The sequence below is a fragment of the Nocardia tenerifensis NBRC 101015 genome, from assembly GCF_000308715.1.
GTDB classification, from domain to species: domain Bacteria; phylum Actinomycetota; class Actinomycetes; order Mycobacteriales; family Mycobacteriaceae; genus Nocardia; species Nocardia tenerifensis.
In genome coordinates, this window is record NZ_BAGH01000167.1 from 1 (window position 1) to 57,235 (window position 57,235).

54 protein-coding genes and 1 pseudogene are annotated in these 57,235 nt (G+C 67.7%); 23 read left to right on the forward strand and 32 right to left on the reverse strand.

Translation table 11 applies throughout. The annotated features are described in order from the left end of the window. The 21 genes from ON39_RS45835 to ON39_RS13280 form a co-directional block, all read right to left on the reverse strand. Positions 1–684, reverse strand: a 684-nt coding sequence (locus ON39_RS45835) for an eCIS core domain-containing protein (RefSeq protein ID WP_157195455.1), incomplete at its 3' end; no start/stop codon positions are given. Then, positions 681–2,282, reverse strand: coding sequence for an eCIS core domain-containing protein (locus ON39_RS45840; protein WP_051186567.1), 1,602 nt, complete (start codon positions 2,280–2,282; stop codon positions 681–683). The genes ON39_RS45835 and ON39_RS45840, both read right to left, overlap by 4 nt. Before the next feature lie 18 nt (positions 2,283–2,300). Continuing rightward, entirely contained in the window at positions 2,301–3,635 is a 1,335-nt protein-coding gene (locus ON39_RS13195; protein WP_040734145.1) for a DUF6519 domain-containing protein, read from the reverse strand. Between the two features lie 9 nt (positions 3,636–3,644). After that, complete coding sequence (locus ON39_RS13200) at positions 3,645–5,798, reverse strand: tetratricopeptide repeat protein (protein WP_040734147.1); 2,154 nt, start codon at positions 5,796–5,798, stop codon at positions 3,645–3,647. Continuing rightward, positions 5,795–8,866, reverse strand: a complete 3,072-nt coding sequence (locus ON39_RS45845; protein ID WP_051186568.1) for a putative baseplate assembly protein — start codon at positions 8,864–8,866, stop codon at positions 5,795–5,797. Before ON39_RS45845 ends, ON39_RS13200 begins: the two co-directional genes overlap by 4 nt. Beyond that, positions 8,863–11,355 (reverse strand): putative baseplate assembly protein, encoded by a 2,493-nt coding sequence (locus ON39_RS13210; RefSeq protein WP_040734148.1) that lies wholly within the window; start codon positions 11,353–11,355, stop codon positions 8,863–8,865. The genes ON39_RS45845 and ON39_RS13210 overlap by 4 nt, the downstream gene beginning before the upstream one ends. Continuing rightward, the gene (locus ON39_RS13215) at positions 11,352–11,726 is read right to left on the reverse strand and encodes a GPW/gp25 family protein (protein ID WP_040734150.1); all 375 of its coding nucleotides are present in this window, start codon (positions 11,724–11,726) and stop codon (positions 11,352–11,354) included. The genes ON39_RS13210 and ON39_RS13215 overlap by 4 nt, the downstream gene beginning before the upstream one ends. Further along, positions 11,723–12,046 (reverse strand): hypothetical protein, encoded by a 324-nt coding sequence (locus ON39_RS13220; RefSeq protein ID WP_040734152.1) that lies wholly within the window; start codon positions 12,044–12,046, stop codon positions 11,723–11,725. The genes ON39_RS13215 and ON39_RS13220 overlap by 4 nt, the downstream gene beginning before the upstream one ends. Further along, a complete protein-coding gene (locus ON39_RS13225; protein ID WP_040734153.1) occupies positions 12,046–12,588 on the reverse strand; it encodes a phage baseplate assembly protein V in 543 nt (180 codons plus the stop codon). The genes ON39_RS13220 and ON39_RS13225 overlap by 1 nt, the downstream gene beginning before the upstream one ends. Then, positions 12,585–13,721, reverse strand: coding sequence for a hypothetical protein (locus ON39_RS13230; RefSeq protein WP_040734233.1), 1,137 nt, complete (start codon positions 13,719–13,721; stop codon positions 12,585–12,587). The genes ON39_RS13225 and ON39_RS13230 overlap by 4 nt, the downstream gene beginning before the upstream one ends. Continuing rightward, complete coding sequence (locus tag ON39_RS13235) at positions 13,714–14,037, reverse strand: LysM peptidoglycan-binding domain-containing protein (RefSeq protein ID WP_040734155.1); 324 nt, start codon at positions 14,035–14,037, stop codon at positions 13,714–13,716. The genes ON39_RS13230 and ON39_RS13235 overlap by 8 nt, the downstream gene beginning before the upstream one ends. Positions 14,038–14,049: 12 nt before the next feature. Next, on the reverse strand, positions 14,050–14,691 hold the full coding sequence (locus ON39_RS13240) for a hypothetical protein (RefSeq protein WP_040734158.1): 642 nt from the start codon (positions 14,689–14,691) through the stop codon (positions 14,050–14,052). Next, positions 14,688–14,951, reverse strand: a complete 264-nt coding sequence (locus ON39_RS13245) for a hypothetical protein (RefSeq protein ID WP_040734160.1) — start codon at positions 14,949–14,951, stop codon at positions 14,688–14,690. The genes ON39_RS13240 and ON39_RS13245 overlap by 4 nt, the downstream gene beginning before the upstream one ends. Then, a complete protein-coding gene (locus ON39_RS13250; RefSeq protein ID WP_040734162.1) occupies positions 14,948–17,029 on the reverse strand; it encodes an ATP-binding protein in 2,082 nt (693 codons plus the stop codon). Before ON39_RS13250 ends, ON39_RS13245 begins: the two co-directional genes overlap by 4 nt. Further along, a complete protein-coding gene (locus ON39_RS13255) occupies positions 17,026–18,207 on the reverse strand; it encodes a Pvc16 family protein (RefSeq protein ID WP_040734164.1) in 1,182 nt (393 codons plus the stop codon). The genes ON39_RS13250 and ON39_RS13255 overlap by 4 nt, the downstream gene beginning before the upstream one ends. Continuing rightward, positions 18,204–18,395, reverse strand: coding sequence for a hypothetical protein (locus tag ON39_RS48750; protein ID WP_146251228.1), 192 nt, complete (start codon positions 18,393–18,395; stop codon positions 18,204–18,206). Before ON39_RS48750 ends, ON39_RS13255 begins: the two co-directional genes overlap by 4 nt. A 551-nt stretch (positions 18,396–18,946) precedes the next feature. After that, on the reverse strand, positions 18,947–19,687 hold the full coding sequence (locus ON39_RS13260; RefSeq protein ID WP_051186569.1) for a T4 family baseplate hub assembly chaperone: 741 nt from the start codon (positions 19,685–19,687) through the stop codon (positions 18,947–18,949). Between the two features lie 4 nt (positions 19,688–19,691). Beyond that, positions 19,692–20,207, reverse strand: a complete 516-nt coding sequence (locus ON39_RS13265; RefSeq protein WP_040734165.1) for a phage tail protein — start codon at positions 20,205–20,207, stop codon at positions 19,692–19,694. A gap of 29 nt (positions 20,208–20,236) precedes the next feature. Next, positions 20,237–21,844, reverse strand: a complete 1,608-nt coding sequence (locus tag ON39_RS13270; RefSeq protein WP_040734166.1) for a phage tail sheath family protein — start codon at positions 21,842–21,844, stop codon at positions 20,237–20,239. 22 nt (positions 21,845–21,866) lie between these two features. Next, positions 21,867–22,223 (reverse strand): hypothetical protein, encoded by a 357-nt coding sequence (locus ON39_RS13275; protein ID WP_146251229.1) that lies wholly within the window; start codon positions 22,221–22,223, stop codon positions 21,867–21,869. Between the two features lie 70 nt (positions 22,224–22,293). Next, entirely contained in the window at positions 22,294–23,001 is a 708-nt protein-coding gene (locus tag ON39_RS13280; protein ID WP_083894415.1) for a LuxR C-terminal-related transcriptional regulator, read from the reverse strand. 436 nt (positions 23,002–23,437) lie between these two features. Between ON39_RS13280 and steA the strand changes: the two genes are divergently transcribed. From steA to der, 12 genes and pseudogenes are all read left to right on the forward strand, one after another. Continuing rightward, entirely contained in the window at positions 23,438–24,652 is a 1,215-nt protein-coding gene (gene steA / locus ON39_RS13285) for a putative cytokinetic ring protein SteA (protein ID WP_040734171.1), read from the forward strand. A gap of 13 nt (positions 24,653–24,665) precedes the next feature. Then, on the forward strand, positions 24,666–25,610 hold the full coding sequence (locus tag ON39_RS13290) for a copper transporter (RefSeq protein ID WP_040734173.1): 945 nt from the start codon (positions 24,666–24,668) through the stop codon (positions 25,608–25,610). Between the two features lie 77 nt (positions 25,611–25,687). Further along, positions 25,688–27,409: a CTP synthase gene (pyrG, locus tag ON39_RS13295; protein WP_063713340.1), complete on the forward strand. Its 1,722-nt coding sequence runs from the start codon at positions 25,688–25,690 to the stop codon at positions 27,407–27,409. Positions 27,410–27,413: 4 nt separating this feature from the next. Beyond that, positions 27,414–28,073 (forward strand): NUDIX domain-containing protein, encoded by a 660-nt coding sequence (locus tag ON39_RS13300; protein WP_040734175.1) that lies wholly within the window; start codon positions 27,414–27,416, stop codon positions 28,071–28,073. 6 nt (positions 28,074–28,079) lie between these two features. Next, positions 28,080–29,018, forward strand: a complete 939-nt coding sequence (gene xerD, locus ON39_RS13305) for a site-specific tyrosine recombinase XerD (RefSeq protein ID WP_040734177.1) — start codon at positions 28,080–28,082, stop codon at positions 29,016–29,018. A 198-nt stretch (positions 29,019–29,216) separates the two neighbouring features. Further along, on the forward strand, positions 29,217–29,681 hold the full coding sequence (locus ON39_RS13310) for a cupin domain-containing protein (protein WP_040734180.1): 465 nt from the start codon (positions 29,217–29,219) through the stop codon (positions 29,679–29,681). A gap of 195 nt (positions 29,682–29,876) precedes the next feature. Next, positions 29,877–30,851 carry a ParA family protein gene (locus ON39_RS13315; protein ID WP_425454140.1) on the forward strand — a complete coding sequence of 325 codons (975 nt, stop codon included), beginning with the start codon at positions 29,877–29,879 and terminating at the stop codon, positions 30,849–30,851. A 1,382-nt stretch (positions 30,852–32,233) separates the two neighbouring features. After that, positions 32,234–33,097, forward strand: coding sequence for a segregation and condensation protein A (locus tag ON39_RS13325; protein WP_040734236.1), 864 nt, complete (start codon positions 32,234–32,236; stop codon positions 33,095–33,097). Positions 33,098–33,219: 122 nt separating this feature from the next. Next, positions 33,220–33,864, forward strand: coding sequence for an SMC-Scp complex subunit ScpB (gene scpB / locus ON39_RS13330; RefSeq protein ID WP_040734238.1), 645 nt, complete (start codon positions 33,220–33,222; stop codon positions 33,862–33,864). A 417-nt stretch (positions 33,865–34,281) separates the two neighbouring features. Continuing rightward, a pseudogene (locus ON39_RS47270) lies at positions 34,282–35,343 on the forward strand (pseudouridine synthase); the annotation flags it as partial. A gap of 35 nt (positions 35,344–35,378) precedes the next feature. Next, entirely contained in the window at positions 35,379–36,086 is a 708-nt protein-coding gene (gene cmk, locus ON39_RS13345; protein WP_040734239.1) for a (d)CMP kinase, read from the forward strand. An 11-nt stretch (positions 36,087–36,097) separates the two neighbouring features. Beyond that, positions 36,098–37,507: a ribosome biogenesis GTPase Der gene (der, locus tag ON39_RS13350; RefSeq protein ID WP_051186571.1), complete on the forward strand. Its 1,410-nt coding sequence runs from the start codon at positions 36,098–36,100 to the stop codon at positions 37,505–37,507. Between the two features lie 84 nt (positions 37,508–37,591). Here der and ON39_RS13355 read toward each other — a convergent pair whose 3' ends face one another. Further along, positions 37,592–38,476 (reverse strand): YobF C-terminal domain-containing protein, encoded by an 885-nt coding sequence (locus ON39_RS13355; protein ID WP_040734191.1) that lies wholly within the window; start codon positions 38,474–38,476, stop codon positions 37,592–37,594. 49 nt (positions 38,477–38,525) lie between these two features. Beyond that, positions 38,526–38,933 carry a GlcG/HbpS family heme-binding protein gene (locus ON39_RS13360; RefSeq protein ID WP_040734192.1) on the reverse strand — a complete coding sequence of 136 codons (408 nt, stop codon included), beginning with the start codon at positions 38,931–38,933 and terminating at the stop codon, positions 38,526–38,528. Between the two features lie 124 nt (positions 38,934–39,057). Between ON39_RS13360 and ON39_RS13365 the strand changes: the two genes are divergently transcribed. From ON39_RS13365 to ON39_RS13375, 3 genes are all read left to right on the forward strand, one after another. Further along, positions 39,058–39,693 (forward strand): hypothetical protein, encoded by a 636-nt coding sequence (locus ON39_RS13365; protein WP_040734194.1) that lies wholly within the window; start codon positions 39,058–39,060, stop codon positions 39,691–39,693. A gap of 364 nt (positions 39,694–40,057) precedes the next feature. Beyond that, positions 40,058–40,489, forward strand: a complete 432-nt coding sequence (locus ON39_RS13370; protein WP_040734195.1) for a hypothetical protein — start codon at positions 40,058–40,060, stop codon at positions 40,487–40,489. A gap of 117 nt (positions 40,490–40,606) precedes the next feature. Further along, entirely contained in the window at positions 40,607–41,851 is a 1,245-nt protein-coding gene (locus ON39_RS13375) for a hypothetical protein (protein ID WP_146251231.1), read from the forward strand. On the opposite strand, the gene ON39_RS13380 is transcribed toward ON39_RS13375, so the two are convergent. Together ON39_RS13380 and ON39_RS13385 are read right to left on the reverse strand one after the other, a co-directional pair. After that, positions 41,829–42,242, reverse strand: coding sequence for a PPOX class F420-dependent oxidoreductase (locus ON39_RS13380; RefSeq protein ID WP_255219266.1), 414 nt, complete (start codon positions 42,240–42,242; stop codon positions 41,829–41,831). The two genes, ON39_RS13375 and ON39_RS13380, sit on opposite strands and share 23 nt — an antisense overlap. Before the next feature lie 404 nt (positions 42,243–42,646). Next, a complete protein-coding gene (locus ON39_RS13385) occupies positions 42,647–43,000 on the reverse strand; it encodes a DoxX family protein (RefSeq protein WP_040734198.1) in 354 nt (117 codons plus the stop codon). Between the two features lie 49 nt (positions 43,001–43,049). Between ON39_RS13385 and ON39_RS13390 the strand changes: the two genes are divergently transcribed. From ON39_RS13390 to ON39_RS13400, 3 genes are all read left to right on the forward strand, one after another. Then, entirely contained in the window at positions 43,050–43,421 is a 372-nt protein-coding gene (locus ON39_RS13390; RefSeq protein WP_306307543.1) for a winged helix-turn-helix transcriptional regulator, read from the forward strand. Positions 43,422–43,617: 196 nt separating this feature from the next. Continuing rightward, complete coding sequence (locus tag ON39_RS13395; RefSeq protein WP_083894418.1) at positions 43,618–43,938, forward strand: Clp protease N-terminal domain-containing protein; 321 nt, start codon at positions 43,618–43,620, stop codon at positions 43,936–43,938. 134 nt (positions 43,939–44,072) lie between these two features. Further along, a complete protein-coding gene (locus tag ON39_RS13400; protein WP_051186572.1) occupies positions 44,073–45,227 on the forward strand; it encodes a histidine decarboxylase in 1,155 nt (384 codons plus the stop codon). 7 nt (positions 45,228–45,234) lie between these two features. Here ON39_RS13400 and ON39_RS13405 read toward each other — a convergent pair whose 3' ends face one another. Further along, positions 45,235–46,455, reverse strand: coding sequence for a metal-dependent hydrolase family protein (locus tag ON39_RS13405; RefSeq protein WP_157195456.1), 1,221 nt, complete (start codon positions 46,453–46,455; stop codon positions 45,235–45,237). A gap of 298 nt (positions 46,456–46,753) precedes the next feature. Between ON39_RS13405 and ON39_RS13410 the strand changes: the two genes are divergently transcribed. After that, positions 46,754–47,107, forward strand: a complete 354-nt coding sequence (locus ON39_RS13410) for a thioredoxin family protein (protein WP_040734201.1) — start codon at positions 46,754–46,756, stop codon at positions 47,105–47,107. A gap of 34 nt (positions 47,108–47,141) precedes the next feature. Here ON39_RS13410 and ON39_RS13415 read toward each other — a convergent pair whose 3' ends face one another. After that, positions 47,142–47,867, reverse strand: a complete 726-nt coding sequence (locus ON39_RS13415; protein WP_040734204.1) for an SDR family NAD(P)-dependent oxidoreductase — start codon at positions 47,865–47,867, stop codon at positions 47,142–47,144. Positions 47,868–47,974: 107 nt separating this feature from the next. Here ON39_RS13415 and ON39_RS13420 point away from each other — a divergent pair, with 107 nt between their 5' ends. Beyond that, positions 47,975–48,814, forward strand: a complete 840-nt coding sequence (locus ON39_RS13420; protein WP_040734205.1) for a LysR family transcriptional regulator — start codon at positions 47,975–47,977, stop codon at positions 48,812–48,814. A 120-nt stretch (positions 48,815–48,934) separates the two neighbouring features. Here ON39_RS13420 and ON39_RS13425 read toward each other — a convergent pair whose 3' ends face one another. The 3 genes from ON39_RS13425 to ON39_RS13435 form a co-directional block, all read right to left on the reverse strand. Next, positions 48,935–51,784 (reverse strand): tetratricopeptide repeat protein, encoded by a 2,850-nt coding sequence (locus ON39_RS13425; RefSeq protein ID WP_040734208.1) that lies wholly within the window; start codon positions 51,782–51,784, stop codon positions 48,935–48,937. A 66-nt stretch (positions 51,785–51,850) separates the two neighbouring features. Next, positions 51,851–52,321 carry a DUF6294 family protein gene (locus tag ON39_RS13430; RefSeq protein ID WP_040734209.1) on the reverse strand — a complete coding sequence of 157 codons (471 nt, stop codon included), beginning with the start codon at positions 52,319–52,321 and terminating at the stop codon, positions 51,851–51,853. 151 nt (positions 52,322–52,472) lie between these two features. Continuing rightward, positions 52,473–53,183: a TetR/AcrR family transcriptional regulator gene (locus tag ON39_RS13435; RefSeq protein WP_040734245.1), complete on the reverse strand. Its 711-nt coding sequence runs from the start codon at positions 53,181–53,183 to the stop codon at positions 52,473–52,475. Between the two features lie 89 nt (positions 53,184–53,272). On the opposite strand from ON39_RS13435, the gene ON39_RS13440 reads away from it, so the two are divergent. Next, the gene (locus ON39_RS13440; protein ID WP_040734210.1) at positions 53,273–54,397 is read left to right on the forward strand and encodes an FAD-dependent oxidoreductase; all 1,125 of its coding nucleotides are present in this window, start codon (positions 53,273–53,275) and stop codon (positions 54,395–54,397) included. Between the two features lie 84 nt (positions 54,398–54,481). Beyond that, the gene (locus tag ON39_RS13445) at positions 54,482–54,973 is read left to right on the forward strand and encodes a GNAT family N-acetyltransferase (RefSeq protein ID WP_211336381.1); all 492 of its coding nucleotides are present in this window, start codon (positions 54,482–54,484) and stop codon (positions 54,971–54,973) included. A gap of 224 nt (positions 54,974–55,197) precedes the next feature. On the opposite strand, the gene ON39_RS13450 is transcribed toward ON39_RS13445, so the two are convergent. Continuing rightward, positions 55,198–55,881, reverse strand: a complete 684-nt coding sequence (locus ON39_RS13450; protein ID WP_040734213.1) for a GAP family protein — start codon at positions 55,879–55,881, stop codon at positions 55,198–55,200. A gap of 171 nt (positions 55,882–56,052) precedes the next feature. Between ON39_RS13450 and ON39_RS13455 the strand changes: the two genes are divergently transcribed. Beyond that, complete coding sequence (locus tag ON39_RS13455) at positions 56,053–56,652, forward strand: chloramphenicol phosphotransferase CPT family protein (protein WP_083894423.1); 600 nt, start codon at positions 56,053–56,055, stop codon at positions 56,650–56,652. Here ON39_RS13455 and ON39_RS13460 read toward each other — a convergent pair. Continuing rightward, positions 56,641–57,162: an SMI1/KNR4 family protein gene (locus ON39_RS13460; RefSeq protein WP_051186575.1), complete on the reverse strand. Its 522-nt coding sequence runs from the start codon at positions 57,160–57,162 to the stop codon at positions 56,641–56,643. The two genes, ON39_RS13455 and ON39_RS13460, sit on opposite strands and share 12 nt — an antisense overlap. Positions 57,163–57,235: the final 73 nt, after the last annotated feature.

Below are 57,235 nucleotides of genomic sequence, written 5' to 3' on the forward strand. Positions count from 1 at the left end.
TTTAGCGGGTTTGGGTGCCGGCTCCGGGAAATAGGGCACGGGTGGCTTCGGATCCGGGACCCGGCCGGGCGTCCGATAGGGCTGCCCGCCCCGCTCGACGTGCTCCTTCAGCTCTTCCTCGGTCTGCTTCTCCTTCAGCTTCTCCCACTCGTCCTCGTTCTGACACGCGACCTGCCGCGGCCCCGCCCCTGCAACAGTGATCGGGCCGCCCTCGGCGTAACTACCGGCGGCTCGATGCGCGCCGTGTTCGAGCTGTGCCGGATCGGCCGTCCCACCGCGCCGTTGCTGCACCACGTGCGCGAGTTCGTGCGCGAGCAATTGATCACCCGCCGAGGTGCCCGGCTGATACCTACCGTCGCGAAAGGCGATATCGGAGCCGAAAGTGTAAGCGCTGGCACGCAACTCGCGCGTAGCCGCATCGGCCGACGAACCGACGTGCACCCGCACGTCACCGAAGTCGTCGCCGAAGCGCGTCTCCATCTCCCGCCGAGTAGCGGTTTCCAGCGGTGCTCCCGTCGTGCTGTGTCCACGAGCGGTGAGCGAGTGTGCGGGGACGGAGGTCAGGTCGACATCGGAGGCATCCGGCCGAATGCCACTGCGCGACGTTCCTTCCGTGTCGACATTGCGTGGTGTACGCCGAATGTCCTTGTCTTGCAGAGTCGCTCGACTGGCTTGCACAGTCATGGCCGGTCCTCCGTTCGCCGCGGGAACACTTGGTCGGGCAGGGGCAGCGATCCCCGCTCGGGCGGAATCACCTGCTCGGCAAGGCCCAACCGTTCCCTGAGTTCGGGTGGCAGAGCCGTGGACTGGAGCGGGACCGACGTGGCCTCGTTCCTACCTCCTTCGACCCTCTTGATTGTTTGCGCCATGGTCACGAGCTGAGACTGTTTGAGCACCTTCATTTTTGTGCCGGGTGTGACGCCGGCACCGATGTCATGAGCGATCTGTTTCGCATACGCCACCGGGTCGTCGCTGTGCGAGCTGGCATATGTCTGCATCGCCTCGAACAACGTGTAATCCTGGGTCAGTTGTCGATACCTCAGTTCATCGACGAGCGCCCGCACACCGGTGGCCTCGTCTGGAAAAATCTGGAACTCGCCAGAATCGGTTCCGATGGCTCCTGCGGACAATTTACCGTTCGCCCATCTGCGGAGGTTGCCTGGATTGTTATTGCGCGAACTACGGGTACCGTTGCCGCCGAACCGAACTTCGCTCTCATATACGACGTAGGTGACGCCGTCGACGCTCCAGGTGTCGCCCGCTCTGTATCGAGTATTGGGACTGAGCCGGAGCAGTTGCTGAAATCCTTTGCGATCGATGCCGCCGGAGGCGAGCAGACCCTCCGTGACCTTGATGGCTTTGCGGTGCTCCAGCCCGTCGAGCTGACGGGCGGCGTCGCTCAGCCTTCCGGTCTGTGCCGCGAAACGGGCGCCGCCGACACCCACCGCGTCCGCGGCTTTTGCTTCCCGCCCGGTCAGTGTCCCTTTCCATCGATAGAACCGAACGGCCCCGTCCTTGGCGGCGGTCGCGTCCACGCCTGTGACCGCGTCCACGACATTGTCCTTGCCGCCGTGGTACGCACCTTCGACCAGCGCCGTACGCTCGGCGCGTCCCAATCGCTTGACCTCTGCGGCGATGACCGCCGGAGCGCAGGTATTCAGTTCCCAGGCGGCGCGGGACCAGTCGGAATCCTTGACGTACCTATGGAATTCGTCGACCGGATCGGTCGTCGCGACCGCGGGCCGCTCGTCCTCGCTCTGGCAGGCGACGCGCACCGGGCTACGCTCGGCGATGCGAATAGCATCGGTGCCTGCCCAAGCGTCGGCGGCGCGGTGGGCGTCGATCTCCGTCGCCGACTCCGACGCGCTGGTGCCGGGCACCGCACGGCTTTGCTGCACAACGTGGGCCAGTTCGTGGGCGAGGAGGTGGTTGCCGCGGGGGGTGCCGGGGTGGTAGGCGTCGTCGCGGAAGACGAGATCGGCGCCGAGGGTGTAGGCGTGGGCGCGGAGGGTGCGGGCGGAGGTGTCGGCGGCGGGGCCGGTGTGGGTGCGGACGGCGCTGAAGTCGTGGCCGAAACGGGATTCCATGGTGGCGCGGGTGGTGGGGTCCAGGGGTGCGCCGTGGGTGTTCAGGCCGTTGGCGACGGCCGGGACGGATGTCAGGTCTATGCCGAATCCTGTTGTGCGGAAGTCTTTATCGTTCTCCGGCGCACGGTCACGCGCGGGCAGCGCACGCGGGATCGCGCGGGTTCGGCTGGGCGGCTTGTTGACCGGGGTGGACATGGGCACGACCTATCGGGTTCAGTTGACGGGGCAGTGGGCCAGCGGCTGGAATTCGAGCTGCAGGCTGCGGGTGGCGCCCTCGCCGACGAAAAGCAATGGCGCGTAGTGATGTTCGACGCCGTGCGGCGGCACGTACGATGGAGTCTTGCCGTCGGCATCGTGCGGCCAGATGATGTCGCCGGTGGCCACGCGGGCGGGGATGGTCCAGTAGTCGCCGACGCGGTAGGTGTGGGCGCCGCCGGGATCGGCTGCGAGGAACTGGATTTCGATTCCGTTCTCCAAGGGAATCCAGCCGTTGTCGCCGATCCCCTCGACCAGCTTGACCGCTCCGTCGACCAAGGGCGCGGCTTTGCGCTCGCGCTGATCCCAGCGTCGGACCTTGGCGTGCGGGCGCTCGGCGGGGTCGGTCTCGATGGGGCCGGTAGCGGTGGTGGGATCGATGGTGAGCAGGTTTCCGTCGACGCCGCTCAGCTTGACGCGGGTACCGGCGACTCCGGCGTATTCGAGGGTGTCCCAGGTCAATTCGACCCAGTCGCCGACCACGAATCCGCGTTTGGCGTCCTTGACGCCTGCCACGTGCAGTCGGTTGCCGAGTGTGCCGGTCCAGGCGGCGGCGACCGATCCGTTCTCCCGCGACCACACGAACGAGGTCACCGATCCCTCGACGGATTCGTCGGCCACCGCGGCGATCTCGACGCGGTACAGCTGATTCTCCACGCCCCGGTAGTGGGCGTCGGGCGCGGCCAGACACGGGTCGTCCCCGGATGTCGGCGGGCCGGTCCGCGCGCGCAGCAGCGGCGGGTTGCCGCGCAGCCCGGCCCGCCACGTCTCCAGCGGGAAGCGCCCGCATGAGGGTTCTTCGTCGGTGTACGCCGCTGCGCGCACCTGCCAGATGACCTGGCGGCGGGATGTGGTGTCTGGTCCACCGAGGGCGACCTCGCGGATGCGATCGTCCTCGAGCGAGCTGACGTGGCGCTCCCACACGTCCAGATACACCACGTACGGCGGGTCGGGCAGCTCCAGCCGTTCGGTGGCGATCGGGTACGGCTGCTCCGACCAATGCACCTTGTCGAGCTCGAGGGGCAGCTCGACCCGGATGCCGTCGACGTAATACACCCCCGCTCCCAGTTCCAGATCCCGGCGCCCATTGCTGATGGGGTCGGGGTGGAAGCCGAGGGTGTCGGCCGGGCCGCCGTGCGGGCCGATGAGGTCGGCGGCGAGGGTGCGCTGGGCGCCGATCAGGGTGGACATGGCGGTGTTCCAGTCCGACTCGACGAGTACTCGGCCCTGCTGGAGCAGCACGAGACTGTAGTCGGCCGGGTCCGGCGTCAGCCGGGAAAAATCTCCACGCATCGGAATCTCCTAATTCGCGATCAAGACGGCAACGTCGGTGTGGGCGGGGGTGAACTGTTCGAGGCGGGCAACGAGATTGGCCAGCCGTTGCGGCTGGTACAGGTCGTGGAAGACGCCCATCTCGGATTCGTCGTCGGCGCCGCGCCCGATCTCGGGTGCGCAGTCGGTGCGCAACTGCGCGTAGCCGGGCGTCCCGTAGCGCAGGTCGGTGAATCGCGGACGCACCCGATCCCGTTCGGCGGCAAGCAGTTCCGTCTGCTCGTCGCCGCGGACGGCGGCGTCTACCATGTCCGGTTGGCAGCGGTGCCTGCGCGGCGTCCGCGACCCGGGCGGCACGTAGCTGTAACGCACGCAACCGATCTGGCGGCGCGCGACCCGAACACAGCCTAGGAACAGCGTGTTCTGGGCCAGCGGGATGGCGTGGACGCCGACCGTGCCGATGACGGTGCTGTCGGTGAACGAGACCGCGGCGTGGGCCAGCGGCCAATTGGGCGCGCCGACGGCCTCGCGTTCGCGATCGGTGGCGTCGACGATGCTGTCGCTGATCTCGATGCGCGTGGGGTCGGCGGTGACCTCGTCCGCATAGACCTGGATGGACCCGATGATGCTGCGCTCCACCGAGATCCGACCGTCGCACAGATAGATTTCCAGGCTCGGTTCGGCGGGGCGGCGCGGTCGGCAGTCCCCGGTCAGCCCCCAGCCGGGCACCAGCGTGCAGTCGCGGATCTGTACCCGCTGTAGCGGTCCCTCCACATGCACCGGGCGTCCCGCGACCGTGACTCCGTCCAGCGTGAAACACCCACCGGGACGGCAGTTCTCGCCTTGCTCGGTGAAGACGGTGAGCGCGTCGGGCGCGTTGCGTTGCTTGTCGAGCAGGTAGATCACCGGGCGGGTGCGGTCGGCCGCACGGAGGGTGAGGCTTTCCCCGCGACGCAGTTCGATGGTGAGCTGCTCGACATAGACCTCGTTGTCGCGGATCTCGATCACCGCGACCGGCTGCTCGTCGCGCACCTTGTCCCACGCGTCGAGCGCGTCCTCGATGCTGGTCACCATGCCAGGGCCGACCTGCTTGGCGACCGCTTGATAGAAGGTGCCAGGCGCGGGAACGGCCAGCCTGCGCGGGTATTCGCCGCCGCCGATGTCGGAGCTGAAACCATAGTGGTAGCACACCCACACCCCGTGCGGCGGGTGTCCGGGCGGGAACGCCAGCCGCCCCAGCTCGGGATCGATCGCCACCTGGTCCTTGGGCGTCCGGTAGGCCCAGTCGGTGAGATCCGCGACGATGAACTTCTCGGCGGGCACCGGAACGCGCCGTACCTTGCCGCCTACCCGCTCGCCGACCTCCACACTGAAACTCCTTCCGGGACCGTAGTAGTCACGAAAACGGCGGTGCAGCATATGTCGTCGGATCGGGGTCGGCAGGCCGAGCTCCCCGCCCGCCTCCGGGTCGGGCCGGGTGAACAGCGGCGCGTCGTTGCCCAGCACACTGAAGGTGAAGCAGCTGGGTCCGACCTCCTCGATACAGGCCGCGGGCGCGGCGGTGACCGGATATGCGCGCAGCCGCCACACGAACACCCCGACCTCGGGAATGTTGTGAAACCCTTGTCCCCGTGCGGAATTGATCCGCCGCACGTCCACGCTGCGGGCCAGGCTGTCGAACGGCCCGCCGAGCTGGTCCAGCCGTTCGACCTGACGTAGATCGGCGACCGCACCACGGTCGGGGTGCATATGGTTCAGATTCTGGAAAACCGCGAGCAGCCGGTAGAACTCGACTGCCTTCGCGGGCCAGCCCGCCACATCGGCGGCGAGCTCTTCGAGCAGCGCCAGGGTTCCTTTGCGGCGGTGCGCGCGCACGCTGTCGGCGACCTCCCGGCGCGGGATCAGCGCCCGCACTTGTTCGGGCGCGGCCTGCGCGAGTTCCCCTGCGGCGCTGACGGGTCGGTAGCCGACCAGGTCACCGAGGTAGGGCACCGCCCAGTCGGCGGCGGTCTCGATGAACCAGTTGTCGTAGAGCCCGTCGAGATCGTCCTCGACGTGGCCGACCTGTTCGCTGATGACGCGCAACAGATCCCGCAGCGGGAAGCCGGCCTTCTCGTCACGGGCGCGGTGGATCGCGGGGACCAGCCGATACAACTGGTCCCATCGCTCGGCGGGCAGGGTCATATCGCCTCCAGGATCAGCGTGTCGGGAGCCGTGGGGCTCAGGATGAGCAGTTCGGCCGGCCGGATGCGGCCGAGCCCTCGCGGGCCACCGCGGTCGAACGCGGCCGGCGCGGCGGGCACCACCGGCAGCAGGGAGAGCCCGGCGGTCGGATCCTCGCTCACCAGTTCGGTCTCGCCGAGCGAGTCCAGTATTCGAAGGTCGGCGTAGACCACGCCGGGCACCGCCTGGATCTCGGCCAAGACCGCGGATTGGGTTATGGGCTGGGCGATTTCGCGCTTGCCCGGCCCGAACACGGCCAGCAGGCGGGCGCGGATCGCCGGCTCGACCTCCGCCCACACCCGGTCGGGATCGATGCGCACCCGCGCCGAGACGGCCAGGGCGCGCAGCGTGCGGATGGCGACCTGCACCTCCTGATCGGGATCGCCGAGGTTACGCAGCGCCTGCCGCAGGTTCGCGGCCAGCGCGGAGGTGGGCGCGATGGGCGCGTCGTCGATGCCCGCGACGGTGACGTGCACGACCAGCCGCCGACCATCGGACAGCTCCCGCGCGGCGGCCGCGCCGACGCCCGCGAAGGCGACGGCGAAATCGGCGTAGTCCGAGACCGATACCAACCGGTCGAGAGCCTGCACGCTGACCGCGGCGTTGCGGCGCACCGTTTCTCGGCGGTCGCGGTCCGCCCCGCCGGTGGCGGGCTGCGGGTTGGTGACGGCGGTGACGCCGAGCGGCTGATCCAGCGGAGTGGCGATGCTGCCCGCCGCGGCATTGCCGGAAAGCCCTATGCCGCTGCGGTATCGGGCACGGATGTTCTCGATGCCGGTCGGCGGGCGGGCCGCGCCGAACACGACCGCGGTGTTGCCGTCGTCGTCGGTCTCGATGACGTAGCGGCGGTCGTCGCGGCCGATGTCCAGCAGGCTGTCTGCCTCGTGCCAGCGCACCCCGTCCACGAACACCTCGAGCGCGGCGCTCGCTCCCGCGCTGGTCGGCGCGGGCAGGTAGGTCAGGGGTGGCTGCTTGAGCGGGTAGCGGGCGAATTCCTTGGTGGGATCGCCCGATCCGAGGACTTCGTCGCGGGTCTCGCCGTGCGTGGCGGGGGCGACGTTGCCGTAGAGGATCACGCTCGATCGCAGGTAGGTGTAGGCGAGCGGGGCCGAGAAGCGTACGAAGGTGTGTACGGTGTCGCCCGGCAGCTCGACCACTTCGCACGTGCAGCCGCCGTTCAGTTTCCCGCCGCCGCACTGACACACCACGATTCGTTTGGAGTGGTGTTCGACCGCCGCGACCATGACGAGTTCCGAGCCGGGTACTCCGGTCGGGCCTCTGCCGTCGTGGCCGCGGACCTGGCCGGCCTTGATGGCGGCGTCGGTGCGCTCGCCGGTGAGGATCAACCACCGGCCCGGCGTCAGCTCAGGGAACAGCCCGTCCAACTCGACTGTGTCGCACGAGGAGTCGGCGTCGCTCCCGACCTCCGACGACGCGGCGGCGAAGTACTCGGCGGGCGGGCAGCCGATGTCCTTGTCGTCCAGTGAGATTCCCGCCGGGACGAGATCCTCGGGGTAGCCGAGCACGGTGGTGTTGTCGAGCACGTCGTGCAAGGGCTTGGTGCCGCCGCCTGGCGGCCAGGCGTTCTCCAGCGTGAGCCTGCTGACCTTGGTCGACAGGCCGAGGATGTTGGCGGTCACCGTCTCCACGGCCGTCACCTTGTTCGGTACCGCCTTGGCGCCGAGTACCGGATTGATCAGGACGATTTGGCTGCCCGCGGTGATCGCGGGGTAGACCGCGTCCAGGTCCAGGGTCGTGCCGGACTTGTAGTCGGGCGGTTGGATGGTCGGATGATCCTCGTCCACGTCTTTGGGCTCTGCCTCGCCGACGTGCACCGCGCCGCTCGATGTGCTTTCCGGCCGCACGCCGAGCTTGGTCAACTTGGGGTCGACGTAACCTTTGATCTCACCGCCCTCGTAGCGCGGAAACTTCGGCGCGGTCGCGCCGAACAGCATGGCGCTCTGACGCATTCGGGTGATCTTCGGCGTCTCGTCGTCGTCGGCGGCACTGTGCGCCAGTGCGGCGTCGAGCGTCCCCGCGACCTCGGGAACCAAATCGCCGAGCAACGCGGTGACTCCCGCCTTGTCCGCGCCGAGCAGATCACGCAGATCACGTTTGAGATCGGCCGCGTCCGCAGGCGGCACGGACGCCGGTTTGCGCAGGCCTTTGACCAAGAGCTCGAGCCGAGTCCTGTCCTCCCTGGCCTCGCTGACCTGAACCGCTTCGGCGACAACGGGCGCGGCGCGGCGCAGCGCGGCGGCGAGATTGCGGTAGTGGCTCGCACACACCTCGACCGCGGTGAGGTCGGCGGGCGCGTCGACCACGACCCCGGTGACATCGAAGACCACCAGAACGTTCTTCTCGGCCAACTGCGCCACGATCCGATCGCCGACGCGCAGATCGGTGAGCGTGCCCTTGAACGTCAAATTCTTCGTACCCCAAAGCGTTCGGCTGTTCAGCAGCTGCGGTTGCCTGCGCCGCACGGTCATCGCGCTCAGATTCCCGTAGCCCACAACGGGTTCGGCGGTCTCGAAGGTGGCGGGCAGCTGCCCCGGCCCCGGAATCTGCTGTGCCTTGGTGCCCGCCGGGATCGGCACCCGCTGATTCGGGTTGACGGTGAACGCCAGATACGCCGAGGCCGACAGTCCGGGGCGCGGCTGGTAGCCGACCAGTTCGGCCAGCCGGCGCACCGAGTACTCCTCGGTGGCGGTGCGCAGGAACCCTTCGTTGGCGATGCGCTCGGTGTAGAAGGTGAGCACGTCGGCGAGGGTGGCCCAGCCGTCCAGCAGCGCGAGGGACAGATCGCCCGGGTCGCGGGTGGTGAGGCCGGCGAGCGCGGGCAGTTCGGCGCTGCCGAGCCGTGCGCGCATGCTGGCCAGGAATTGCGGATGGGTACCCACCCGGTAGGTCAACGTGGGGAGTCCGGGCCGGTTGGCCACCGAAACCGGTGTCGCGACGGTGATTCCGGTGCAGCAGTTGTCGCAACCGCATCCGGTGTCGGCGCATCCGCTGCCGCATCCAGTGTTCATCGTCCACCTCGCAGGTCAAGTCGCAGGATGCCGTGCTCGGGCGCGGCCGGATCGTTGTCCAGCCGCGGGATCTCCATCGGCCGCAACGGCAGCAGCCCGTCGGCGGGCAGGTCGTCGACGTCGGCGGGCACCGTGGATTGGCCGTAGCGGCGCAGCCGGGTGACCCTGGCGTTGCCGACCCCCGGTATCGCGGCGGCCACCGCGACCAGGGTGCTCGCGGCGACGGTCGCCCCGAAGGTGACCGCGTCCGGATGGAACATCCCGAGTGTGCCGTCGGCGAGACGTCGATTGCCCAAGCGGGCGTGCAGGATTCGCGCGATGTCCGCACGCCGGTACCCGTCGGCGACACACACCGTCAGGTCGACCTCGAGTCCCACATTGATGGCGGGCCGCACGGCGACGTCGTGCCCGATGCGGCGGTAGTGGTCCAGGCGGGCGGCGATAGCGGCGAGTAGATCCGGACACGGATCGAACGCGCCGAAAACGTCCACGGCGACACGCATCTCGTACCAGCTGCCGGTCCAGCGCTGTTCGCCGGCGGCCCGTTGGACCCGAGCGGGGAAGTCGCGCATGGTGAGTTCGGCGTAGTCGGCGGGGGTGATGGCGCGGCGGCGGTCGCGGCGCATGGCGTGCGGCGCGAACTTCTTGACCTCCGTGACCGATTCCGGCGCGAGGCCGCCCACGGCGGGCAGCGGATTGTGCAGCCGCACCCGAGCACCGCTGACGAGGTTGTCCGACAACAGATGTCGCACCGCGTCGGGCCCGACGTTCCCCGCCGGCCCAGCACCCACGCGGTACCGGGCGCTGAACTGTTCCCCGGCGGCCGGGGCCCGCCCGAGGGTGTCGTCGCCGAAGCGCAGGTGCGCGACGGCCTCGTCGTCGGTCTCCACCACCACGTGCCGGTCTCCGGGCCCACTGTCGAGCAGATCCGCACGCGGCGCCCAGTCCGCGTCGGTATCGCCGAGCCGGCTGGACAGTCGCAGTTGTGGCAGCGCGGACCGCGGATCGTCGAGCATGATCGCGGCGGCGGGCGCGTCCGATGCGAACGGCGTCCGATACGACAGCGGGCTGCCGGTGAGCGCGGGCCGAAATGGCCCCGGCCGCAACACCGGTGGGTCCGGACAGCCGTCCCGGCAGGGTTCGACGCTGGAGCGGACGGGAACCGCGGGGAGATCTTCGCGCGTGGTCCTGCCGTGGTCGGCCAGGATGACATTGCCGTACGCCACGCTGACCGGATCGAGCACCGCGCACGCGGGCGGCGGCCCGATCGCGGACAGGCACAGCGGGAACGGCAGCGCGTCCGCTGTGCCCCAACGGATCTCGACGACGGTGGTATGGGTGAGCGGGTCGGTGTCGCGCCGCACCTCGGTCAGTCGCACGGCATGCCGGTGGCTCAGATCGGCGTCGCCCGGGACACCGGTGGCCGGGCCGAGGATCTCCTCGAACACCAGCACATCCCCGGGCGCCAGACCCAGCGCGCTCGCGCCGTTCTCGTCGCAGACATCGACCAGTGTCGCGGCCGTGGTCCCGGTGGGCAGGCAGCAGTCGCCGTCACCCCAGGTGTAGAAGTGGATGACGGACCGCGCGGCGCGCACGCGCACCGACTCGACCGGCTCGTACCACAGGTACTCGTCGGGCGAAATCCGCTCCAGTGCAGACGGTTTCATCATAGGTTCGGTGTGCGGCAGCAACGCGGACAGATCGGTGACGAAGGCGATCGGCGGGTCCAAATTCTTGGTCGACTCCACGACCACCCACACCCGCGCGCTCGCCCCTTCGTGCATGCGGTAATCGACCAGACGCGCATGCCTGCGCACCGAGGTCCGCAGCCGCGCCGTGGTCAGATACGCCTCGGTGGCGATCGCGTCCTGCCGGTAGCTGAGGTGATCGCCCACGTAGGCAAGCACTTCGAGCAGCATCACGTACATGTCGGCGGCGCTGCGCTCGCGCCAATCGGGCACCAGTACCGCCATCCGATCCAGCAGCAGATCGGTGAAGCTCTGGTAATCCTTTGCCAGATAACGGATATCGGGTTGGGGCCAGGCCGGGGGCGGGCACGGGGCGGGCAGGCAGTCCAGATCGCTGGGGCAGTCGACCTTGAAGCTGAATTCCAGTGCGTAGTAACGCGGGTCGAAGCGATGGTGGCGGGTCGAGGTGGGGTATCCGTACGCGTCGGCCTCGACAATCTCGAGCCGATAGCAGGAGAAGTCCCCGGGCCGGTCCAGCCGCACCGTGAGGCAATCGTCGCGCTCGGGGTCCTCGTTGGCGCAGACCGAGAATTCGGTGACCCGGATATCGGTGATCCGCCGCCCACCCGTGACGCGCAGATTGCCGAGCACCAGATCCTCGGGCGCCTTGTCCAGGAAGTACACCGTGAGGCTGCGCTGATCGGGGGACACCTCCAGGTAGTCGAGCCCGTTCAGGCACTCATCGCGGCGGACGAGTGCGCGGCGACGCTCATCGCGGCATCGCAACATGGCTTCGGTCATGGTGTGCTCCCCAACTCGATATCGTCGACGCGCGTCTCGCCCAGAGCGCGCAGCAGGTACTCGATGCGCACCGTCAACGTGGCGTCCTCGCTGATCACCTGCAGGGTGCGCACCTCGATCACCTCGCCGAGCCAGCGCGCCAGCGCGGACTGCAGACTCAGCTCGACGGCGGCGGCGATCTCGGGACTGTTGGGCCCGAAGACGTGGCGTTCGAGGCCGGCGCCGAAACCGGGCCGGTTGACCCGCTCGCCCGGCAGGGTCAGCAGCAGCTGCTCGATCATCTGGCGCACATGCGCGGGCTGGTCGGCGGTCGCGGTGCGCCCTCGATTGTCGAAACCGTAAGGGAACGCGATGTTTACGCGGTCGGTCATAACGCCACCACCCTCGTCTGTGCGGACAGCGGCAGCATCGGCGTGCCCGAGGGCGCGCACACCGAGGTGCCGCCGAGAACGGCCAACGGCTGCCCGTTGGAGGTCACCCGGGTGGTGCCGGTGATCCACTGCCCGGTCACACACGGCCCGTTGGCCGCGATCGGCGGCGGCAGCGCGCACCCGGCGATCAGGTACGGCACCGACAGCAGCGCGGTCGGCTGCGCGGACACCGTCACCCGCGGATTCACCGACGCCGGCGCGGCGGTGCCACCGTGACTGCATTTGACCTGTGCGCCCAGGTGCAGCAGCGGCCCGGGCATCAGGTCACCACCAGCGCGGTCTGATTGACCGCCACGGTGGGCCCGACCATGGTGAGGGTCGCGCCCTTGCCGTTGCTCAGGTAGATGCCGGAGTCGTTGACCACCACCGTCGCACCGCCGGGACTGCGCAGCACGATCCCGCCGGAGACCGGCGTCGGCGCGGCGTCGCTGAGCAGCACCGTGCTCTGCCCGGTGGTCTGCACCACGATGTTCTGTCCGGGCGGGATCGGGGGCGGCACCAGTGCGAGCGCGGGCACCTCCGCGGCGCTGCCCCAGAAGCCGCCGACCCAGATCGGATAGTCCGGGTCGCCCTGCTCGAACTCGATCCACACGCCGGCGCCGATCTGCGGAACCATGAACGTGCCCTGCTGTTTTCCCGCGATCGGCACGCACGGCATCGCCCAACTCGACGGCACGAGGCCCAGCACGTCGGGCACCTGGGCGAGCAGGCGGCCGCGCTGCTCGGGATCGATATTGTTGATGACGGTGCCGCGGTACTTGCCGTAGTACCGGGCGCCCGCCGTGTCGTCGGGGCTCGTCATACCCGTACCTCCGGAACTGTGGAGACCAAGCCGTTGCGGCTCAGACTGAACGACTGGGTGTAGCTGCCCGCAGAGATCTTGTGCGTGACCTGCGTGACGTAGTGCAGCCCGTCGAACGCGGGGCCGACCCCGCGCACCCCGACGAGCTTGCGCGCCTGCAACACTCGCCCGTACCGGACGACGTCGAGGGTGCCCTGCCCGGTCACGGCCTCCGCGTAGGTCGAGGCTTTGGCCATGCCGATCAAAATCGCCTGTACCGGAGCGAGTTTCGACAGATCGTCGGCGACCGGCGCGAAATCGGCGAGGCTGGTCGGCAGCGGCGGGATCGCGCCCAGGGGCGGATTCAGCGGGGTGATCGGCGGAATCGGCACGGGGATGGTCACTTTGGTGAGCTCGTTGTACAGATACACCGTGGGGATCTTGTTCTTCGTCGAGTCGAAGCGGAACGACAGCGTCTGAACGTTGGTGTGCGCGTCCATATCCACGTTCAGCGCGGGCTGGGGGACACCCGCCTTGATGCGCGGCCCCCAGTAGGCGACATTGACGCCGGACTTGGGGCCGGGGTCGATATAGAAGACGTAGCCGACTCGCGCGGCCAGATATCGGATGTAGGCCAGATCGGTGCCGCGCTGACTCGGGATGCTGCCCGTGGGCAACGGCACGTGCACGTACACGCTCGGGACGATCAACGGAACCACGCCGAACACCGCGTATTTCGCGAGCAGCAGCGCGACCCTGGCCTCGGCCGGCATCGCCGGGAACGGCAGCCCGCTGAAATCCTGCTTGTCCATCAGCACGCTGATGTCCTGCCCCATGATCCGCAACTGCGAATGGGTCTCGTCGGTGCCCGGCGCGATCTGATGATCGGTGATCACGCCGTCGGCCAGCACCGTGGATTCACCGTTCACGGTGACCTCGATGATCACCCGCATGAACAGGATCGGGGCCTTCCCCGCGATCAGGAACAGGGTCTGCAAAGGCGACCGGTTGCCGAGGGCGAAGTTCAGCTGGAAGCCCGTGCCGCGTTCGGAGGTGGTCACCTCGACCGAGGTCAGCGCCTCCATCACGGTTTTGGAGGCCGGGATCGGCACCACCGGCCCGATCATCAACGACAACTGCACCCGTTCAAGCACCGGGCCCACCCCCGAACCCGTCGGGCAAGGTGATCCGCAGCCTGCGGCCTACCCGCTCGGTCAGCTCGTCGGGGCGGACGGCCCGGTTGGCGTCGGCGATCTGCCAGAACTGGGTCGGGTCGCCGATCTGGGCGGCCGCGATCCGATCGAGGCGATCGCCCGCGACGACGGTGTGCGTGCCGATCTGCACGAGACGATCCGGGTCGGGGCAGAAGCGCCGTCGCAGATAGGGATACACCCGGCCGTTCGGCGCGCGATAGGTCGCGACCTCCACCGCGGCGTAGCGGCTCGACGGGGGAAATGGTGCTGGTGGCATGGTCGGTCCCTCCTATCCGATCGTGGTGATGCCGAGTTGGCTCAACGAGGCCGAACCGGGCGCGGCGAGCCGTTCGGCGGCGCGCAGGTGGTTCAGGAAGATCGTCGAGCCGGGATGGTCGTAGGGCAGGTCGTTGACGGTGAGCACCCGCATGCTGAGCGACACCTTGGCGCGGATCGGGTTGAGCGCGGTGTCGAAGGCCTCCTCGACGATGTTCAACCCGGTGATCCGCACCGGCACGATCCGGTGCCGGCTCCAGACGAACAGCGTCAGCGGCGCTTCGGCGGGGATGATCTCCAACTTGCCCGCGCGGGCGAGGGCGTCGTTGGCGGCCAAGGTCGCCGAAGTCGGGTTCACCAGACCGGACAGGAACGCCAACTGTGGGTGCAGCCCGTCGCGCACCGCGGCGGGGTTGGTCCCGGCGGCCTCCATGGCGTCGGTCAGGTCGAATTCGGCGTCGACACTGTAGGTTTCGGTGGCCGGACCCTTGAGCCGCAACGCCTCCGAACGATCCTGGCCTCCGGCGCCGGTGCCCTGGGGCTGTAGCGAGCGGGTGACCGAGTCCGGGTTGTATTGCAGCGGAAAGGTGCGCATCGGCCCGCGCGCCGGGACGATGACGATCCCGCCGCTGATCACCCGGGGTGACAGTGTCATGGCCGCCCCCTGCCGGAGTGCCCGATCGCCCGGGTTGTCGCGGTGGCGATTCCGGCCGCGAGTGACCCGACCTTGTTGTCGGGCAGCGTGATCTGTCCGGCGGCGACCTTCGCCACCGCGACCGGAGCCCACGGCTCGCCCGGCGCGGTCAGCTGCTCGGTAATGGCCGTCTCGACCGCCGACAGCAGTCGCGCGCGGTCCGCCTGTGATATCGGAAGCCCCTGTAGCACAAGCCGTTCCACTTCGACTCTGATATTCATGCGGACACCCCCTGCTCGACGCGGAAATCGGCCTCGTTGACCGGGCGGTTCTGTTTGCGCAGCTGGTCGCGGGTGGCCATGAGCACATCGCGCATCCCGACCTCGCCGCCGTGCGCGGCGGCTCGGAACGCCGCACCAAGGGCCGCGTCGGTGATCGCCGCGCCGGTCAGCGAGACTCGCGCCAGCCGTGCGTAATCCAGCGCGCCGACCGGGGTGTCGGCGGGAAACGCCAGGCGCCACATGCGTTCCCGATCCTCGGCCGAGGGGAACGGGAAGTTCACCACGAACCGCAGCCGGCGCAGGAACGCCCGGTCCACCGCGTCGCGCATATTCGTCGCCAGGATGGCGAGCCCGCGATAGGACTCCATGCGCTGCAACAGGTAGTCGATCTCGATATTGGCGTACCGGTCGTGCGCGTCCTTGACCTCGCTGCGCTTGCCGAAGATGGCGTCGCACTCGTCGAAGAACAGGATGGCCTCGCCCGCCTCGCCCCAGTCGAAGATGGTGCGCACGTGTTTCGGCGTCTCGCCGACGTACTTGTCCACCACGCCGGCCAGGTCGATCCGGTACAGATCCAGGCCGAGGGCGTTGGCCAGCACCTCGGCGGCCATCGTCTTGCCCGTCCCGGTCTCCCCGGCGAACAGCGCGTTGATGCCGAGTCCCCGGTTCATCCGCGCGCCGAAACCCCACTGCGAGTACACCGTTGACCGATGGGCGACCTGCTCGGCGATCTGATGCAGCTGGTCCAGTTCGTGGTCGGGCAGTACGAGGGTGTCCCAGGTCGCGACCGGCCGCACGCGGGTGGCCAGCTTCGCCAGGCGCGGCCGCAGCGATTGCCTGGCGGCGGTCTGCAGCGCGCGGGTCGCGGCGTCGGGATCGGCCGGGAGATCGGTGTAGCCGACGATGCGGGCGATCTCCGGACCGTCGAGGCGGAACTGCTCGGCCAGCACGCCCACGCGCGCCCGCTGCTCGGAACCCAGTGCGCGCGACCACAATCCGTGCTGTTCGCTGCCGGTAGGCCGGGCGACCTCCAGGCTGACGGTCGGCGCCGACATATCCGGACTCAGATCCGGTGCGCTGGTCAGGACGAGGCCTCCGCTGCGCCGCACGAACATCGCCCACGACTGTCGCGGCGCGGCGTGCTCGTCCCCGCCGTCGTCCTCGAACAGCAATGCCCGTGGCGCCAGCAGGGTTTCGCGATGCCACAGCCGGGCCAGCGAGTCGATCTCGGTGACCGGCACTGCGGCCAGCGACGAGATCCGCACCCGATACAGCTCGAGGCGCAGGGCCGTCGCGATCGCCGCGGCCACCCCGGCGCGGTCGGGGGCGTGGGTGCCGACCAGCTGCACCACGGGTAGTTCGCCGGTATTCGCCGCACGTTGGATCAGGCGCACCGCCGAATCGGCGACCTCCTGCTGACTCGGCGGCAACGTGTCGCCCGCCGCCATCGGCTCCAGGCAGATCGCCAGCCGCGCGTCCAGGTGATGTAAACCCTTGATCGCGTGCAGGATTCGCTCGTCTACGCGCAGCGGCGCGCCGGTGGACATCGGCTCGGCGCCCGCGTCGGCGAGCTGCCAGTAGCGCAGCGGACGCTGCGGCGAGCGTGCGTCCCACGCGGCGTCGTCGAACAGGTCCATGGCGATCGCGAAACTCGGCCGGGCGCTGCCGTAGGCCGCCTCCAGGAGCGTGCCGATGCCGGTATCCAACTCCGGTGCCGCACAGAGCAGCAGCACATTGCGTTCGAACTCGGTCAGCCCGAACACTCGGCGCAGCATCTCCAGTTCCGGGACGCTCTGCTCCGCAGCATCCGCGATGTGCTGTGCGGCCTCGGCGATCTCGGCATCGAGCGACGACGGCCGCGTCACCGGCTGCGCGGGCGTGACCGCCGGTGCGGGCTCGGTGTGCCCACGCCACCAGCCGCGTGAACGGGAGACCGGTGCAAGGGTTTCCGGCATCTCGGCGACGGGGACCGGAGTGACCGGGCCGCGTCGTTGCGCGACCCTGCGCAGCAGCAACCGCAGCCACATCAGCGACAACACCAGATAGCGATCGTTCGGGTCGAGCCCGGACTCGTTCATGACACCACCACCTGTACCGCCGGATCGAACTCCGGCACCGCCGGGCTGCCCGTGTAGCGCACCGGATCGCTGTCCGCGCCATCGATGCGCAACCGCACCGTGTAGGTGCCCGGACCCACCAGGGGGAAGGTCGCGGTCACCGTGCTGAAATCGCCGGCATCGGGCGCGGTGACCACCGTGGCCGGCGCGGCCGACGCGGAGCCGAGCAGCACCGAAACCTCTTGCCCCGCAACAATTCGCGGTTGGCATCGCAGCGTCACCGACACCGTCCCGGCGGGCACGGCCAGCGGGGAGGTCACCGAGATGGTGGGGCCGAGCCCCATCGGCACGCTGTTGCTGGCCACCCGGGGCACGCCCACCCGCTCCGTCAGCGCGCGCACCTGATAGAAGCCGCACACCGCGCCCGCGTCGGCGGGCACCCGCACGCGGCGCTCCTGGTCCCCGGCCACCTCGGGCGCGGCCACCAGCGGTGCGCTCAGGCGCGGATGGCTGAACTCCACCGCGCTCACCGCGGCCAGATTCGAGCCGAGCATGCGCACACTCGCCCCCACCGTCGCGATCATCGCGCGCTCCGGCGCGAGCACCGCGGTGAGTACCGCGTCGCCGCCCGCGACCGCCGCCGCGCCGCGCCGCAGCACCGGCAGCGGCGAGCGCGGTGTGCGCGCACTGTCGATGAGCACGACCGACACCTCGTAGGCGGCCGAGACCCGATAGCTGGTGGCGAAGCCGCTCCACAGCTCGAACATGTCGTGGGTGGACAGCGTCAGCGGCGTGATCCGCACCCGCTCGGGCTGGCGGTCCAGATCGCTGACCGGCTCGCCGTGATTGGCGTCGACGATCTCCTGCCTGCCGAGCAGGGTGTGGTCGTGCAGGATGCTCATCGCCAGACCGAGCACTCGATGCGCGGAGGCCTCGTCCGCGCCGTAGGCCGTGATGAGGTAGTGCAGCATCAAAGGCAAGGGGGGACTGCCGGATTCGCCGGGACGCAGCCCCATCGGGTCGCTGTTGCGGAACGCCGCCGACATGGGCGTGTTGTAGAGGAACAGGTTGAGCTGTTCGTCCGAGGCCGCACCGTCGCGCGCCTTGTCCAACGGCAGCATCGTCACGTTCGGGGTGGCGGCGACCAGCAGGGTCTGCAGAGTACGGGTCACCGCGGCGATGGCGTGTCCGTTACTCATCGCGCCCCCCGCTGGCTCAGATAGTCGTCCAACCCGATCACGGCCGGCCGGTGCGCCGGTTCGGTCTTGCGCACGCCGGGCTCGGCCGGTGTGGCGCGCACCTCGATTCGGCCGATGCTCACCTGCACCACCGGTTCGGCCGACGGTGCGGTGGATGACGAATCTGCTTGCTGGACAGAGGAATTCATAGGCCCTGCCGCTCGCGGAATCATCGGCGCGGGCAGCGGAGGAAGTGGTGGCGGTACCAGAGCGCCGCGTTCGGGCTCCCTCGGCGGGGCGGGGCGGACCGGGTCGTCGAGACGCTGCTCGGACTTCGAGACTGGGTGAGGCGTCACGATGCGCTGTTCCGTCGAGTGATGGTGCACCGCAGTCACTGTCGGCGTCTCCGGCTGATCCCGCACAGGGGTGCTCGCGGCCGATATCGGGGCATTCGGATGCAACACTGCTTGTTTCATCGGGCGCTCAGAGCGCTCCGGTGTGCTTTCTCGTAATCGCCTGTCCCGCAGCCGCACCGGTGACTCCTGCGGCGTGCGCTCCGGCGACAGGGAGGGCGTCTTCACGGTCGCGTCTCGCTCACCCGCCACCCGTTCGACCACCCGCTCAGGCTCCGGCGCTGCCGCCTCGGTATCGATATCCGGCCCGCTCATCCCGCCGGACTCGAACCGGCCGACCGGGCGCGGTCGCAACCGCGGTGTCTGTGCTCGGTTGTTGGCGATCATCGCCCGCAAACCCCCGTTCATCACGACCACCGTCCGGCCAGCGACAGATACATCTGCCTGCGCCACGGGCTCAACGCCACGATCGCGTCCTCGCTCCAGCCGAAGACCGCGGCGAGCTCGGCGACCTCCGCCAGCACCCGCAACGCCCAGCGATCGACCTCATGCCACAGAAACGACGCCGGATCCAGCGAAAGCCGCACGGCGTCACCGCAATCCGGGCAGGTCAAGGCCGCCTCGAGCACCGCGTCGGGGTCCGCCGCCGAGATCGCCGCGTCCATCGCGTCGGCGAGCTCCTCGGGCAGCTCGTCCACGGACAACTCCTCGCCACCGGACCGGATCGACAGCACGCATCGCGCGAGCAACCGCCGCGCGGCCTGCTCGACCGGAAGGTCCGCGACCGCGCCGAGATCCCGCCGCGTCGGCAACCGATAACGCACCCCGTACGCGTCCAGCACCGCCTCGCCGGCGTCGGCCGGCTCGCCGGATATCAACTCAGTCAAGGGAATCGACGCCTCGAGTTGCGCGCCGCAGTCCGGGCAGTCGGCCACCGTGTCGGCCGAGGCGCCGAACAGCAGCGCCCGCGCCCGCAACGACAAGCGGTTCCACTCACCGAGCGCGCAGTCGTCCAGATCCCGGTCGTCCCCGCACATCAGCGCGAGCACCGGCAGCGCCCGATCGGCCGGATCCCCGCCGAGCCCGGACTCCCACGCGTCCAGCAGCGCGGCCGTCGCGGGCACCCGGAGTGCGGTTGGCACAGTCATGCGATCACGCCAACGTCGGTTCGGTCGGCTCCACCACGGTCAGGTCCCGCTCCCAGCCCTCGTTCTCCAGCTTGATGTGCTGGATCGAGATGGCGTTGGCATTGGCGTCGAAATCGGCGACCGGCTGGAACTCCGAGACCCAGCAGCGATAGATCTTGTAGGTCAACACGACCTGGCCCGCCTCGTTGTAGACCTCCAGCAGGACGTCCTTGCGGAAGTTGGCCAGCGAGGTCTCCGCGCCCAATCCGGCGCCGAAGCTCCACACCAGGCCGGCCCACCGCTCGAACTCCGGGTCGTGGGTCACCCCGCGCTCGAGCGTGATCGCGTCGAACTCAGTGCGGCCGGGCGACTTCCGGCTCGTCGAGGGATCGCCACCGTGCCGGTGCTTGACCACCTCGGTGGTGCGCTTGAGCGCCGACACCTTGGATACGCCGGCGACGTAGCGCCCATCCCACTTCACCCGGAACTTGAAATTCTTGTACGGGTCGAAACGCAGTGCGTTGACGGTGAATTCCGCCATGACAGTTCCTCCAAACCTTCGGGCAGGTATCAGACCGCGAGCTGACCGGCGATCTGCTGCAGCTTCACGATCACGAATTCGGCGGGCCGCAGGGGCGCGAAACCCACCACCACGTTGACGATTCCCTTGTTGATGTCGTCCTGGCTCGTGGTCTCCTTGTCGCACTTCACTGAGTACGCCTCGGCCGGCGTCTTACCTTGAAATGCGCCCTGCCGGAACAGGCTCTGCATGAACGCGCCGACATTCAGCCGGATCTGCGCCCACAGCGGCTCGTCGTTCGGCTCGAACACCACCCATTGCAGGCCTCGATACAGGCTCTCCTCGAGGAACAGCGCCGTGCGCCGCACCGGGATGTATTTGTATTCGTCGGCGATTCGATCGGCGCCGCGCAACGTGCGCGCACCCCACGAGACCCGCCCGTGCACCGGGAAGCTTCGCAGCACATTGATGCCCTGCTGATTGAGCGCACCATTCTCGAGATCGGTCAGGTTGTCGGCCAGCCCGACCAGACCGTTGAGCGAGGCGTCGATGCCCGCCGCGGCCTTCCAGACGCCGCGCTCGGCGTCGGTGCGGGCCAGCACGCCGGCCAGCGCACCGCTGCCCGCGAACTCCTCGATGCTGTTGTTGCGCAGCGGATTGGCTTGCAGCAGACGCGGATAGAACACCGCCGCGTTACGGGCGGCCTTCCCCGACACCACCTTGGCCAGCTCGGTGGCCGGATTCGACACCAACGCGTCGTGGTGCCAATCTTCCGGCGGATCTACGAGCAGGAACGCGCGACGCTCGATGCAGTATTGCAGGATGTCGTCGTAGACGTCCTTGTCCTTCAGCGTGGCCTCTTTCGGACCGAAGACGCACACCAGATTGAACAGATCGATGTCTTCCAGCAGATACTTGCCTTTGCGCGTCTCCCGGTTTCCGGAATAGGCGGCCTTGTCCAAGTCGTCGCCGTCATGTCCCTTGTCCGCGTCGGCGACGCGTTTGGTCGTGGTGTCCTCCCAGACGGGTTTGTCCGTCTTCGGATCCGGAGCCGGCGTCGGCTCCGGTACACCGGTGGGAAGCGTCGTCGCCGGATCGATCACGACCAGGGCGGACTCCGCGGCGAGAACCCGATCGACGCGGCGTGCGGTGTCCTTCACCGTCAGATTCACGAAGGTCTCCAGCGGCCCCGTCGGCCCGAGGCGTACCTGGAGATTGAACAGATCGCCCGGCTGAACCCCGAGATCCGTGGCCACCTCGTCGTCGACCTCGTGGTCGACCCGGCCCAGCAGCGCGTTGCCCCACGTCCCCGGCGACTTCGCGGTCAGCTCGAGCTTCGTCGCCTCACCGACTTTCAGTATCGCCGACGCTTTCGTCCCGGCTGCCGTGCTGGCCTTGTACAGCCGCGCGATCACCGCGTGCGAACCACCGTTGAGGAAGAAATCGCGGACCGCGAACCCCATCGGATACTTCACATCGAGATCGCCGTACTGGCGCACGTAATCGGAGAAGTTGAACACGGTGCCCGCACGATCGGTGGGTCCCTGTGGTGTTTGACCCAGGAATGCGGTGATCGACGTGGCGACGCCCGTAATGGTGCGTACGCCACTGGGGATCTCCTCGATGTACACACCGGGGTAGGAAACTTGAACTGGCATCGGGAAAGTCCTTTCGACTGTGCTACGCCAATGGGTTCTGGTGGCCCAGCACCACCGCGCGAATCTGATCGGGACCGAACTGCCCGAGCCGGCACGGGCACGGCCGCATCTGATACGTCCATGCCTCTCGCCCGTCGGTGCGCACGCTCAGCAATGTCGGCTCGGTCGGCCGAGCCAGCCGATCGAGCAGGCGGCTCCGCGAGGGATCCGTCACGCCGACGATGACCACGTCGTGGCTCGGCGGCCCGTCGACCGGCAGTTCGAGGGCCGAATCGTCGGAAAGCTGGTCGACGCGGACGCTGTCGTCATCGGCGAATGTGTCGGCGATGACGTCGGCGAGCAGCTTCGGCAACTCGAGGAGCGCAAGTCGAATGGGCACCGAATAACCATCGCCGCGAACCACCCCTCGGGTAAATGAATCCTCGGATCCATCTTTCCGCCGCCGGGATTCATATACCCGCGCCTTGCAGACGACCCCGCGCCACCGCGACCGCGTCCGCGCGCCGACGCACACCCAGTTTCGCGAGCAGGCTGTGCACGTGGTTTTTCACCGTCGGAATCCCGATACACAGTTTGTCCGCGATCTGCTTGTTGGAGAGGCCTAGTTCCACCAGTTGCAGGATCTGGTTCTCCCGCTCTGTCAGAGCCAGTACTTTCCGCTCCGAACGCCCCTGATCCGCGAGCGCCGAAACCCGCCGCATCAAGACCGCGGCCACCCGCGGCGAACACGGCGACTCACCGGCCAGCACGCCGGCGATCAGGACCAGCAGGTCCGCCAGCGATCCCGAACGCAGGTGATAGCCGCGCACGCCCGCTTCGGCGCACGCGACGATCTGCGCCTCGTCGTCCTCCGACACGCCGAGCACGATCAATCTGCTGCCCGGACTGTGCCGCCGCGCCGCCTGCATCACCGCGCGACTGTCGTAGGAGGCGAGATTCAACAGAATCACGTTGGGCGGGCGAAGACTCAACGCCCGAGCCATCCCCGCCGAATCATCCGCGGTACGCACCGAGCCGTTCACGAATTCCCGTGCGACGCTTGCCGCGAGCCCTTCGCGATACAGTCGGCAATCGTCGACGATCAGCAAGTCCTGACCCGTCGATATCGGGGCCGGAGAGCCGTTCCACTCCACTGGAGTATCGAAATTACTGTTCATGCCGCGCTCTCAACGTGCAGAAGTGTCTACATCCGTCGGAAACTCGAGCACCACGCCACCGTCGATCGAGAATTCACATCGTCGCGCGTTCGTCCGCCGTGGTCGTGAGTACCGGTCTACTCGTTCGGAGCCGGCCCGCCGCGCACCCCTGCCACGGCGCCCACGTCCAGGGCGGGAACCCGGCGCCTGCGGATTCCCGATCGCATGCCGCCCCCAGATTCCATGGTCGACTCCGATCTTGCGTCCGCCGCGGTGGCCGTGTACATCGACCGGTCCGTTCAGCGAACTCCGACGCCGGGAGCGACGAATCACGAGGTGTCAGCGCAAACAGCCTGGCGTGTCGCACATGGTGTCACTGTTGTCACAGTGATGTATGTGGTAGGTGATACGGCGCGCCTCCACCAACGGTTGAGGGTTTGCGGGCAGCATCGGGCGCATGAAGATGCTGGCGTTGTTGTCGAGGAACACCGAAACGCTGCCCGGCCTCTCCGGGATAGCCCGGGTCGATCGCGACACCCGGCGTCTGCTGAAACGCGTCGGACCAGGCGATGTCGTCGTACTCGACGAGATGGACCTCGACCGGATCACCGCCGACCGCCTGATCGAGGCGGGGGTGGCGGCGGTGATCAACACCTCGCCGTCCATCTCCGGCCGCTACCCCAACCTCGGCCCCGAAGTACTGGTGGCGAACGGCATTCTGCTGCTCGACACGGTCAGCTCCGACGCGTTCAGCCGGATCAAGGACGGCGCCAAGGTCCGCATCGACGAGGGCGTCGTCTACGCCGACAAGGTGATCAAGAAGGAGCCCGAAGTCCTGGTCAAGGGCATCGAGCTGACCGAGTCCGACATCGCCGAGCGGATGATCGAGGCCCGCAACGGGCTGGCCGATCATCTGGAGGCGTTCGCGGGCAACACGATCGAGTTCGTCCGCACCGAGAGCGCGCTGCTCATCGACGGCATCGGCGTGCCGGAGCTGGAGCTGTCGATGAAGCATCGGCATGTGATCGTGGTGGCCGACGGCCCCGACCACGCCGGGGACCTGAAGCGGCTCAAGCCGTTCATCAAGGAGTACGTGCCGATCATGATCGGCGTCGGCCGCGGCGCGGACACCCTGATGAAGCAGGGGTACCGACCCGACCTCATCGTCGGCGATCCGGACGAGATCACCAGCGCCACACTGAAATCCGGCGCCGAGGTGATCCTGCCCGCCGACACCGACGGCCACGCCAAGGGCCTCGAGCGCATACAAGACCTCGGCATCGGCGCGACCACCTTCCCGTCCTCGGGCTCGCCGTCCGACCTGGCGCTGCTGCTCGCCCACCACCACGGCGCGTCGCTGATCGTCACCGCGGGCGCGGCCGCCACGCTCGACGACTTCTTCGACCGCAGCCGCAAGGAGAGCAACCCGGCGACGTTCCTGACCAGGCTCAAGCTCGGCACCAAGCTGATGGACGCCAAGGCCGTCGCCACGCTCTACCGCAACCGGGTGACCGGCATCGGCATCGCATTGGTCGTGCTCGCCGCGCTGATCGCGGTGATCGTGGTGCTGCTCGCCTCCAACACCGGCACCGACGCCATGGCCTGGGCCGCTCACACCTGGGACCGGTTCGCGCTGTGGGCGCAGGGCTTGGTCGGCGCGGGCGACCGATGACCAAGGGGGAGTGATGATCTCGTTACGCCAGCACGCCGTCTCGATCGTGGCGATCTTCCTGGCCCTGGCCATCGGCGTGGTGCTCGGCTCGCAGACGCTGGCGGCGGATCTGCTGTCGAACCTGCGCGCGGACAAGTCCGATCTGCGTCAGCAGGTCGACACGGTCTCCGAGCACAACCGCCGGCTCACCGACCAGCTGAACGCGGCCGACCGCTTCATCGCCGGATCCGCCGGCCGCATCCTCGCCGGGACCCTGGCCGACCGCACGGTCGCGGTGTTCACCACCCCCGACGCCGACCCCGCCGACATCGAGGGCGTGACCAGGTCGCTGGAGACCTCCGGCGCCACCATCACCGGCCGGATCGCGCTCACCGACGCGTTCGTCGACGCCACCGAGGGCGACCGGATGCGCACCGCCGTCACCAACGTCATCCCGGCGGGCGCCCAATTGCGTACCGGCGCAGTCGATCAGGGCAGCATGGCCGGCGACCTGCTCGGCCTGGTCGTGCTGCTCGATCCGGCCAGTGGGCAAACCCGTGGCACCCCACAGGAACTCGGCCTCGTCCTGGAGACGCTGCGCGGCGGCGGCTTCCTCGCCTACGGCGACACCCCGGTGCGCCCGGCCCAGTCGGCGGTCGTGATCACCGGCAACGGCGCCAAGTCGGGGGAGAACAGCCAGGGCGCGAATATCGCGCGCTTCGCAGGCGCGCTACGCGGGCGCGGCGCGGGCGTCGTGCTGGCGGGCCGGTCCGGCGCGGCCGAGAACCCGGGTCCGCTCGCGATCGTGCGCTCCGACGGCCCGCTGGCCACCTCGGTCAGCACCGTCGACAATCTGGACCGGGAGATCGGCCGCGTCACCACGGTCCTGGCGCTGAGCGAGCAACTCAACGGCGGCACCGGTCGATACGGCACCGGCGCGAAGGCGACCTCCCTCACACTGGCCTCCGCTCCGCGTTGAACGGCCGTACGGCATATTCACAGCAAACGTGCGTGGCGTTCGTTCTGGACGGCTGATCCGTGTTACCGTGAAGACCCGTGGGTCATACACGGAATCAGGCGCGAACGGCTACGAAGCACATCTTCGTCAGCGGTGGAGTCGCCTCCTCATTGGGTAAAGGTCTTACCGCCTCCAGCCTCGGTCAGCTGTTGACGGCGCGTGGGCTGCGCGTCACGATGCAGAAACTCGACCCGTATCTGAATGTCGATCCCGGCACCATGAACCCCTTCCAGCATGGAGAGGTCTTCGTGACGGAGGACGGGGCCGAGACCGATCTGGACGTCGGTCACTACGAGCGGTTCCTGGACAGGGACCTGACCCGGCACGCGAATGTCACGACCGGGCAGATCTATTCGACGGTCATCGCCAAGGAGCGCCGCGGCGAATACCTCGGCGACACGGTGCAGGTGATCCCGCACATCACCGACGAGATCAAGAACCGGGTGCTCGCCATGAGCGCGCCGGACGCGGACGACCAGACCCCCGACGTGGTCATCACCGAGATCGGCGGCACCGTCGGGGATATCGAGTCGCAGCCGTTCCTCGAGGCGGCCCGCCAGATCCGTCACGACGTCGGCCGCGACAACGTCTTCTTCCTGCACGTCTCGCTCGTGCCCTACCTCGCCCCCTCCGGCGAGCTCAAGACCAAGCCGACCCAGCACTCGGTGGCGGCGCTGCGCAATATCGGCATCCAGCCCGACGCGCTGATCCTGCGCTGCGACCGCGAGGTGCCGCAGGCGCTGAAGAGCAAGATCGCGCTCATGTGCGACGTCGACGTCGACGCCTGCATCTCCACCCCGGACGCGCCCTCGATCTACGACATCCCGCGCGTGCTGCATCGCGAGGGCCTCGACGCCTACGTGGTGCGCAAGCTCGGGCTGCCGTTCCGCGACGTGGACTGGACCGTGTGGGGCGACCTGCTCGACCGGGTGCACTCGCCGCGCGAGACGGTCGAGGTCGCGCTCGTCGGCAAGTACGTCGACCTGCCCGACGCGTACCTGTCGGTCACCGAGGCGCTGCGCGCGGGCGGGTTCGCCTCGCGGGCCAAGGTACTCATCCGCTGGGTGCCCTCCGACGAGTGCGAGACCCCGGCCGGCGCGCAGTCCGCGCTGCGCGACGTGGACGCGGTGCTGATCCCCGGCGGCTTCGGCATCCGAGGCATCGAGGGCAAGGTCGGCGCCATCCGCTACGCGCGCGCCCGGGGCATTCCGCTGCTCGGGCTGTGCCTGGGCCTGCAGTGCGTGGTCATCGAGGCCGCGCGCTCGGTCGGCCTCGACGAGGCCAACTCGGCCGAGTTCGAGCCGGACACACCGCATCCCGTCATCTCCACGATGGCCGATCAGGAGCAGGCCGTCGCAGGCGAGGCCGATCTCGGCGGCACCATGCGCCTGGGCGCCTACCCGGCGACGCTGGCGAAGGGCTCGGTGGTCGCGCAGGCCTACGGCAGCGAGCAGGTCTCCGAGCGGCACCGGCACCGCTACGAGGTGAACAACGCCTACCGCGACCGGATCGCCAAGAGCGGCCTGCGGTTCAGCGGCACCTCGCCGGACGGGCACCTGGTCGAGTTCGTCGAACTGCCCGCCGACGTGCACCCGTTCTTCGTGGCCACCCAGGCGCACCCCGAGCTGAAGAGCCGTCCGACGCGCCCGCACCCGCTGTTCGCGGCGCTCATCGCGGCCGCGCTGAAATACAAGCTCGCCGAGCGGCTTCCGGTCGACATCCCGGACGAGGAGTTCGCGGGCGCGGCGGAGCAGGCCTGAGACGATGACGCAGGACGGTGGCACCGCCGAGAGCGGCCACGATTTCGAGACCGTGTCCAGCGAGACCGTGTACAGCGGCGCCATTTTGGCGCTGCGCCTGGATCAGGTGCGCATGCCCGGCGGGAAGGTCGCCGAGCGTGAGGTGATCGAGCATCACGGCGCGGTCGCCGTCGCCGCGATCGACGACGATGACAATGTGGTGCTCATCGATCAGTATCGGCATCCCATGGGCAGGCGGCTGCTCGAGCTGCCCGCCGGCCTGCTCGACGTGCCCGGCGAGGATCCGCTCGTCGCCGCGCGGCGCGAGCTCGCCGAGGAGACCGGGCTGGCCGCGCGGGAATGGTCCGTGCTCGTCGACGTGGCGCTCTCGCCGGGCTTCACCGACGAGGCGTTGCGGGTGTACTGCGCGCGCGGGCTGTACGAAACCGACCGGCCCGAGCCGGAATTCGAGGAGGCCGACCTGAAGGTCGAGCGGATGCCGGTCGATCGGGCGGTGCGCGCGGCGCTGGCCGGGGAGATCGTCAACGCGACCGCCGTGGCCGGTGTCTTCGCGCTGGCCGCGGCCCGCGCGGGCGATATCGAGCTACGGCCCGCCGACGCGCCGTGGCCCGGACAGCCCACCGCGTTCCTGCGCCGCAAGGCGGCCGCGAAGCCGGCGGACTGACGCCAGGTGCTTGCGCGCGAAGTGGACGCCTACCTCGATCATCTCGCGGTCGAGCGCGGCGCCGCGCGCAACACCCTCGGCGCCTACCGGCGTGACCTCGGCCGGTACCTCGAGTTCCTGACCGGGCGCGGGATCGCCGCGCTCGATCAGGTCGCCGAGGCCGACGTCGCCGAGTTCACCATGGCGCTGCGGGCGGGCGGCGCCGAATTCCCGCCGCTGGCACCGAGTTCGGTGGCCCGCGCGCTGATCGCGGTGCGCGGGCTGCACCGGTTCGCCGCGGCCGAGGGGATGACGAGCACCGACGTCGCGCACGCGGTGAAACCGCCCGCGCCCGGTCGCCGGCTGCCCAAGGCGCTGCCCTACGACCAGGTGCTGAAGCTGCTCGAGGCCGCGGGCGGCTCGGACACCGCTCCTGGCAGCGACGGGGGACCGCGCGGGCTGCGCGATCGCGCGCTGCTGGAGCTGCTCTACTCCACGGGCGCACGTATTTCCGAGATGGTCGGCCTCGACGTCGACGACCTCGACACCGACGAACGCGCCGTCGTCCTGCACGGCAAGGGCGGCAAACAACGCATGGTCCCGATCGGCAGGCCCGCGCTCGCCGCGGTCGACGCCTACCTGGTCCGGGGTCGGCCCAAGCTCGCCGCCGGCGGAAAAGGCAACGCGGGCGCGCTTTTTCTCAATGCCCGCGGCGGGCGGCTGTCCCGGCAGAGCGCGTGGAAGGTCCTGCAAACCGCCGCCGAACGCGCCGGCATAGGCGCCACGGTCTCACCCCACACCCTGCGCCACTCCTTCGCCACCCACCTGCTCGACGGAGGCGCGGATGTCCGCGTGGTCCAAGAACTTCTAGGCCACGCGTCAGTGACCACCACCCAGATCTACACCCTCGTCACAGTGAACACCCTCCGCGAAGTCTGGGCCACCGCCCACCCCCGCGCCCGCTAGTCCACAGCGCGCCGCGCACGAATAGCGGAGTCCCACAGAGCCTGTATACGTTTCCCAGCGCATTTGGTCCCTGTGAACCGTAGGGAGGGTTTGTGAGTCTCGACTCAGCACGGGGGAACAAGTGGGAGTGCGGTCCGGTTGAGGATCGTGCCGGGTGTGCGCTGGGCGGCTCGGTGGGAGTTACGTGAGGTGAGTTGAGTGGCAAAGTCTTTCATCGTTCAGGAAGCCGATGTGGAGGCGGTGGCGCTGCCGGGTGGGGGATCGTTTCTGCTGCTCGAGGACAGTGAGAACTCCGAGGGGCTGTTCGGGGCGAATCGGCTCGTGCTGGCCGCGGGCGCGAATGGGACTCGGCCGCACCATCACACGAAGTCCACGGAGATCTTCTATGTGCTCGACGGCACCATGGAGTTCCTCGTCGACGGCGAGCTGAGCTCGGTGCGCAAAGGCGGGCTGGTCGTGGTGCCGCCGGGCACGGTGCACGCGTTCGGCGCGTCGGCGGACGGGCCCGCCGAGTTTTTCGCCGTGCTGACACCGGGTATCGTCCGCTTCGAATACTTCAGGCAGCTCGGCCGGATCGCCCGCGGGGAGGCGGAATGGGACAGCATGGATGAGTTGCACGACCGCTTCGACGTGCATTTCGACGGTGACCCGGAGTGGCGCTGAGCGATACGGGGTAGCGTCGTGCTGTTCGGGGCCCGGTGTGGTGCCTCGAACACGCCGCGCGCGTCGCGGCACTTGCACGCTCGTACGCGGTAGCGTCTATCGGGAGTCGGACCGTACGAAAGCGAGGGTCGGGCCCGATCCGCCTCGCTACGCTCGGCGAGGCAACGGGCAGGAACGTATAAGGAGCAGCGGATCGTGACATCAGCCGGAGCGGCAGAGCCGCCGATGGGTGCTGGGACGGAGCCGCTTACGGGTGCGCGCTCGGGTCCGTACTCGGAGGCCGCGGCCGAAACCCTGTGGGGCACCGGGGCCGAACCCATCCCGGAGGACGCGGCACTCGGACCCACCGGGCGCCCACTGCGTCTCGTGCCGGACCCGCCGCCGCTCGAGCGGCACGGCGACGCCCTCATCGTCGCCATGTGCAACCAGAAGGGCGGCGTCGGCAAGACGACCTCCACCATCAACCTCGGCGCCTCGCTCGCCGAGTACGGGCGCAAGGTGCTGCTGGTCGACCTCGACCCGCAGGGCGCGCTGTCGGCGGGATTGGGTGTGGCCCACCACGATCTGGACCTCACCGTGCACGACCTGCTCGTCGGCTCCAAGAACTCGATCGACGACGTGCTCATGCCGACCCGCGTCGAGAACATGGACCTGCTGCCGAGCAACATCGATTTGTCGGCGGCGGAGATCCAGCTGGTCAACGAGGTCGGCCGCGAACACTCGCTCGGCCGGGCGCTGCACTCGATCCGCGACCGGTACGACTACATCATCATCGACTGCCAGCCCTCGCTCGGCTTGCTCACCGTGAACGCGCTGGCCTGCGCCGACGGTGTGATCATTCCGATGGAGTGCGAGTACTTCTCGCTGCGCGGGCTCGCGTTGCTCAACGACACCGTGGAGAAGGTGCGCGATCGGCTGAACCCGCGGCTGAGCCTGTACGGGATAGTGGTCACCATGTTCGACGCCCGACTACTCCACTCCCGGCAGGTGATGGCGCGCGTCGTCGAGGTCTTCGGCGACCTGGTCTACGATGCGGCGATCTCGCGCACCGTCCGGTTCCCCGACGCCAGCGTCGCCGGCGAGCCGATCACCACGTGGGCCCCCAAATCCAGTGGAGCCGAGGCATATCGGGCGATGGCGCGGGAAGTCATCCACCGGTCCGGCCGGTGATCGACGGCACCGACCCCGCGCCACCCGCCACCCCCCGCGCGAACGGCCGCGGACCCGCGCCCAGCAACAACCACCCCGCGGGAAGTCTCCTGCAGCGAGCCTTCGCCCGCACCGCCGCCCGCGCATCGACCCCAGACCTGCCCACACACCCCACCGTGCCCGATGATGTCGAGATGCCCACCCAGCATGTCGCTGCGGACCCCGACACACAGTCGGGGGCGGTCGCTGCGGACGAGCGGGCAGTCGAGGCCGATGGCGCCGCGATAGCCGAAACTGCGGCCGCGCCAACTGTGATCGCGCCCGATGCTGCTGCGGCCGTACCCGACGACGGCGGCGTGCCCGACGGTGCTGCGCCTGCGCGTGGTGAGGCCGCGGCCACGCTCGGCAGAGCTGTGGTGGTTGGCGGAGAGACTACAACGGCGGGCGGTGATATGGCGGCCGCGCGCGGTCATGGCGGCGCGAACGCGGAGCATAATGTCGGCCGCGCAGCCAGCTCGGGTGCTGGCAAGGACGATGGTGCCGCACCCGATGGAGTAGCAGCGTCGCCCGATGTTGCGGCTTCGCGTGGTGTTGATGGCACGGCCGCGCCCGCCGGTGCTGCGACTGCGGTCGATGAGGCCGTAGCTACGCCTGGCCGTGGTGTGGCCGATACCGGAGATACTGCGACTATGGGCGGCGATGCTGCCGCTGCGTGTGGTGATGGCGCCGCGAGCGCGAACGATGCCGCCGAGCGTGCAGTCGGGTCGGGTGGTGCCGGCGAGGCCGATGGTGCTGCACCCGATGGGGTGACGACCGCTTCCGGTGATGCTGTGACTGCGGGCCGTGCGACTGTGGCCGGGCCCGATGATGCTCGGGCCGCAGCCGGCGAAACTGTGGTCGCGCCTGGTGATGCTGAGGCTTCGCGCGGTGTTGGCGGTGTGGCCGCGCCTGGCGGTGCTCGGGCTGCGGGCGATGAAGCTATGGCCGTGTCCGGTGATGGCGTGGCCGCGCGTGGTGATGCTACGGCCGCATCCGGCGAAACGGTCGCGCCGGACGATGCTGAGGTTTCGCGCGGTGAAGTTATGGCCATGCCCGGTGGTGGTGTGGCCGCGCGTGGTGCTGCTTGGGCCGCGTCCGGCGAAGTGGTTGCGCCGGACGATGCTGAGGCTTCGCGCGGTGTTGGCGGTGTGGCCGCCCCCGGCGGTGTTGGGGCTGCGGGCGGTGAGGTTGTGGCCGTGCCCGGTGGTGGTGAGGCTCGGGCCGCATCCGGCGAAACTGTGGTCGCGCCGGGCGATGCGGCGGCGTCGCGTGGTGTTGGCGGTGTGGCCGCGCCCGGCGGTGCTGGGGGAGCCCGTGGTGGTGAGGCGGAGAGCGGCGGCGGGGAAAGGGCTGGCGCTGAGGGCATTCCGGGTGACGGGTCTGCGGGGGAGGAGCAGAAGTCCGGGTTTCATCTGCGGCTGAGCAACTTTCAGGGGCCGTTCGATCTGTTGTTGACGTTGATCAGTTCGCGCAAGTTGGATGTGACCGAGGTGGCGCTGCATCAGGTCACGGACGAGTTCATCGCCTACACGAAGGCGTTGACCGCGGCCCTGTCCGAGGATGCGACGACGAAACTGCGGGCCGACAAGATCCTGGATCAGACCACCGAGTTCTTGGTGGTCGCGGCGACGCTGCTGGATCTCAAGGCGGCGCGTTTGCTGCCGTCGGGGGAGATGACCGACGCCGAGGACCTGGAACTGCTCGAGGCGCGCGACCTGCTGTTCGCGCGGCTGCTGCAGTATCGGGCGTTCAAACAGGTGGCCGAGTTGTTCGGCGAACTGGAGACGGTCGCGCTACGACGTTACCCGCGCTCGGTCGGCCTGGAGGACCGCTTCGCCGGCCTGCTGCCCGAGGTTACGCTGGGAGTAGACGCGCACGAGCTCGCCGCGATCGCCGCCGCTGCCTTTCGCCCACGCCCGGTGCCCAAGGTCGGCCTCGACCATCTGCATTCGCACGCCATCTCGGTCGCCGAGCAGGCGGCGCTGGTGCTCGAGCGGCTCAAACTGCGCGGCAAGGGCGGCTGGACCACGTTCGGTGAACTGGTCGCCGACTGCGAGGCGCCGATCGAGATCGTCGCGCGCTTCCTGGCACTGCTCGAGCTCTACCGAGGGAAAACGATCGAGTTCGACCAGCCGGACCCGCTCGGCCCACTGTCGATCAGCTGGGTGGGCGACGACGCCCCGGACGCCCAGCAGGCGGACCTGACCATCGAGGAGGACTACGGGTGACCGACACCGAGGTTTCCGGCACGACGCGGCCCCTGGGCGAGGCGGCGCAATCCTCGGACTCCGCGACGCGTGCCGCCGCCGACCCGAACCCCGCCGCCGCGAAACCAGTCGCCGACAACACAGTGTCGGACTTCACCCCCGAGCAGCTCGACGACGCTCAGTTCCGCTCGGCATTGGAGGCGATGCTGCTCGTCGTGGACGCTCCGGCCCCGGTAGAGCAGCTGGCGGCGGCCCTGGACGACACCACCGAGCGGGTGGAGGAGGTGCTGCGGGAGATGCGCGCGGAGCTGACCGCGCGGGGCAGCGGGATCGATCTGCGTTTCGTCGGGGACGGCTGGCGCTTCTATACTCGCAGCGAGTACGCACCTTATGTCGAGCGGGTGCTGCTCGACGGCGCCCGCACCAAGTTGACGCGGGCGGCGTTGGAGACGCTGGCGGTCGTGGCATACCGTCAGCCGGTGACCCGGACCCGGGTCAGCGCGGTGCGTGGCGTGAACGTCGATGGGGTGATGCGCACGCTGCTGGCCAGGGGCCTGCTCGCCGAGGCAGGCGTCGACCCGGAGACCAACGGGACGATGTATCGCACGACCGAGCTGTTCCTGGAGCGGATCGGACTCGCGTCGCTGTCGGATCTGCCGCCATTGGCGCCCTTGCTCCCCGGCGTCGACCTGATCGATGAGATCAACGAGAGCCTGGAGACGGACCCCCGTTACACCAGGCTGAAGAAACCCGCCGAGGCCGACTTGGACCTCGGCAGCGAGGATTGACAGGACAAAATGAATAATTCCGCTCGCCGAGATGGCACACCGGATCGTAGAAAACGCGGCGACCAGCCGCAGCGCCCCGTCCGCGGGGCGGGCGCCGCGCGCAGGGGGACCGAGCGTTCGAGCGCACCGCGCGGAAACGCGCAGGGCGGCAACACTTATCGCGGTAGCGCGGCGCAGGGCGGCGGCTCCTACCGGGACCGCGCCGAAGGCGGCAACGCGTATCGCGGCCGTTCGGAAGGCGGCTCCACGCAAAACAACTACCGCGGCGGCTCCACGCAAGGTGGCAACGCATACCGCGGTCGTCCCGAAGCCGGCCCGGCGCAGGGCAGCTCCTACCGCGGCACGCGAGACAACGCGCAGGGCAACACCTATCGTCCCCGCAGCGAGGCCGGTTCCGGCGGCAACGCTTACCGCGGCCGTTCAGAGAACAACACCTATCGCCCGCGCAGCGAGGCCGGCTCGGGCGGCAACGCCTACCGCGGCCCCAACGACAGCGTCGCCGGTCGCGACAACGCGCAGTCCGGCAACTCCTACCGCGCGCAGAGCGGCTCTGCACAGGGCCGCGGCCCCGCGCAGCCCGGCATCCCGCAGCGCCGAGCCGCGCAACCCGCCCCCACCGGCAAGAAGAAGACCCCCAAGCCGCAACGCCAAACCCCCTCGGCCCCGTTGCTCAACAACGCCAAGCCCGCGAGGCGCCAGCACGTCGAGCCCGCCGCCTCCGAGGGCCACGTCAAAATGCCGTGGGGCGAGGGCGAACGCCTGCAGAAGGTCCTCGCCAAGGCCGGTGTCGCCTCGCGACGCGCCGCAGAGGAGATGATCGCCCAGGGCCGCGTAGAGGTCGACGGCGCCATCGTGGTCGAGCAGGGTCTGCGAATCGATCCGCAGACCGCCGTGGTCCGGGTGGACGGCACCCGCGTGATGGTGCGCGAGGAACTCGTGCACATCGTGTTGAACAAGCCGAAGGGCTGGCAGTCGACCATGTCCGACGATCTCGGCCGCCCCTGCGTCGGCGATATCGTCGCCGAACGCATCGCGGCCGGTCAGCGGCTGTTCCACGTCGGCCGTCTCGACGCCGACACCGAGGGCCTGCTGCTGCTCACCAACGACGGCGACCTCGCGCACCGCCTCATGCACCCGTCCTACGAGGTCTCCAAGACCTACCTCGCGACGGTGAACGGCGAGGTGCACAAGTCGATCGGCAAGAAGCTCAGGGACGGCATCGAGCTGGAGGACGGCCCGGCGAAGGTCGACAGTTTCCAGGTGCTCGAGCTCGGCGAGGGACGCTCCCTGGTGAAGCTCGTGTTGCACGAGGGACGTAAGCACATCGTGCGCAGGCTGCTCGACGCGGTCGGCCATCCGGTGACCCGGCTGGTGCGCACCAATATCGGCCCGGTCGCGCTCGGCGACCAACGGCCCGGCACTCTGCGTGTGCTCGGCCGCGGTGAAATCGGCAAACTCTACGAGGCGGTGTCGTTGTGATGGGTGTGGAGATTTCGGTCGAGGCGCCACGGCAGATGTCGGACGACAGTCCGCTCGTCGTCGCCATGGACGGCCCGTCCGGCACCGGTAAGTCCAGTGTCTCGCGCCGCCTCGCCACCCGGCTGGGCGCCCGCTACCTGGACACCGGCGCGATGTACCGGGTGGCGACGCTGCGCGTGCTGCGCGCGGGCATCGAGCTCACCGACGCCGCCGCCATCGGCGCGGCCGTCAAGGAGCTGCCGCTGTCCATCGGCACCGACCCGCGCCGCGAGGTGATCCAGCTCGACGGCGAGGACGTGTCCTCGGAGATCCGCGGCGACGCGGTCACCAAGGCCGTCTCGGCGGTCTCCGCCGTGCCCGAGGTGCGCGACCTGCTCGTCGCGCTGCAACGCGAAATCACCACGGCCGCAGCGCGAATCGTGGTCGAGGGCCGCGACATCGGCACCGTCGTGCTGCCCGCCGCGGACGCCAAGATCTACCTGACCGCCTCGGCCGAGGCCCGCGCGCACCGGCGCAATCAGCAGAACATCGCCGAGGGCCGCGGTGACGACTACGAGGCCGTGCTCGCCGACGTGCAGCGGCGCGACAACCTCGACTCCACCCGCAAGGTGTCCCCACTGCGTCCGGCCGAGGACGCCGTGCTGGTCGACACCAGCGACCTGAACATGGATGAGGTCATCGACGAGCTGTCTCGCGTTGTCGCGCAGCAGATCTCGGCGACCGGGACGGGAGGTCCGCAGTGACTGAAGACGTAATGGCCGGCGACGGCGTCTGGACCGACGAAACCGACTGGGAGCTCACCGATCTCGACGGCGAGTTCGCCGACGAAGACGTGCTGGCGATGCCGACGGTCGCGGTCGTCGGCCGCCCGAATGTCGGCAAATCGACTCTGGTGAACCGGATCCTGGGCCGGCGCGAGGCCGTCGTGGAGGACATCCCCGGCGTCACCCGCGACCGAATCTCCTACGAGGCCAACTGGTCCGGGCGCCGCTTCCTGGTGCAGGACACCGGCGGCTGGGAGCCCGACGCCAAGGGCCTGCAGCAGTCGGTCGCCCGCCAGGCCGAGGTGGCCATGCAGACCGCCGACGCGATCCTGCTCGTGGTCGACGCCGTGGTCGGAGCCACCGCCACCGACGAGGCCGCGGTGAAGAAGCTGCGCCGCTCCGAGGTGCCGGTCATCCTGGTGGCCAACAAGGTCGACGATCAGAAGGTCGAGTCCGAGGCCGCCGCGCTGTGGTCGCTCGGCCTCGGCGAGCCGAGGATGGTCAGCGCCGCGCACGGCCGCGGCACCGGCGACCTGCTCGACGACGTGCTCGCCGTGCTGCCGGAGACCCCGCGCGAGGGCACCGGCGGCACCGGTCCGCGCCGGGTCGCGCTGGTCGGCAAGCCGAACGTCGGCAAGTCCAGCCTGTTGAACAAGCTGGCCGACGATGAGCGCTCGGTCGTGCACGATGTCGCGGGCACCACCGTCGACCCCGTCGACTCGCTGGTCGAGCTCGGCGGCAAGATCTGGAAGTTCGTCGACACCGCGGGCCTGCGCCGAAAAGTCTCCCACGCCAACGGAACCGAGTTCTACGCCTCGCTGCGCACCAAGGCGGCGCTGGAGGCCTCCGAGGTCGCGATCATGCTGATCGACGCCTCCGAGCCGATCACCGAGCAGGACCTGCGGGTGATCAGCATGGTCGCCGACTCCGGTCGCGCGCTCGTGCTGGCGTTCAACAAGTGGGACCTGGTGGACGAGGACCGCCGTTTGCAACTCGACCGCGAGGTCGACCGCGACCTGGTCCGGGTGCCGTGGGCGCAGCGGGTGAACATCTCCGCGCACACCGGGCGCGCGGTGCAGAAGCTGGTGCCCGCCATGGAGACCGCGCTCGAGTCCTGGGACAAGCGCATCTCCACCGGCCGCCTGAACACCTGGCTCAAGGAGGTCGTCGCGGCGACCCCGCCGCCGATGCGCGGCGGCCGCCTGCCCCGCATCCTGTTCGCCACCCAGGCGACCACCCGTCCGCCGACGTTCGTCCTGTTCACCACCGGCTTCCTCGAGGCGGGCTACCGCCGCTTCCTGGAGCGCAGGCTGCGTGAGGAGTTCAACTTCGACGGTTCGCCGGTGCGCATCTCGGTGCGCGTCCGGGAGAAGCGGGAGCGGAACTCGAAGAAGCGGTAGAGAATTCGAGCCCCGGCGATAGAACGCCGGGGCTCGATGCTTTCCAAGGTCGGCTGTGGTACCGGGGCGAACCGCTCCGGAGTTCTACGGGGCCAGGGCTGTTCGGAGGCGGTCGTAGCCGGGGGCCAGGCGGCGCAGTGCGGTGATCAGGGCGGAGTCATCGCCGGTGACGACGGGGTACTGGAGGCCGCCGATTTGGCGTGACTGGTCGGCCGCGATGCGGGCGGCTTCGGTGCGGCCGATCAGGTCGAGGCTTGCCGAGGCGTCGATCAGGCGACGGGCGCCGACTCGAATAATGAACGTGGACAACAAGTCTCGGGTATCGGCGGCCAAGCCGTCGGTAGCCACTTCGGCGAGCTCTTCGATGGCGGCGGACGCGCCGTTCAACCACTGAAATGCCTGCGGCATAGACGATTTCAGTGCATCGGTGGGGGAGATGTCCTGGCGCCGTTGGAAATCCGAGCGCAGCACGAACGGCACGTCGATGTAGGTCATCCGCTCCGCCCGCCAGGACTCGAGGAACGCCGCCGTCGGCAATGTCGCGAACGGGTGTCCCTGCGGATCGTGCAGCAGCACGGTGTCGCCCTCGACCGCCAGCACCACCACGTAATGGTCTGCGCCCACAGCGATTCCGGAGTTCGGACGATACCGCAGCAGGCCAAGCTCCAACGGCCCGGCCAGCGCGGGTCCTCGCGCGCAGACGGCGCGCAACCGGTCGAGCGCCTCCTCCGCCGACCCGCCCTCGCTGCGCACACACGACCATCCGAGCGACTCGATCGCGGCCGCCAACCCGATCTCCGGATGCCACCCGACGGGATCGAAGAACGGCAGCACGCCGTCCTCCAGCTGCGCGCCGAACGGCGAGCCCGTCAACGTCTCGATCACCCCCGTCGACGGCGCATGCTTCCCGAGCATCATCGCCAGCGAATTGCTGTAGCAGTACGGACCGGAACCGATGTATGCGTGCATGCGACCAGTCAAGAACCTCACACAGTGTCAGGGTCAACCCTCGGGTGTGCTATTCCGTCTGTGCGATGGCGCGTGTCCCGATCTTGTGGTCGGTGATCGAGGACATCGATCCGGACACGCCCAGCGCGCCGATAATCGTGCCGTCGGCTCGGACGACCACTCCGCCGCCGTTCGGCACGAGCGCGTGCGAGCCGGCCAGGTGTGGACCACCGAACAGTGATTGTCCTTGCGGCTGGCCGAAATTCGCGTGCACCGTGTCGAACCCCAAGGTGACTGCCGCGGCCGCTTTGTGTTCCGCGGCTTCTCGGCTCTCCAGCGCGGACCCGTCCATTCGCGCCAATGCCACGAGGTTCCGATCAGCATCCACCACGGCCAGCGCGACGGTTTCGTCCAGTTCGATCGCGATCGCCCGAGCCGCGGCAATCAACCGCTCCGCCTGCTGTAGTGAAATCGACATGCGTCCATCCTCCCTGTGTGTCCGCCGGGTTGCCTGCGAACGTGATCAGGCTGCCGAGGTGAGATCCTAGGATGACGCGTGGGCCTGCGATGGTGGGCGCTGCCGAGATCGATGAGGAGCCGTTGTGTCGGACACGTTTGTCGTTGCCGCTCGAATTCCCATGGAGCGGACGGCATTCGAGCAGTGGTTGGCGACGCCGGCGCCCGGGCCGGAGGTCATCGAGAATCACGGCGCGATGTATGACGGGTGGTTCTGGGACGGGAAGGCGCCGGATTGGCGGCAGGCCGAGCAGGGGATAACGCCTCGGGAGTATTTCGCCGGCTGCTTCGGGGAGGACACCGGTGGGCTGACATATGTGCTGCGATATCAGGCCGCGGCGCTCGAGGCGTATCTGATGCACTTCGGATTCTGCGAATCGAACATCTATACCGCGCTCATGATGCTCGCCGCAGCAGGGCGGCTGAGCCAGGCACAGAGCACGGTGTTGTTCTGGGCCGAGACCAGCGGCTCGATGTTCGCGGCAGATTCGGACGGATGGTTGGCGACCCTGTCGGTCGGCGTCGACGGGGCGCGGTTCACTGCCGATATCGATCTCACCGCGACGATCGCGGAGTTGCGACCGGCCGAGCAGAGTTACTTCGACTTGCTCGGTCAGTTGGCGAAGGTTGAGGAATCTGTTGGCGCAGAGGGCGAATCGCGTTTCGCCGCTATCGCGCGCGATCCGCGGTATGTGGATGCCGCGATTCTGGCAGGGGCTTAGCGGGGTACGGGTATTCCGGCACGCCAGCCTATCAACGTTTCTCGATCCGATGTTGCCACACTCGCTGGATCGATGGGGGAGTGGGCCTGGCTGGGTGGCGCGACACAGCCTTCGTCGAGAAGCGATGTCGGGTGGGCTCCGCTGGGATGTGCATCGCGGCGGTGGCTCTGCTGGCTCGCACCGACGATGGGGTGGCGGCGCACGTGACCCCTGGCTTGCGGCCGTGCCCTAGGTGCGCTGGACCGGCTCGCTCAGGAGGCGAGCACGTCGGCGCATCGGGAAGTCGTGGCGGTGAATCCGCGACGGTGTCCAGTGCCCGCGCGGCGAACGAGCACTGGGCCGCCGGTCTGCTACACACAGCAGCATGACTGATCGCGACCGCTTCCGGTTCCCCCGTCGATGGGACCAGATCGCTCCCGCCCGTCGCGGCATCGTGCTGGCCTGGGTCGGGTTCACCGTCGCGTTCGGTGGCGCGCGGCTGGTGACCTGGCTGATCCAGATCGACACCCGCAACGTCGGTGACGTCTCGGCCGGCGGCGTTCACCTGCACCATTACCTATGGGGGATCCTGCTGCTCGCGGGCGTCGCCATCTTCGGCATGGTCGATCGCAGTCCCAAGGCGCGAACGTGGATGGGGCTCGCACTGGGCGTCGCCCTGGCCTTGATCGTGGACGAGGCCGCCCTGCTGATCACTCTCCGCGACGTGTACTGGCAGACCTCGGGCTGGCCGAGCATCGCCATCGCCGTGACCTTGATCGGCCTCGTCGGTTCCGGGTTGGCGCTCACCCGCAAGTGAGGTGCGGTCGCAGAGTGCGGCAACCGCCGTGACTACCGTGTCCAACCTGGATGTACCTTACGAAACCTACACGTATTCAACATAAGTGGCTCATACGTGCGTAGTAGCTTCACCCGCATGATCGTTCCTGCGCGTGCGTCCACGCGCAATCCCGTGCTCGTGATCGCCTACCTATCGCAGCTCGCCGCGGTGGTCGCCTTTGCCATGTGCTGGACGAGGTTCTACGAAGTTCTTTTCTGGGATACGCCGTGGGACGCATGGTTCGATCTGCTCGGCCAAGGCTTGCCGCTGAGCATCGTGTGCCTGGCCACGGTAGGTGTGTGCGGACTGCTGCCCTTCCGATCAGCGCCGTGGGTCATCCTCGTCGCCGCTCTGATCGACGCAGTACTGATCGGCGTAATCGCCCACGGAGGCAACGGCAATCGCTCGAACTACACGGGACCGTCCCTCGATACCAGCGTCGTGTTGGCCTGTCTCGCAGGTGCCGCGGCAACGGCATCGATTCTGCTGCGGGGATGGGCGCGGCGAGGTCAACCGGTTCCCGTGCAGCCGAAGCGCCCAACCGGGTTTGTGGAATCCGGCCGTACGAGACTGATCTCGGCGACCATCGTCGGTGTATCGGTCTCTCTAGCAGCACTTTTCGTGATTGTTGCCGCTTCCGACACCGGCCGCGACCGACGAGGAATTCTCGAGAAGCTCGCTCGGCTTTACATGTACGATGAACTCGGCACGAGCATTCTGCTGGCCGTGCTCGCCGGAATCGCCGCGATGGCAACGACTCTCGTGCGGTGGCGGGTGCCGGGGCGGGTTCAACCGCCGCCGGAACAACTGCCCGCCGCGGACAGCGCTCAGGAGGATTCGGCGCCGCCCTTCGGCGCGACTTCCATTCTCGCAATCGTGTTGGCGCTCACCGCAGTCGTCTTGACCGCTGTGCTGAGCGCCGCGTTGATAGCGTTCGTGGCCGATGCCGCCAACAGTTCACGAGTCGGTAGCGACTTGCCCGACCTCAGCGTGTTAGTCATTGTGATCTACAGCCTGCTCGCGGCCGACATCAGCGCGGTGGGGCTCCTGTATCTCTTTGGCGCGCTCATGGTTTCAGAGCACGAGAAGATCAGCTGGCCCCTGCTGATCATCGCCTCGATCCTCGGACTGGCGACCAATTTCTGTCATTTCCGGGATCCGCGCGCCTACGGGATCACCTTCTTCCCACCGGATCCGGACTTTCCCGCGCTCAGCCGAGGACCGATGTTCGCCGCGATCGCTCCCGCGGTGCTCTGCCTCGCGACCTTCCTACTCGCCACCGTCGCGCTCGCAAGGCGATGGACCACCGCCCGCGCCGCTACTCCGCGCCGCGACTGGTGAAGTCGAACGAACCGCCGTCGATACCCCACGAGATGACCCGTTCCGGGTGGATGCGAATAACCGCACGCTCCTGATGCTGGAACGGCGGCTCCGCACCATCGAGCGCCTCCGCCGTGCCCCGCACCTCGATCCCGCGAATGACATACGGCTCCACCGAAACCTGTTGATCCACAACGAAAGACACCCGGCTGCCCGCCTCGACATTGCGAAACTTCCGACTGACCCGCATCCGCATCCCCCCGATATCGATCGTCCCATCGGCATTCACCCGATAGCCGGTCGGATTGTTCTGCACAACCCCCTCCGGCGACACCGTAGCCAGCCGCCCGATCCCCGCCTCCGCGAGAAACTCCAGTTCATTAGCGGTAAAGGTCATCTCATCACTCCTCATGGATCCAACAGTCCCCGCCCCAGCAGCGGCAACCCTCCGGCCGGCAATCACCAACATCCCCGGCCACTCCTTCCTGGAATCTAGCAGCGCTAGAATATAGAGCGACAGTAACATGCATCCACTAGCTTGTCTAGCGCTGCTAGATCTCATGTCAGCAACAGCCGGGACGCGCACGAACCCCCCCAGACGCACAACCCTTCCCGTCGAGGAAGTGTCGCTCGGTATCCGGAGATACCGATGTGCGCTCGATCGCGAGTTTCTCGTTCACCGGGGGAGGTGTTCGGAGACGGTCAGTTTCGGGACCTGACCGTCGACGAGTTGGTGAGGCCGTTCTGCTTGCGAAGTCCGGGTTGACGATTGGGGATCGTGAACATCCGGACTCCCGCGTACAGCGCGTTCGACCGTTATCTGGCGATATCGAGTACGAGCACGACCGAGGTCGCGATGGAGAGTGCGAGGAAGACTGTGGCTCCCAGTATGTTTCGGTCGCCGGCGCGGATGTGGGCGACGATGGCGCCGACGAAGTAGAGCACCAGTCCGATCGCGGCGGCGAGGGCGAAGGGCGGGAACCAGATGCCCCAGACGAGGCCGATCGTGGCGGCGATTTGGAGGCTTCCGAGCGCGGTGAGCTGGGCGGTGGTGATGTGGACCGCTTGCGAGAACTTCAGTATCCACGCGGGGCGGACGAACTTCATCGCGCCGGATTGCAGCATCGCCGCGGCGAGCAGAACGGACAGGATCAGGGCTGTGATTCGCATGGAGGGAACGCTAGGGATGCAATAGGTACCTTTTGGTAACCTTTGGACCGTGAGCCCTCCTGCCGGAATCATGTTCATGTCCGACTGCCCCGCGCGCACGGCGCTCGAGGTCATCGCGAACAAGTGGTCCGTGGTCACCCTGTACGCACTCAAAGACGGCCCGAAGCGGCACAGCGAACTCGTCGCGCTCTCCGGCGGGATCTCCCGAAAGGTGCTCACCCAAACCCTGCGCCGCCTGCAAAGCAACGGCCTCATCGATCGACACCGGTACGCCGAGGTCCCCCCACGCGTGGAGTACAGCCTGACCCCACTCGGCCGGACACTCCAAGAACCGATATCGATGCTGACGGAATGGGCCCAGACCCACGGAGAAGCGCTGGTCGACTTCCAAGAATCGGCAGCCGGGACCCAGACGCGCTAGGTCCTGTATACGTCTGTACGTCAACCCTTTTCGGCAGAACAGACCCGCGGCGAAAGGTCGCCGAGCCGGACGACATGCGGACAATCCGATGCACCGGCGAGAGTCTCGATAAGCCTTCCGGCGTGCGGGGTAGGATGAGCATCCTCGTCCCGAAGCCGGCGAATCTGTTTGTACAGACGACCCCTCGGAGGAGACCATGGCAGCGACCGTTCCTGACGGTAGTACGGGTCGGCTGCCGTTGCCGCCGGAGCGCATCGGAGCCGTGCACGGCGATCGGTTCGATGAGCGGATCACGCCGAGCCTGGGACACGTGCTGCGACGCGCCGTCGATATCGCCAATGGTTTCGGGCATACGCAGGTTCACGTCGAACACGTCGCGCTTGCCATTCTCGAAGACCCGGAGTCACCGGCCAGAAGACAGTGGACCGGCGCGTTGACCGCGCAGCAGTGGCAGCTGGACATCCTGTGCGCCCTGCTGTCCTCTACCGGTGAGTCGGAGGCACGCGGGTTGGTCTGACCGCTGTTCGCCTGCAGCGGTGAACTCGCCGGACAGATGTAGGTGAGCGGCCACCGTATTCCCTTGGCCGCCAGCGCTATCGGGGACACCCGTCGACGGCTACACTCGAACGAGGATGAGGGTAAGGAACCGAGATGGACTTCCCTGATGAAGAAGCCTTGGCGATCGTGGACGACCCCTCGAGGACCGAGAGCGGCTCCGACAAAGACACTGCGATGCTCGAGAAACTCGCCGCGCAGATGCTGGTCGATCGAGACCACATGCTCGGCTTTCCGGTGAATCTGGACTTCGACTATCGCATGTTCGCCGATTTCCTCACCGTACACGCGAACAATGTCGGCAGCCCCGTCGACGACAGCGAATACTACTTGCATACCAAGCCTTTCGAGCGCGCGGTGGTCAAATTCCTCGGCAGGCTGGCAGGTCGCGAGGATGCCTTCGGCTACATCACGAACGGAGGCACCGAGGGAAACATCTTCGGATGTTTCATCGGCCGGGAGAGATTTCCCGACGCCGTGCTGTACTACTCCGACATGGCCCACTACTCCGCGCCCAAGATCGCCCGGCTACTGCGAATGGAATCATGCAGTGTCGCAACCGTAACCGGCGAAGGCATGGACCTGGACTGCCTGCGTGACCGGCACCGTCAGCTCGGAGACAAGCGGGCCGCGATCGTTGTGGCGACGGTGGGCTCCACTACTGACGGAAGCTACGACGACATCCCCGGCATCCGGAGCGCGCTGGCCGATGTCGCGTCGAATACGCACATCCATTCCGACTCGGCCTTCGGAGGTCTGCTCGCGGCACTCGGGTACGAGACACGGCCCTGGGCCTTCGAATCCGGCGCGGACACCGTGACGATCAGTGGACACAAGATGATCGGCGGCCCGATTCCCACCGGCATCGTGCTGGCCCACCCCGAGCACGTGGACATCATTCGAAATGCCGACGTCGCCGTGGGCGCGGACGACGATACGATCAGCGGGTCGCGAGACGCCGTTTCGCCCTTGATGCTCTGGTATGAGCTCCGCCGACTGGGTCGAGTCGGGTTGCGGCGGCGTGTCCTGCACTGCCTCGATACCGCCGCCTATGCTGTGGAACGCTTGGCGGCCGAAGATTTGCATCCGGTGCGGGTCGGCGGTACGAACACCGTCATCTTCGATGCGCCGTCGGAAGATATCTGCGCGCGGTGGAATCTGTTGATCGTCGGCGACAAGGCGCATTTGATCACGATGCCGCACGTAACCGGCGAACACATCGATCGCCTCTGCGCGGACCTTCGCTCCTGAGTTCGTCTCAAGACGATAGCGCACGGTGGACGCGGCCTTCTTGCATCACGAACTCCACCCTGCTGAGAGCGCTGATATCGGTGAAGGGGTCACCTCGGACGGCGACAATATCGGCAGTCGCTCCTGCCGCGAGATGACCGAGGTCCGGACGGGACAGGAGTTCGGCGGCGGTACTCGTCGCCGAACACAACGCTTTCAACGGGGGAATCCCGACGTCGACCATGGCTTCGAACTCGCGCCAGTTGTCGGAGTGGGGAAACATGCCCGCGTCCGTGCCGAATGCTATGCGCACGCCGCTACCGGCGATATACGTACTGGATTCGAGAATCTGGTCGGCGTGGTCGCGTACCGATGCGCGGGTTTCCTGCGACGAGTCGGACCAGAATTCGTCGTCGTCGAGATTGTCTATGAAATAGCGGGGGCTGTGCAGGGTGGGCACGAGGTAAGCGTCGTGGTCGGCGATGCGTGAGAACACCTCGGCGGAGGCGAGATTGGCGTGTTCGATACTCCGTACCCCGGCCTGCAACGCGCGGATCACCGACTCACTGTTGAAAGCGTGTGCCGCACAGGGTAATCCGAAGTCCCGAGCGGTGTCGACGATACTCGCCATCTCCTCGACGGAGAAGGCGACCTGATCGGGGTCGTCCGCGGGCGAGGTGAATCCGCCGCTGGCGGCGAACTTTATCCAGTCCGCACCGACGCGTGCTTGCTCGCGTACCTGACCTCTGAGTTGGTCGGCGCTGTTGGCGACCACGCCCACATCGACTCCGAGCCGCTGGGTCAACTCGGGCTTCTTGTCGCCGTGCCCACCCGGTGCCGACAGGATGTTAGGCGCGACTATCAACCGCGGCCCTTCGATCGTTCTTTGTTCCTGTGCTTGCCGCAAGGCCACATTCAGCGCACCGCGGGCGCCACCCAGATCGCGCACGGTGGTGAAGCCGGCATTCAGCAACGTACGCATCGGCGGCAGGGCGGTGAGCACCTGGGCGGCGGCCGGCCGGGTATCGAACGCCTCATCGAGTAAATGCACGTGGCAATCGATCAGCCCCGGCAGCAAAGTAAGCGCGCCTAGATCGATGACTTCTTCGGCCGGTATCGACACCTCTGCTGGCCCGATCGCGACGATTTTTCCTCGTTCGACGATGATCGCGGTCGGGCCGGTCGGCTCGGAAGCCATTCCGTCCCAACAGTGTTCAGCGACGAGCACGATCCGCGTAGTCGAAGTCATGAGCATCCTTCACAGCGGAGGGTACAAATGGGCTGCGATGTTCGCCTGGCGCTACGGTCGCCGTATATCGGCCAGCACAGAAAGTCTGGCGACCGGAAAGAGATATACCTCATGATACCTGCCCCTGCCGCGTACTGACTCCGGTTCCGCCGGTTCGGGCACCGGAGCCGTGGGAACCGGCAGAGGGATTCACATGGTCGAAGGAAGTGCGAGCCCCGTTGCCGGAGAGGATGATTGATCACCCAAGCCGCTCGGCGCGGGGGAGTCGGGCGGCTCCGATCGCGCTCGAGGAGGACCCGTGGCGATCGAAGAATTGATCGATCCGACCTTCGATAGAGCCGTGGCCCGTACGGTTCCGTCGACCAGCGGCGAATCACCATTGCCGGGAAAACCGCTGATCGTCCTGTTCTACGCCCCGTTCAGCGCCGCCGCCATGTATGCCAAAGCATCGTTCGCCCAGCTCGCCGCCGCGAACGACGGCCATGCCGCATTCGCGGCGATCGACGCCGGCGAACACCGAGTCAACGCACTGAAATTCGGCATCGACGAGGTACCGATGATCCTGGTATTCGAAGCCGGGGCACACGCCGACACGATCCGCGGCGTGCTGTCGGCCGCCGAGTTGGCGCCCGCGCTGGCGAGATTCTTGTAAGCACGTCGAGCGCGTCTCTTGGCGGCCGGCCGGACTACCAGGGCACGGTTCCGGCGTCGTCGAAGAACCCGCCGGTCGGTCCGTCGTCGGGCAGGGTCGCCAGGTGGATCGCGATGGCCGCGCCCTGCTGTGGTGTGCGGACGCCGCGGAAGCCGTTGAGATCGGTGGCGGTGAAACCGGGGCAGCCGGAGTTGATCAGAATGTTGGTGTCGCTCAGTTCTTTTGCGTATTGGACGGTGACGGCGTTGAGGAAGGTCTTCGACGCCGAGTAGGCGGCGGAGATCGGGCCGGTCTCGCTGCCGGGGGTCGTCTGCAGGGTGAGTGAGCCGACGCTGCTGGACATGTTCACGATTCGTGGTGCGGCCGAGGCGCGCAGCATGGGCAGCATCGCGTTGGTGACGCGGAGGACGCCGATCACGTTGGTCTCCACGGCGGCTCGCACGGTCGCGGGGTCGACCGTGGTGGGTGTCTGTGGCATTCCGCCCGTGATCGCGGCGTTGTTGACCAAGACGTCGAGCCCGCCGGCCTGGTCGGCGATCAACGCGGCCGCCGCGGACACACTGGCGTCGTCGGTCACGTCTAGCGGTACGCCGAACGCATCGATCCCGGCCGCGCGCAGCTTCTCCACCGCGGTGTCGCGGCGTTGCCGATCTCGCGCTCCCACACCGACGCGCCAGCCGAGGGCGCCCAGGCCCGCCGCGATCTCGTAGCCGATTCCTTTGTTCGCGCCGGTCACCAGCGCGATTGTCTGTGCACTCATACCGCCGATCCTGCTGCGGCTCCGGGTGTGGCGTCCAAGACCGATCCGGTCGGCGGCGATATCGCACGGGTATCGGTCGTGGTCATCGCCCGGATAACATCAATCCGGTGGAGACGCGAGAGATGCGATATTTCGTCGCCGTCGCCGAGGAGTTGCACTTCGGGCGGGCGGCACAACGGCTCGCGATCGCGCAACCACCCCTGTCGCGAGCCATTCAGCAGCTCGAACGCCGACTCGGCGTCGTCCTGCTGCACCGCACCGCTCGCGCCATCGCCTTGACCGAGGCAGGCGCGGTGCTGCTGCGAGAGGCCCGGGCCGCGCTCGACGCGGTCGAAGCCGCCGAGCGGCGAACCCGCCGGGCCGCGGCAGGGAAGCCCGGCGTGGTGCTGGCCACCAAGGCCGGAGCGTCCAGGGAGCTATTGTCGAAGCTGCTGGATGCCTACGCGGCCGAACCGGGCGCCGTGGCCGTCGAGGTGGTGCTGTGCGGGCCCGGCGAGCAGGAAAGTCTGCTGCGCACCGGACGCGCCGATGTTGCTCTGCTGCACCGGCCTTACGACTCCACAGCCGGATTCGACACCGAGGATCTGCACACCGAAGAGCAGGTGGTGGTCTTGCCTTCGGGTCATCCCCTCGCCAACCGGGCGCAGCTGTCGTTGGCTGAGCTCAACACCCAGACGGACCTGCCCCTTCCGCGCTGGCCCGGACGGGATGGCAGCTATCCGGACGGCCCCGGCCCACAGGTGCGCGACCATACCCAACTCTTCCAACTGATCGCACTCGGATTGACCTGCGCGGTCGTGCCCGAATCAATCCGAGACCAGCTCCGCGACGACTACGCCGTCCTGCCGATGCCGGACGCACCGCCCGTCACCACCGTCATCGCCTGGCCACCACACAGCAGATCCAAGGCCGTCGCCGACCTCGTCCGCACCGCGACACGCCTCTAACCACCGCCTTTCGCGCGCTTGGGCACTCTCATCGCGAGGCGTCTACGACTCCAGGACGATACGGGTCAGGGCCGCGTGACTCTCCGTGACGATGCATCGTTCCCGGCCGCGGTGCGGTGATCATTCGAGTGCGCGGTCGCGCCATTCGGCGACCTCGGCGGCTATCTTGCGGGCGTCCGCGTCGTCCGGGCCGTAGACGCGGGCCCAGGTCTTCGGCAGTGACGCCGCGGTTTCGGCGGCGGCGGCGAAGTCGGCTCGGTCGGCGTAGAGGCGCGCCAGTTCGGCCTTGGCGACCAAGGTGCCGATGTGCTCGGTGCCGGAGATGGCTTCGCGGCGGGCGATGGCCTCGCGGTAGAGGGCGACGGAATGCTCGTGGTCGCCGGTTTCGCCGGTCCAGTAGGCCAGGGCGCTCATGGCCCACAGGGTGTCGTTGTGATCGGGGCCTACCGTGCGCAGGAACAGGGGGACCAGTTCGGCGAGTGATCGGCGTGCGCCCTCGGGGTCACCGGTCAGGCCGATCCAGCGAGCGTATTGCTCGCGGCTGCGCAGTACGTCCGGATCCTCCTGGCCGAGTAGGCGTTCCAGTTCGGGAAGGAAGGCGGCGTAGTGGTCACGGGCGCCGGCGATATCGCCGGTCTGGCCGACGTAGAAGCCGAGATCCGCACGGACCCGGAGCAATTCGCGTTCGTCGCCGAGTTCTTCGTAGCGCCGTCGCAGCTCCGTGAGCGCGGCGACCGCGCGTTCGGGATCGCCGGTCTGTCCCTGCCAATTCGCGAGTTGTACTCGGGGCAAAAGGGTTTGCGGGTGGTCGGCGCCGAAGTACGCCGTGCAGTCCTCGACCAGTTTCTCGAACATCGACAGCGCCTCGAGCGGTGCGCCCGCGTCACCGGTCCAACGCGCCAAGCGCGCTCGTGCCGCGAGCCGATCCGGATGTTCGGGCGGGAGTGCCTCCTCGAAGGCGACGATCCACCCCTCCCATGAGGTCCGGTTGTCGATGGCGCGTCTGGTCAGATCGGTGCCGTCGAGGAACTCGATGGCCTTCGCCGAACGCCCGCAGGCCAGGAGGTGGCGCGGCGCGGCGGTATGCGCGTACGCATCGATATCGGCGCCCGTCACCTTTTCGAACGCATCGCTGAGCGCGGCGTGCGCGCCGGTGAGCGCCGCCGCCGGATCCGCCGCGGCCTCCCGCGCCAGTGCCGAACCGAATGTCGCGTGGGCCAAGCCGATTCGCTCGTGTTCGTGGCCGGGCAGGCCACGGGCCACCAGGATGCCGAGATCGACGACCAGGCCGCGCAGTTGCGGCACAGCGCTCGAGTGGCCCTGCCGCCGCAGCGCCTCGCACACCAGACGCAGTGGCGCCGTAGGCCCGACGCCTACCGCGGCGAGCAGTGCCGCGAGCGCTCGGGCGGGCTCGGCTTCGGTTTTCCGGCGTACCGTCGTCCGGAAGCGTTCGGCTACCAGAGCATTCAAATCCAACGGAGGGTGACCGTCTCGCGGCCAGTCGATTTCGGCGAGCAATCGAGGGACCAGCCAGCCGCCCATATCCTCGGCGAGGATGCAGTAATCGGCGAATCTTTCCCGTATGCCGGTCGCCGCATCGGTCATCGCGCGCAACAGTTCTCGACCCGGCGGCAGGTCGAGCAGGAAGCGCCGTCCGTGCGCCAGCTCGGGATGATGCGCGGCCTCGGTTCCCGCACGCGCACCGACTATCACCCGCAGGTGCGGCAGGCGCTCATCGGTGGACAGGGTGGCGGCCGCGGCCACCACGCCGGCCCGGCAGCCGTCGTCGGGCTGGTCGATACCGTCGAACACGATGCGGATGCGCCGCCCCGGCCTGCGCATCAGCGCCAGCGGCCGGACGATCTCGATCTCGAACGCGCCGTAGCGATCTCGATCGGTCAGCTCGGCGAGGACGGTGCGCTGCGCCTCTTCGAACTCGGCGCCGAACCGGGTGGTCAATTGCGCACGCAGCTCGTCGAGTATGGATTCCACGGTGCTGGTCACGTCGAGAAAGGCTGCGGCGGTGATGAATTCGTCGGTAAGCGTCCGCAACGTCGCCAGCTCACCGATCCGGCCGGGCCGGATGAGCAATGCCAGCAAGGTCGATTTGCCCGCGCCCGCCGGGCCGACCAGCAGCTGCAACCGGTCGGCACCGGCGTCCACCATGTCGGCGAGCACGTCCGCGAGGTCGGCGGTCGGCGTCACGGTGCGCATCAGGTGATCGACCAGGCCTGCCGCGGGCCGACCCGTCACCGCCTCGTGGCGCAATGCCTGGTTCGGCACCAGCCACAGCCCGGAATCGCCGCGCGGCACCAGCGCGCCGTTGAAGGCCAGGTGACGCGCGGTCTGCCACTGGCAGGCCGCGTTGAGTTGTTCCGGGAGGTCGGCGGGCAGCAGATTGGCGCCCTTGGCGGGCAGGCCGGTGTCGAAGACGCGCAGCAGTGCCCGGGTGAAGCAGCCGTCATAAGCGTTGCCCGCACCGGAAGCGACCAGCAGTTCCATTCGCCCGGAAGCGGATTCGAGCAGGCTGACCCAACGGCTGCCCGCGCCGACCACACCGGGGCCGGCCTCGCAGGCGTCGATCAGCACGATCAGTCCATCCAGGGACTCGGTATTGCCGAGCTGTTCGGCCACCACGTTGACCAGATGCAAGCCGCTGTCGGAATCCAATGGCAGCGTGGAATCCTCGGCGAGCAGGTAATAGTCCTGATTGTTGTTCTTGGTGTATCCGTGCCCGACGAAGGCGAGCAGCAGCGACGCCGAGCGCGCGTTCGCCTGCGCGAAGGCGGCCTTGATCCGGCGTTTCAGCTCGTCCACCGTGGGATCGAGGACGATACCGCCGGCGACCGGCCCCCAACCGCCCTGCATCGTCAGCACTTCGTGCAATGTGACGGCGAGTTCGCCGGTGAAGCCGAGGGGCGGGAAGCTCGCGCACTCGGAACCGATGACCAGCGCCAACCGGTCGGCCATAGGTGCCACTATCGGGGACGACACCGCCGCGCGCAACCATTTCCGGGTCGCGCGCGGCGGTCTGCATCAGCAGTGGGATTGCAGGTTGATTCGTTCCAATTCTGTGAAGACAACGGAGATTCCGTTCGGTCCGCGTCGTCCGACGTTGTAAGTGGCCTCGATATGCCACGGTTCCTGACGCCGCTTGTCGGGGAGGTTCTTGACGAATCTGCCGATATCGTCGACTCCCGGTTGCTGGGCGATGATGTTGCCTAGATATTTGCCGTTGGCGCCGAACAGTTGGGCGTGCATCAGCCAGGCATCGTTGTTGCTGCCGCTGGTGACCCTGCCATCGAAAATGGCCGTGCCGTCGGCGACCACGAGCCAGGACGCACCGCGGAACATGGTGCAGTCGCCGGCGTGGATGTCGTGGTCCCAGGTGAATCGCTTACTGGGAGTGTCGGCGCGCGCGTCGGCGGCCGCACCGACGGTGGCTGTCGCGGCGAGGATCGCGGCGGTCGCCAATCCGGCCAGGGTGCGCGGCAGGGAAACAGCCATTTCGGCCTCCTGAAATTGTTCGATGCGAAACAGAATTCAGTATCGGACGGACGGAGGCTTGTCTTCTTGCGTATCGCACTACTCGAAACGTGCCATTCACGTGCCGAGGTCTATACGTATCGGGTGGTTTCGGGTCTTGCCGCAGGCGGGGTCACAGATTGTTCAGGAGCAGGCCGAGGGTGAACTCGAACCGGTCGGGGCCGGTACCCGAGATCAGCTCTGTCGCATGGCGTTTCGTCAGCGGGAACTTCTCTTCGGGCAGGGCGGTGAAACGGTCCGTCAACTCCTCCTGGGTGAGTACCCATTCCTGATCCTGGCGCCGACGTCGTTGCTGCACCAGCGACTGTTCCAGCGCGTAGGCGCTGACGTAGAGGGACAGCGCGTCGCGGGCCCAGCCTGCCCTCCTCGGCTCGATGCCGCCCGCGAGCAGGATCGCCAGGATGCCCTCGCCGACGCGCAGCGTCTCGAGATTGGTCGGCACCATGGACAGCGCGGCGCGGGAGACGCCGGGGTATCTCAGGTACTGATCGCGGATCTGCGTGTACACGCCGAGTAGCTGCTCGCGCCACGCGGCCGGGTCCGGTTCGGGGAGCGTGACCTCGGCGTAGAGCTTGCCGATCAGCAGATCGTCGAGGTCGTCCTTGTTGACGATGTGTGCGTACAGCGACGACGGACCGGTGTCGAGCACGGCGGCGACCCGCCGGACGGTCAGCGCGTCGTAGCCCTCGGTGGCGACGACTTCCAGTGCGGCGTCGGTGATCCGTTCGACGGTGATCGGCCGCTTGCGTGGTGCGGGCGCGTCGGCTCCCGCGGCGGGCTGGGCGTGACGGGCGGCGCGGCGTTGGCGAGGAGCGGCGGACATGCTCAGCACTCTACCTTGACACGATCAATGTTCGTTATGTAGAACTTAGATCGTAATAACGAACTTAGTTCTATTTATGGAGGTGCGCGATGCGAGTTGCCGTAGTCGGAGCCGGCCTGGGAGGTCTGGCCCTCGCGCAGGGTCTGCGTGGAACCGGGATCGAGGCCGCGGTGTTCGAACGCGACCCCGGGATCGTCGCGCGATTCCAGGGTTATCGACTTGTGTTGAATCCCAACGGTTTTGCAGCGCTGCGCGCCTGCCTGCCGACGCGCTGGCACCCGCTGCTGAACGAGATCGTCATGGACGCCTCCGCCGAACAGCTGATCCTCGACCCGCAGCTGAACGAGATCGGCAGACTCGGCGCGAGCCGGACCGGCATCGTCGTCGACCGCCAAGTGCTCCGACACCTGCTGCTCACCGGGCTCACCGTGCACACCGACGCCGCCCTCACCGGCTACGACGTCCTGGCCGACGGCGAAGTCCGCGCCCGGTTCGCCCGCCGCGACCCGGCCACCGCCGACCTGCTCGTCGGCGCGGACGGCGTCAACTCCGCGGTCCGCGGCGTGCTGTCGCCGCAGACCACCCCGACCGACACCGGCGTCCGGTTCGTCATCGGCCGCACCCCGCTGACCGACGAATTCGCTGTCCTGTCAAAGGCTTACGGCTCGAAAATCGCCGGTGATGATGTCAGCCTCCTGCTCGGCGCGATGCGCTTCCGTACCCCGCCCAAGCAGGCCGCCGAAGAACTGGCCCCCGAGGTCACACTGCCCGACATCGGCGACTACGTGCGCTGGGCCATGATCCTGCCGCCCGATGGTGCGACAGCCGACCTGACCGCACAGGAGTCCGTCCTGTCCACAATGCGCGGCTGGCACCCGCAGCTGCGCGCCCTGATCGAACAGGCCGACCCGGACAACAGCACGCTCCTGTCCATTCGCGTCGTCCAGCCCGGCCCGCGCTGGGCTCCCGGCCCGGTCACCCTGCTCGGTGACGCCATCCACGCCACCTCCCCGACCGGCGGCAACGGCGCGAACACCGCCCTGCGCGACGCCGACCTCCTGCGCCGCTGCCTGATCGAGGTCGACGAAGGCCGCCGAAACCTTCTCGGCGCAGTCGACGACTACGAGCGGCAGATGCTCGACTACGGGGCCGAGGCAGTGCGCAGCAGTCTCGAGAAGCTGCCCGTCTTCGCCCCGGAAGCGAAACTGTCCTGAGCCCAGGGTGTATGGAAGATTTGCCGTATGTCTCACGGTCAGACCCCCGCGGATGGGCGTTCTCCTCTTCCGAATGTGCGCATAGTGCACCTGAACCACGAAATCTTCCAGGCGCTCGCCGAAGGGGACCTTGTGGCGGCGAACACGGTGGCGCCGGTCCCTCTCCCGGCTCAATTCGCGGATCCTGACTGGCGACCGGTCTGGTCGATGCGGAGCGCGCAAGTCGAACAAGATCCGGCCTGCGCGGGGTGGGTGACCGGCGTTATCTGGGACGAGCAAGAGCGAATCGCCGTGGGCAGAGCGGGCTTTCACGGTCTGCCGGACTCATCCGGAATGGTGGAGATCGGGTACGAGGTCGACCCGGCGTACCGGCGCCGCGGCTACGCCCGCGCGGCTTTGGAGTACCTGTTACGCCGCGCCGCCAGCGAACCCCAGGTAAAAACGGTTCGAGTCACCATCAGCCCCGACAACTCGGCATCGTATCGGTTGGCGTCGCACTACGGCTTCGTGGAGGTCGGAGAGCAATGGGACGATGAGGACGGTCTCGAGATCATCTACGAGCTCCCCGCGAACTAGTCGACGCACCGCAAGCCCGGCGCTTTCGACTCTCGGACAGGCTCGAGTGGATCACCGCGATCGCCGAGGCTGAGATCCTCATCTACGGTGCAGAGCCGAGCCAGCACTGAACCACGTCCGTTAAGGGCGGCGCACGGATGGGAGTAGTCGCGCCGGAGTTAAAGGGCGACAACAGTTGGCCCTAGCGCATCAGCACCGCGCACACCGGTTGCTCGAGTTGGTTGCTACAGCAACGAGTGGTTCCTGAGTGCGTCCCACAGGAGCGCGGCTCCGAAAAGTAGGAAGAGGATGCGCACCGATGTCGGACCGAAACGGTTCAGCGCTCGGACTACGGTGCGATAGGAGCGCTGTGCTCGGGTGGAGCGACGGGTTGATGCGAACAGCACAAGAATTGGCGGCAGGAGCGCGAGCAGACAGTAAGCGCCCACGATCAACGGCCACAGCATGGGTCGTGGCTCTCGCACCGAGAGCATCGCCAGCGCCGCCAGATACGGGACCGCAGTCGGAGCCTGAACGAGGCCGGTGCCCGCCCCTACCAGCCCGAGCAGCAATGGTTTCCGGCGTGCCTCGATCACCCAGGCCGGCATCGCGTTCATCGATCCCGTGGGCAGCCGAATGCTTCCGAGAACCAGGAGAATGACGCCGACGACGAGTTCTACCCAATATCGCACGGTCGGCGTGACCTCGAAGTCGGCCATATCCGTCAGGAAGCTCAGCCCGAGGACCGTGCTGATTCCAAAAGCGGTGGTGGCGAAGAAGATTCCCGCGATGAAGCTCGATGCGGCTGGAACCGGCGAGCGACGGCTCAGCCGGCTGTCGACGACCACCGCAGCAGTGATCCCCACGTTCAAAACATGCAGGGAATCGAGGAATGCGAACCCGGCAAGTGCCAGTAAGAAGATCAGCATGACAACACCGACCCTACGGTAGGCATCACTCGAAGCCACATTGAGAAGCTCTGCGACCAGCCGTCATTCACGAACCGACCGCACCCGCTGCCTGGCGGACCGGTCACTCCCGCGGGCCCGAGATCCCGGCCACTGCTGCCGGTCAGCGGTTGCCCCGCCACCATGGAGGACATGCCTCAGCCTCGTGACGCCGCCGAAGGTTTCGATATGACCACGCCTGGTCAGGTCATACTGCTCAATGGCGTGTCGAGTTCGGGCAAGTCGAGCCTGGCGCGTCAACTACTGCTCGATCTCGAACGCCCCTTTTTCCATATGGGCGTCGACATGATCGGTGCGATGCGTTCGGAGAAGCGGACCCACGAACTCGACGCGACCGAGCTCGCCGCTGTTCTCAAACGAACCCGAGCCGGCTTTCACCGAGCCGTCGCCGGAATGGCCCACGCGGGTAACGACATCATCATGGACCACGTCCTGAGCGAACCTTGGCGACTGAGCGACTGCCTGACCGTTCTCGCAGGCATCGACGTCGTCCTCATCGGCGTCCACTGCTCGGCCGACGAACTACGCCGCCGCGAACGGCAACGCGGCGACCGCCCCGCCGGCACAGCAGCAAAACAGATCGAATCCGTCCACGCCCACGCGACCTATGATTTCGAAGTCGACACCAGCACCGACTCCATCGAGATCTGCTCCGCTCAGATCAACAAGTTTCTCGCCCGACGTCCATCTCTTCGATCATTCGATCGACTCCGCGCCGCATCAAGACGCTGACTCGTCATCGTTCGGGGCTCGAGAAATATAGGGTTCTTCGCGGACGAGGCCGTTGACGAAGGCTGCGAAACTAGGTGCGAGAGTGGTGATTCGATATCCGAGATCCTGATCTACATGAACCACGCTCGGTTCATCGTCGCCGCGGTAGTCGAGTGCGATCATGTCGTGACCGGCTGAGGGGCAATCTGCGAAGTAGACCCCGATATCGGGATATCCCCACTCCTCGACCCAGAAGCGGCTGCCCATCTCACCGCCCAAGCTGAAGGCGGCGGTGCGGCCGATGGCAGCTAGTGATGTGACCGCAACGTGGTCAGCGGACCAGGTTGTCGGTGTATCGGCAGGATGAACCGACCGTGTCAGGTAGCCACCGTTGTGGATCCGAGCCAAGGCGACATAAGCGTCTGGAAGCCGTAGACCGAGTTCGCCCTCGATCATTTTGATCAGGTCGTTGTCGGCAGGCGCCTCGAAGGGCGGCGTGTCGGGGCAGAACAGGCCGGATAGCTTGATCACGCGTGAACCTTTCCGAGTCAGTGCTCTCGGCGAACGCACTGTCTATTCCGCCGGGGCGCGCGTTCCGACCGTT

What these genes read in the sequence shown, in the direction of transcription:
- ON39_RS13300 (WP_040734175.1), top strand. Translation starts at nt 27,414, where the DNA reads ATGACGCAGGACGGTGGCACCGCCGAGAGCGGCCACGATTTCGAGACC.
- ON39_RS13240 (WP_040734158.1), bottom strand. Translation starts at nt 14,691, where the DNA reads ATGACACTGTCACCCCGGGTGATCAGCGGCGGGATCGTCATCGTCCCG.
- ON39_RS45840 (WP_051186567.1), bottom strand. Translation starts at nt 2,282, where the DNA reads ATGTCCACCCCGGTCAACAAGCCGCCCAGCCGAACCCGCGCGATCCCG.
- ON39_RS13370 (WP_040734195.1), top strand. Translation starts at nt 40,058, where the DNA reads ATGACTGATCGCGACCGCTTCCGGTTCCCCCGTCGATGGGACCAGATC.
- ON39_RS13200 (WP_040734147.1), bottom strand. Translation starts at nt 5,798, where the DNA reads ATGACCCTGCCCGCCGAGCGATGGGACCAGTTGTATCGGCTGGTCCCC.
- ON39_RS13290 (WP_040734173.1), top strand. Translation starts at nt 24,666, where the DNA reads ATGATCTCGTTACGCCAGCACGCCGTCTCGATCGTGGCGATCTTCCTG.
- ON39_RS13265 (WP_040734165.1), bottom strand. Translation starts at nt 20,207, where the DNA reads ATGGCGGAATTCACCGTCAACGCACTGCGTTTCGACCCGTACAAGAAT.
- ON39_RS13355 (WP_040734191.1), bottom strand. Translation starts at nt 38,476, where the DNA reads ATGCACGCATACATCGGTTCCGGTCCGTACTGCTACAGCAATTCGCTG.
- ON39_RS13440 (WP_040734210.1), top strand. Translation starts at nt 53,273, where the DNA reads ATGCGAGTTGCCGTAGTCGGAGCCGGCCTGGGAGGTCTGGCCCTCGCG.
- ON39_RS13405 (WP_157195456.1), bottom strand. Translation starts at nt 46,455, where the DNA reads ATGACTTCGACTACGCGGATCGTGCTCGTCGCTGAACACTGTTGGGAC.
- ON39_RS13385 (WP_040734198.1), bottom strand. Translation starts at nt 43,000, where the DNA reads ATGCGAATCACAGCCCTGATCCTGTCCGTTCTGCTCGCCGCGGCGATG.
- ON39_RS13250 (WP_040734162.1), bottom strand. Translation starts at nt 17,029, where the DNA reads ATGAACGAGTCCGGGCTCGACCCGAACGATCGCTATCTGGTGTTGTCG.
- ON39_RS13450 (WP_040734213.1), bottom strand. Translation starts at nt 55,881, where the DNA reads ATGCTGATCTTCTTACTGGCACTTGCCGGGTTCGCATTCCTCGATTCC.
- ON39_RS13235 (WP_040734155.1), bottom strand. Translation starts at nt 14,037, where the DNA reads ATGCCACCAGCACCATTTCCCCCGTCGAGCCGCTACGCCGCGGTGGAG.
- ON39_RS13255 (WP_040734164.1), bottom strand. Translation starts at nt 18,207, where the DNA reads ATGAGTAACGGACACGCCATCGCCGCGGTGACCCGTACTCTGCAGACC.
- ON39_RS13260 (WP_051186569.1), bottom strand. Translation starts at nt 19,687, where the DNA reads ATGACTGTGCCAACCGCACTCCGGGTGCCCGCGACGGCCGCGCTGCTG.
- ON39_RS13400 (WP_051186572.1), top strand. Translation starts at nt 44,073, where the DNA reads ATGGACTTCCCTGATGAAGAAGCCTTGGCGATCGTGGACGACCCCTCG.
- ON39_RS13215 (WP_040734150.1), bottom strand. Translation starts at nt 11,726, where the DNA reads ATGACCGACCGCGTAAACATCGCGTTCCCTTACGGTTTCGACAATCGA.
- ON39_RS13245 (WP_040734160.1), bottom strand. Translation starts at nt 14,951, where the DNA reads ATGAATATCAGAGTCGAAGTGGAACGGCTTGTGCTACAGGGGCTTCCG.
- ON39_RS13360 (WP_040734192.1), bottom strand. Translation starts at nt 38,933, where the DNA reads ATGTCGATTTCACTACAGCAGGCGGAGCGGTTGATTGCCGCGGCTCGG.
- ON39_RS13280 (WP_083894415.1), bottom strand. Translation starts at nt 23,001, where the DNA reads ATGAACAGTAATTTCGATACTCCAGTGGAGTGGAACGGCTCTCCGGCC.
- ON39_RS13375 (WP_146251231.1), top strand. Translation starts at nt 40,607, where the DNA reads ATGATCGTTCCTGCGCGTGCGTCCACGCGCAATCCCGTGCTCGTGATC.
- ON39_RS13225 (WP_040734153.1), bottom strand. Translation starts at nt 12,588, where the DNA reads ATGACGAGCCCCGACGACACGGCGGGCGCCCGGTACTACGGCAAGTAC.
- ON39_RS48750 (WP_146251228.1), bottom strand. Translation starts at nt 18,395, where the DNA reads ATGAATTCCTCTGTCCAGCAAGCAGATTCGTCATCCACCGCACCGTCG.
- cmk (WP_040734239.1), top strand. Translation starts at nt 35,379, where the DNA reads ATGTCGGACGACAGTCCGCTCGTCGTCGCCATGGACGGCCCGTCCGGC.
- ON39_RS13210 (WP_040734148.1), bottom strand. Translation starts at nt 11,355, where the DNA reads ATGACCGAAGCCATGTTGCGATGCCGCGATGAGCGTCGCCGCGCACTC.
- ON39_RS13435 (WP_040734245.1), bottom strand. Translation starts at nt 53,183, where the DNA reads ATGTCCGCCGCTCCTCGCCAACGCCGCGCCGCCCGTCACGCCCAGCCC.
- ON39_RS13395 (WP_083894418.1), top strand. Translation starts at nt 43,618, where the DNA reads ATGGCAGCGACCGTTCCTGACGGTAGTACGGGTCGGCTGCCGTTGCCG.
- ON39_RS13415 (WP_040734204.1), bottom strand. Translation starts at nt 47,867, where the DNA reads ATGAGTGCACAGACAATCGCGCTGGTGACCGGCGCGAACAAAGGAATC.
- ON39_RS13425 (WP_040734208.1), bottom strand. Translation starts at nt 51,784, where the DNA reads ATGGCCGACCGGTTGGCGCTGGTCATCGGTTCCGAGTGCGCGAGCTTC.
- ON39_RS13430 (WP_040734209.1), bottom strand. Translation starts at nt 52,321, where the DNA reads ATGGCTGTTTCCCTGCCGCGCACCCTGGCCGGATTGGCGACCGCCGCG.
- der (WP_051186571.1), top strand. Translation starts at nt 36,098, where the DNA reads ATGGCCGGCGACGGCGTCTGGACCGACGAAACCGACTGGGAGCTCACC.
- ON39_RS45845 (WP_051186568.1), bottom strand. Translation starts at nt 8,866, where the DNA reads ATGAACACTGGATGCGGCAGCGGATGCGCCGACACCGGATGCGGTTGC.
- ON39_RS13220 (WP_040734152.1), bottom strand. Translation starts at nt 12,046, where the DNA reads ATGCCCGGGCCGCTGCTGCACCTGGGCGCACAGGTCAAATGCAGTCAC.
- ON39_RS13270 (WP_040734166.1), bottom strand. Translation starts at nt 21,844, where the DNA reads ATGCCAGTTCAAGTTTCCTACCCCGGTGTGTACATCGAGGAGATCCCC.
- ON39_RS13195 (WP_040734145.1), bottom strand. Translation starts at nt 3,635, where the DNA reads ATGCGTGGAGATTTTTCCCGGCTGACGCCGGACCCGGCCGACTACAGT.
- steA (WP_040734171.1), top strand. Translation starts at nt 23,438, where the DNA reads ATGAAGATGCTGGCGTTGTTGTCGAGGAACACCGAAACGCTGCCCGGC.
- ON39_RS13380 (WP_255219266.1), bottom strand. Translation starts at nt 42,242, where the DNA reads ATGAGGAGTGATGAGATGACCTTTACCGCTAATGAACTGGAGTTTCTC.
- ON39_RS13455 (WP_083894423.1), top strand. Translation starts at nt 56,053, where the DNA reads ATGCCTCAGCCTCGTGACGCCGCCGAAGGTTTCGATATGACCACGCCT.